Raw genomic sequence first — 57,671 nt, forward strand, 5'->3', positions numbered from 1 at the left:
AAAGGGTCGTGGAAGATTACCACGTTGATAGGCTATAGGTGTAAAGGCAGTAATGTCATAGCCGAGTAGTACTAATAACCCATAGGCTTATTGTATAATCCCCCTCTAACTCTCTGTCAAAAGGGAGGACAGTTACTCTTTAAGAGTAATGAGGGGAGCACGCTTTTTTATAAAGTTCAATAGATAATATATTACAATACTTTTTTTATGTAGCTCACCTATATGGTGTTTTTTCAATATGTTAAGATATTTGTTCATCAAAGGATGAACGCTGTATGCTAGAGATATAAAAATCGATAGCGAACAGCTATAACTTAAGGTGGTTATAGCGATGGGGCTCACCTCTTACCATTCCGAACAGAGAAGTTAAGCCCATTAGCGCCGATGGTACTACATTTGTGGGAGAGTAGGTCGTTGCCTTTTTTGAAGAGTCTAATTACATGATGTAGTTAGACTCTTTTTTTGTTTTATCATTCCTGAAAAAGTAGGAATCTACATTTTATGCTAAGATTATCTTTATTACGAAAGAACTACATTAACATACACAATCGAAGTGAAATCATGTTTTTTAGAAATGTTTTTTTAAAGATTGAAATTCGGCAAGATTTATGTAGTTGAAACATTATTATGAAACATATAATAATACTTTTATTTTTTGTTTTAACTCATAGCTCAACATTTTCTCAAAGTAAGGACTCATTGCATCTTCTAATCCATAATAAATGGACTCCTTATTTGCAACAAAGATGGCTTGATAAAGATACGTTTTACCTTAAATCAATGCTAAGTATAAAATCTGATTTTGTAAAGTCTTTAAAAGAATATGACATTGTGCTACCTAATGAAGATGTTGATATTTTGTTAGATGATGAAAAATATAGAAACCTTATAAGTTTTGATTCTAATTTTAATGTTAGACATGATATATATTCACGTTGTCTTGTAGGCGAAACCATTTATCATATATTTAATTTTAACTATTACAAAGGGAAAATTCTAATATGCTATAGCAAGGCACCTTGGAAAGAAGAAAAGAAGAATTTTACTAAATATTATTCCATTTTACGTTGGGATAATGATTACCTGATGTTTAAGAAAGAATAATAATTATGACTAATTCTTGATTTTGGTAATATAAGACAGGTTACTATGCTTTGATAGTATAAGCTAACTTGTTCTTTTTTATAATATTTAAAAAATATAGTGAATAACATATTTTTACCTTTTTTAAAACCTACTCAAATATTTAAATATTTTAACGTGAAACCCGTAGTTGGTTTCTTATCTTTAGATCGTTTTTATAATAAGCACAATGATAGATAATAAAGAGCTGAATTTAGCTTGGGATTTTGTTAATAATACAGATAGAAATATCTTTTTAACAGGTAAAGCAGGTACAGGTAAGACTACTTTTTTACATAAACTAAAGATGAAATCTTTAAAACGTATGGTCGTGGTGGCTCCTACTGGCGTAGCAGCTATTAATGCGAAAGGCATGACGATACATTCGTTTTTTCAGATGCCTTTTGGTCCGCTTTTACCAGATACAGACTCGAATAATGCTGCTGGTTTTAACCGTAAATTTAGTAAGACCAAAATAAACATTATTAAGTCTCTGGATTTATTAGTGATTGATGAAATAAGTATGGTTCGTGCCGATTTATTGGATGGTATTGATAGAGTTTTAAGACGCTTCAAAAATAGAAATAAAGTATTTGGAGGCGTTCAATTATTAATGATAGGAGATTTACAACAATTATCCCCAATTATAAAAGAAGATGAATGGGAATTACTCAAACCTTTTTATAAAAACGGGTTCTTTTTTAGTAGTCGTGCGTATATGGAATCTGAGGCGATTACGATTGAATTGAGCCATATTTACAGGCAAGATAATCCGAAGTTTATTGAAATTCTGAATGAAATACGAACAGATACATTAACTCAGGCTTCGGCAGACGAATTAAACAAACGTTACCAACCCAATTTTGTGCCAGATGAAAAAGAAGGTTATATTTCCTTAACAACACATAATAATAAGGCAGAACAGACTAATAATAGAGAACTAGATAAGCTAAAGACCAAAACTCATACTTATAGAGCTAGTGTTGAAGGTAAGTTCCCAGAATATGCTTATCCTAATAAAGAGTCTTTAATTTTAAAAGTTGGGGCGCAGGTCATGTTTATTAAAAATGATAGTTCTGCCGAAAAACGTTATTTTAATGGTAAAATTGGTAAGGTGATATTATTATCTAAGGACGAAGTGATCGTGCATTGTCCAGAAGATGATTTTAATATTGTAACTACACCAGAAATTTGGGAGAACATTAATTATAGTGTAGACGCAGAAACTAAAGCTATTACCGAAAATAAAATTGGATCCTATACACAAATGCCTTTGCGATTAGCATGGTCTATAACCATACATAAAAGTCAGGGTTTAACTTTTGAAAAAGCGATTATTGATGCTCAAGGTGCTTTTGCTCACGGACAAACCTATGTGGCGTTAAGCAGATGTAAATCTTTAGAAGGTTTGGTGCTAAATAGTAAAATAAATTCTAGCCATATTATTAGTGACAGTAATGTGCGGTCTTTTAATAAAAAGGCAGAAGAAAATCAACCAGATGAATATATTTTAAAAGCATCAAAGACGGAATTTCAGTTAAATTTAATAACGGAGTTATTCGATTTTTACAAATTTTTATATCCTATAGGACGTGTACTTGACATTTACTATAAGAATAAAACCAGTATAGAAGGACAGGTTGAAACGCCTTTAAATACTATGAAAAATGGTGTTACAGAGTTACTAAAAGTGGCAAATGCATTTAAAGCGCAGCTTACAACTTTATCTGAAGAAGCAGAATCACCCGAATCTAGTGAAGCGCTTCAGGAACGCTTTACGAAAGCGATTAGTTATTTTGACGCCCAGACAAAATTAAATATAAGCACACCTTTTAAATCTTTTGGTTTTACTACAGATAACAAGACGATTGAAAAGGATCTTCTTAAACAGTTTGACACTTTAGAAGAATTGTTAACAGCTAAACTATTGTGTTTTGAGGGGTTGGTAACAGGTTTTAATGTGAATACTTTTTTAGAATTACGTGCTAAATCTGTTTTTCTAGCTAAAGAAAAGCCTAAAAAACCTAGAAAAACGGTTGTTGATGGAACAACAAATCTTGAGTTATTTGAATTGTTACGTGAATTACGAAATAGTATAGCCAATCGAGAAGATTTAGTGCATTTTCAAGTATTTACACAAAAAGCTTTGTATGACATGTGTGAAACTTTGCCAACTAATAAACGAGAACTGAAAGAAGTAAATGGTATGGGTAAAGTACGTGTTGAGAAGTATGGAACTGCTATTTTAGAAGTGATTAGAGGGTATTGTGAAGCGCACGATATCAAAATGTCTGATGCTAAGGAGATAGAACTTTTTGAGGCTCCTAAACCAAAGAGAAAGAAAGGAGATACCAAAAAAATATCTTTAGACTTATTTAAAGCAGGAAAATCTGTAGATGTAATCGCTTTAGAGCGAGATTTGAATGTGAATACCATTATAGGACATTTGGCAGACTTTATACCTTCAGGAGATGTGAAAATCACAGATTTAATCTCAGAAACTCACTATGAGGAGCTAAAAGTCATTATTCCCAAAAGAAAATTTGAAAATCTTTCAGATCTAAAGCATCAAGTAGATGCTAAATATACTTATGGAGAATTGCGTTTGGTACTTGATGATTTGTCTAAGTAAAAAGAAATTTAGGAAGTCAAATATTAAAATAAATCTTTTTTTACAACTTCAAAATAACTATCACTTACTGGAATTTTTATATCTGTAATCAATAAATTCCTTCCTTTCAAGGCAGAAACCTTTTTCTTGTTTACAATAAAGGAACGATGCACTTTCATGAAAATTGAAGATGGCAATTTTTGTACAAGTGACTTCAGTGTTTGGTGGCTCATTATTTTTCTATCAGAAGTGTGAAAAATCACGTATTCACTATCACTTTCAATATAAAGAATTTGATCATATTTAAGTTTGTGTAAATCATACCCAGACCTAACTGTTATATTATCATTAAATTCAACCTCTTCTTTTTTAAACTTGTTGACAGCCTTTAGAAACCGTTCAAAAGTAATAGGTTTTAATAAATAATCAAGAGCATTCAGTTCAAAACCTTCTAAAGCATATTCAGAATAGGCAGTTGTAAAGACTACTTTTGTAGAAGAATCAACCATTTTCGCAAAATCAATACCTCTTAATTCAGGCATTTGAATGTCCAGAAAGACGATGTCAATATCAGCATTTTTTGTAATTAGCATGGCATCAATAGGATTTTCAAAGGAATCGACTAACTCCAAAAAATCAACTTTATCAATGTAAGATTTTAGCAAAGCTCTTGCCAATTCTTCATCATCGACTACTATACATTTAATCTTATTCATGTTAATTTTAAATGGAGTTTAACTATAAAAATTTTGTTGCTTTCGCTTATTTCTAACATATGTTTTTCTGGATATATGATAGCCAATCTTTTCTTTACATTTTCTAATCCTATACCTCCAACGTCATCCTTAATAAAAGATTTTTGAGGGATGCTGTTTTCAACTTTAAAATCGATGTTTTTGTCGTCCGCATTTATTTCAATATTAATGAATGAATTCTTTTTATCATCAATATTACTGTGCTTTAAGGCATTTTCAATAAAAGGGATTAGTAACATTGGTGCGATAGGAATTGAGTTATTTGATATTTTTAACTCGATAGAAATAGGGTAGTCCTTACTACTTTTTAAAGCGAATAGTTTTAGATAATTCTCAATGTATTTAACCTCTTTTTTTATTGGAACAGTTTCCTGCTCGCACTCATATAGCACATAACGAAGCATATCAGATAAATGGATGATGCTTTTTTGTGTTTTATTGGAATCCATCCCAGCCAACGTATAGATATTGTTTAGTGAATTAAATAGAAAGTGAGGACTTATCTGTGACTTAAGCAACTTAAGTTCATTTAATAGATTAACATTTTTAGCTTTTATAGTTTCTTCCTCTTTTTTCCTTAAATGAATAAATACTTCAATACTTAAAGCTAAAATATAAGTAATGGTTAAAATTAATAAATAAAATAAAAAATGAGATGGTGGCCTTCTTGATTCTGGAGGAAGAGAACTAAAATCATTAATGGGCTGATGTGGCTCTATTGGCATTGCAAAAAGCTCTGTAAGGATATATGTTGTTACAATAATTGCAATAACAGAAACAACAGTAAAAAGAACATATTTCTTTTTAAAAAACAGCTTTGAAGCCATAAAAAAAATAAGTCCACTAATAAGACATAATTGAGAAACAAAAACTACTAAATTTTCCTTAAGTATATCTGAATTTGCACCTTGGTTTAGCCAGATAATAAGACCAAAGGCTAACCATAAAATAACCTGAATAATAAGTCTAATAAATTTATTCATGATACAAAGAAACGGAAAAATAAATCTATCCGTTTTAAAAAAACACCTCAAATAGTACCCAGAATTATCTGTTTACAGAATCAAAACAACCATTAGCAGAAAAGTTATTGACATTGGCTGAATACTCCTTTTTTGAATTTTACTTCTTCAGAAATTTGTAGTCAAAGAAATAAGAAAACCATAGAAAATGCAATAAAAAATATAAACGGTTGTATAGGCTGTGAAGAATGTATTAAGAGCTGCCCAACAGATGTTATCAGGTTAAACCCAGATTCCAAATTTCATTATTTATATCAAAAAAGAAAACTTAATGAAAGCAGCTTTGGCTTGTGTAGAAGAATTAAGAGAACATCATGTGCCTATGTTAAGAGCAGCTAATCTGCATGAACTTCGTTTAGTTCATGAAACTAATAATATGGTTATTACTGCCGAAATGAAATTAAGAGCATCATTAATGCGAAAAGAAAGTAGATGCAGTCATTACAGATTGGATTATCCTGAGATGGATAATAAAAACTGGCAGGTTTGGATTAATATTTTTAAAGGAGAAAATGGGGAGACGCAGCTCGAAAAACAAGCATTTAACACCTGGGTAACAGCTCAAACAAAAAACGAAATAGAATATAACAATAAGTTTACAGAAAACTAAGCGTCATTCATAGAAAGCAGCATTTTGCTATTGAATTTTTATTGACATTTGAAGTACCCATAACAAAAAAAAATAGAATTATGAAACAAAACACATTAAAATAGTAAATAAACACAAAGAAGTATAGGTGGCAACCAAGTGTAAAAAACTATTGACTGATATGGCTGCTACATTACTGAAAGAGAATTGGAAAAACATCAAAATAAGAAAGATAAGTAGGGGTAAGATCAAGATGCTTCCAATAAGAAATTAACATATAAAAAAATACAAATGACACAAATAATCAAATTTAAAAAATTTACGACAATTCTTTTTGCATCATTTTTCATACTAGTAACTTTTACGGCATGTAGTGATGATGACACAGGTATCACTGAAAATGATGATACAGAGGAGAATTTACCTGATATTTCTGGGTTTCCTATTGTTGGAACTAACCAAACAAAATTCTTTAATAATACCACAGAAACGACAACTCAATCTGTAGGTGATGACTTTTATGGTCAGAATGCAAATTATCCTGGTACAACGCCAAGTTACGAAGATAACGGTGACGAAACAGTAACAGATATGGTTACTGGGTTAATGTGGCAACAATCTTTCGACCACAATGGTGATGGTAGTATTGATGTTGATGATAAGTTATCATATACCGATGTACTAGCCGTTGTAGACACTACTACAACAGGAGGTTATACCGATTGGCGTGTACCTACAATTAAAGAGATGTATTCTCTTATGATGTTTAGCGGTCGTGATATAAGTTCTGTGGAAGGAGACAATACGACAGGTTTAATTCCTTTTATCAATACTGATTACTTCGATTTTGATTATGGTGATACAAGTGCTATGGAACGCTTAATTGATGTGCAATGTGCTACTACCGCTGTTTATGTAAGTGATGAAGTTGATGAAACTGTTTTTGGAGTTAATCTGGCTGATGGGCGTATAAAAGGCTATGGAACTGGTTTTAATAATGGAGATAAATTGTATAATTACTTACTGGTTCGCGGACGTGAAACATATGGTATAAACGAATATACAGATAATGGTGATGGTACCATTACTGATGCTGCAACGGGTTTAATGTGGATGCAAGATGATAGTAATACTAGTATGGTTTGGCAAGATGCCATAACGTATGCCGAGAACTTTGAATATGCAGGATTTACAGACTGGCGTTTACCTGATGCAAAAGAATTACAGGGTATTGTTGATTATACTAAATCTCCAGCAACAACGAACTCTGCTACTATTGATGATGTATTTAATAGTACAGTAATAGAGAATGAAGCTGGTGAAGATGATTATCCTTGGTATTGGAGTAGTACAACCCACGAAGCTGAGTCTGATGGTATGGAAGGTGGATGGGGAGTATATCTAGCTTTTGGACGTTGCATGGGGAATATGGGAACAGATACTTGGAGTGATGTTCATGGTGCTGGCGCTCAACGTAGCGATCCGAAAGGTGGAGATCCAAGTGAATTTGAAAACGGTCACGGTCCACAAGGTGATGCTATTAGAATTTATAATTATGCCAGATTGGTTAGAGATGTAAATTAATGAAACGAGTAAAAAACAAGATATGTTTGATTAATTAGTTTTTAAAAGCTTCGTGAGAAATTGCGAAGCTTTTAATTTTTAAATACGTCAAAATTTTAATGATTACAAGTATTAACCCGATAGTACGGATTTAAGGTTGTAATCTGTGATTCTTTATAAAACATAGTTCCATTATATGAAACTATTACCTCACTCCATAGTCCAATAGCGCGGATTTAAAGAATATTTCCGCGCTAGCGGATTATCTGTCAAAATAAAATCAACAAAATGATAGTTGTAATCAATCCCAATGTTATAATAGTAACAGCTGCGCCTTTCCAAAACCCGTACCAGAAACCTGTTTTTAATAATTCTTCAATCATAACTCAAAAATATAGTTAGTTTTTTTAATCTCCTTACGGTTTTCCGTATCCAAAAAAATAATTAAATAAGTAGATTACTTTTTTTTATAAAACGCATGAAGCATCAAGATTACGTTATATCAGACTCCGATAGCGCGCGGATTTAAGGTTATAATCCGTGATCTTTTATCAAACATAGTCCCATTTATGAAGCTATCATCTCATTCTATAAGCTTTCTTTTATTTCTTACGGGCATGGAAAATATTTCCACGTTAGCGGATTCTTCAATCATAAATTAAAAGTAAAACAGGTATTTGTGTTTCCTTACGGTATTCTGTATCTAAAAAAATAATTAAATAAGTAGATTGCTTTTTTTTACAAAACACATGAAGCATCACGATTACGTTATATCAAATCCAGATATTTATTTATTAATATTTTTTATTGTTTTCTTCTTTTTTCTTTTTAAATTTTTGAGTAAAAAAAAGAAATAGAAAATTGATTATAATGATATGTTTATTTTTTTAGCCTTCTCAATTATTCTTTTTTGATGATGCACGTCATAATGCTTTTCATTCATTTTGGCAAATTCTATAAGTTCATTCTGCACTTTCATAATGCGTAAGAGGTCATGGATAGCGTTTAAATTCTCTAATTGTGTATAAACAATCTGTTCTAGTTGAGCTTTTGTATATCTTGTTCTTGGTATTATTCTTATTTTAAGATTAAATATTACGATTAACAGAGCAAATGTGCTTAAATACGGATAAAACGCAAACTATGTATTCATAAAATCGGAACAATTCTCCTCTAAAAATATTAGCCTTGCGAACGAATCACGTATTTAAAAAATATTAAATGAAAAGCTAAAATGATAATTTTAATGCCTCAAGTAACAAACGGTATTATGTATGTAAAATAAAGACCAAAAATATTGAAGAGTTATTCGAAATGAAGACGATAAAATAACTCTACTTTAAAAATGGCACCATCTTTAAAACGCTCATTTAGCCTTGTTCTATCATCACCAAAATAAAAAGGACCTAGAGCATAATTAATTTTATTATTACTATCATATACTTCATAATCCCGTTTAATGGCATACCCCACTTTTGTATTTACGTATAACGATTTATTTAATTTAAATCTTAAATAACTAACAATATCATTAGATACTTTAAATACATATGTGCTATTAGCACTGTAGTATTGTGCATTTATATTATACGTGGAACTTAATCCATCAAATTTCATCCCGAGCCAAAACTTGTTGTTTAATCTATAATTAACATCACCATTAATAGGTAAGTTTAAATTGGCTTCAAATTTCTTGTTCGGACTTAGATAATAAATACCAAAAATAGGAACTATTAATAATCCATATTTTTCAGTATTGGTATAAAAACCATATTTGTATTTTAAATCTTCTCGTTTTTTATTGGTAAAGAGTGATAAAAACGCTAGCTGATAATTATCATTAGAAAATTTAATTTTATCTGCAGCTATCTTAGGAAAAACCATAAATGTTGCCGACCATTTATCACTAAATATTTTATTAATTCCAAAATTTAATCCTAAGACGTTTAAGTTAGAGCTTGGTATATTTGCATCTAAATTCACCCTTGTTTTATTTGTAATAAGCCCTGTAAGAAAAGTTGTTTTCTCATTAATTATAATGGGAAAATTAAATTTTAAAGCTAATTCTTCAACAGTAGTTTGTGTATTAGAAACTTCAAAATCGTTTGAAGGTGTATTGGTATATGTGAAATTTGCAATGTCAAAGTAGTTTTGTGAGAAACCTTGAACACACACACAGATAAGTAAAACACCTAGAACATATTTCATATTTTTATGTTTGTAATAAGTAGCACTATTCATTTAAATGTGCTAAGATAGGTCAAATGTGAAGTTGAAACCTTTACTAAAAAGAAAAAACTCATAACTTTCTAATTATTAGATTGTTATGAGTTTTTAAAGTGGTACCTCCAGGAATCGAACCAGGGACACAAGGATTTTCAGTCCTTTGCTCTACCAACTGAGCTAAGGTACCTCGCCAAAGCGGTTGCAAATATATATTCATTTTTACTATTACCCAAACGAAATTCATAAAAAATCATTCAGTTTTATTTATTTTTAATCAAAATGACTTTAACTCATTTGTAATTAATATGATACCAATTGAATTTTGAGGTGTTTTATAAAATTAATTGAATTATTTTTTGATTGATTGAGTTTAAAAAACAAAGTACTGTTATAGCTATGGCTGCATTTTTAAATGAAAAATAAGCGAAAAGTATTTATAATCAACATGGTAGGGTAAACGATTTATTAGTGAAGCACAATATTGAGAAGCCTGAAAGGCGTATTCAAAATTGTAAGTTGAACGAACCATGCCTTTGTCATGGCAGGCTAATTCCGATTCCTGTGCTAAATTTGTTTCAGTATTTAGCGGGCTTTAGAGGTACCCTTTTATACAAGACATTTTATTGTTTAATTGGTATTATAGTTTAAAAGGAATAATTATTGACGCTTGTTTTGTAAATTTAAACCTTTTTTAAAAAGTATGAATTTAATAATAGATGTAGGTAATTCTTTTGTGAAACTTGCTGTTTTTGAGAACGGCATACTTAAGTGTAAAGAAAGTATAGCTTTAAATCTTGTTTTAGAAGGTGTAAATAGTTTAAAAAAAGAATACCCTTCAATAAGAAAAGTAATTATTTCTTCGGTTGGAAAGTTAAACGAGGCAGCTATTAAAGCTATTAGCGACTCTTTCGATGTTATGGTTTTAAATTCTAGCATAACATTGCCGTTTAAAAACCTTTATACTACCCCAGAAACATTAGGAGTAGATAGAATAGCATTAGTATGTGCTTCTGTTGAACAGTTTTCAAATAATAATGTGCTTATTATAGATGCAGGAACTTGTATTACTTACGATTTTATAACAACAAAGAATGAATATTTAGGAGGGGCTATTTCTCCAGGGCTTGGTATGCGTTATAAATCATTAAATAATTTAACAGCAAATTTACCGTTATTAAAATCAGAAATACCAGAAAGTATTATTGGAAACTCGACGAATGGAGCAATACACTCTGGAGTAGTGCATGGAATTTTAAAAGAAATAGATGGTATTATTGAAGTATATAATCGAAAATATTCAGATTTAACAGTAATTTTAACAGGAGGGGACGCGAATTTCTTGTCAAAACAATTAAAAAGTAGCATATTTGCCAATTCTAATTTTCTTTTAGAGGGATTGAACTATATTTTACAATTTAACTCAAGCGAATGATAAAAAAACTTGTATTAGTTTTTATTGCAGTTTTTGCAATTCACAGTTACGGTCAAGAGGGAACAGCTTCACCTTACTCTTTTTATGGTATTGGGAGTCTTAAATTTAAAGGTACCGTAGAAAATAGAAGTATGGGTGGTTTGAGTATTTATAGTGATAGTATCCATATTAATTTACGTAATCCAGCTTCTTACGCAGGAAAAAACTTGAAAACTTTTAATAATGAAAGTAGACCCATAAAGTTTACTGTTGGGGGGAGCTATTCTAGTTTAGACTTAAAAAGTGATTCAAGTACAGATAAAACCTCTTCTACAACTTTTGATTATCTAGCTTTAGCCATACCAATGGGCAAGTTTGGCTTTGGCTTTGGTTTATTACCATATACAGCAGTTGGGTATAAATTAGAATCTTCAAATACTGCTGGTAATATTGAAAATAGATTTAAAGGTGAAGGAGGTGTAAATAAAGCATTTCTTGGATTAGGATATCAAATAACAGACGAGTTAAGTATTGGTATTGATGCCCAATATAACTTCGGAAATATTCAAAATAGTACTGTTGAATATGTGTATGATAGTGATGGAATACCTCTTCAACGACAGTCGCGAGAGAACAATAGATCCGATTTAAGTGGTTTGAATTTTAATATAGGAGTGTCTTATAAAAAGATGATAACTGAGACTTTGGAGCTTTCCTCGGGCGTAACGTTTACACCAGAAAGTAATTTGGTATCTAAAAACACAAGATCATTTTCTACCATAATTACAGCAACCTCAGGTAGAGAGTCTGTAGTTGATGTAGTAGAAACCGATTTAGAAGCACTTGGACTGCTAGAAACCGATTTAATATTGCCTTCAAAGTTTTCGATAGGAGCAGGAATAGGGAAACCAAGAAATTGGTTTATTGGAGCAGAATATACTTCTCAAAAAACAAGTGATTTCTCTAATGAATTATATGGTAGCACGCTTACAACATACGAAGATGGTTCAACTTATTCTTTAGGAGGGTTCTACATACCACAGTATAATTCTTTTTCTAGCTATTTTAAACGTGCTGTTTATAGAGCTGGAGTACGTTATGAAAAAACAGGATTAAATATAAAAAATGAATCAATTAATGAGTTTGGCATATCTTTTGGGGTAGGTTTACCAGTTGGAAGTTTTTTATCTAATGCAAATTTAGGTGTAGAGGTTGGTAAGCGAGGTACAACGAATAGCGGTTTAATTCGAGAAAACTTTGTTAATTTCCAAATAAGTTTATCTCTAAATGATAGATGGTTTCAGAAAAGAAAGTATGACTAACAGCATAAAAATATTATTATGAAAACAAAAATTACATTATTAACATTATTATTTATTGGCTTAAATATAAGTTTTGCACAACAAGAAGAACAACTGGAGGAGTGTAAGAATAAGCTTTCTATTTTTCACGAATATGTAAAAGCGAAAAATTTTGATGCAGCTTATGATCCATGGATGGCAGTAAGAAATGAATGTCCAAAATTTAATAACGCTATTTATGTAGATGGTGATAAAATTTTAAATCACAAAATTAAAAACGCCACTGGAGCAGACAAAATCCCTTTTATTAATGACCTTTTAAAACTTTGGAAAGAAAAAGAAACACATTTTGCTAGCAGAACGCCTAAAGGTAAATATGCAGCAATGGCTTGCCAATTAATGTATAACAACAGAGATGTATTAAATAAAACAGATGAAGAGCTTTATGAGTGTTACGATGCAGCTTATAAATTAGACAAAGCTACCTTTACGAATCCTAAAAGTTTATACACTTATTTTTCTTTAATGGTTGATTTGTATGATGCAAAAAAGAAACCAGCTAAAGATTTATTTAATAAATATGATGATGTTGTAGAGAAGGTTGAAGAAGAAGTTAAAAACTATTCATTAAAACTTAATAAGCTTATTGAGAAAGAAGATGCTGGTACAGAACTAACCAAAAAAGAAGGGAGATATAAAAGGTCTTATGAAAGTTATTTAAAGAATTATGATTTGATATCTGGAAGTATCGATCAGAAATTAGGAGATAGAGCAAATTGTGAAAATTTAATTCCTTTGTACAAAAAAGATTTTGAAGAGAATAAAAATAATGCGGTTTGGTTACAAAGAGCAGCGCGGAAAATGTCTGAAAAAGAATGTACAGGCGATCCTTTATTCTTTCAACTTGTAAATGCATACCATGAATTAAGCCCTTCGGCTAATTCGGCTTACTACTTAGGGATTTTAAAAGATAAACAAAAGAAGTCTAACGAAGCTATTAAGTTTTATGAGCAAGCAATTAGCTTAGAAACAGATAACTTTAAAAAAGCAAAACTGTATAATACAATAGCTTTAAAACTAAAAGCTAAACGCAATTACGGTAAAGCTAGGAATTACTTTAGACAATCATTAAAGTTAAATCCATCAAATGGGCGACCATATTTATCAATAGCTGGAATGTATGCTGCTAGTGCTAATAACTGTGGTGATACTAACTTTAATAAAAGAGCAGTATATTGGCTAGCAGCGCAAGAGGCTAGAAAAGCAGGTCGTGTAGATCCTACACAAAAGAAAAATGCAGCTAAGTCGGTTGCGAATTATTCGGCCAAAGCACCACAAAAATCTGAGATTTTTAGTAAAGGAAATTCAGGGCAAGTAATAAAAATTGGTTGTTGGATTGGAGCTTCTGTTACAGTGCCAAAAATTTAATGAATAAAAAATACACATACCATATATTAAACATAGTCACAGTAATTATTACTGTGACTATGTTTTTTTCATGTAATAACAACTTTAAGGAGGTTCAGAAAATTGGTATTTCAGAAAATGAGCCTATTGGTATTGCAGAAAAGTTTAACCTAAAGTTTACCAATTCAGGTAGGCTTGAAGCTGACCTTATAGGAGCTAAAATGTTCGATTATACGAATCGGGACTTTCCTTTTAAAGAATTTACAGATGGTGTTATATTGTACATATTTGATGAAGAAAACAGAAAAAGTACCATAATTTCAGATTATGCTATTGTATACGATAATACCAATCTAATCGATTTACAAGGGCATGTGGTTATTACAACACACGATGGTAATGTATTAAAAACAGAACAGTTATATTACGACCAGAAAAAGGAATGGATTTTTACAAATGTTCCTGTTACGTTTACAACAAAACAAGATGTTATTAACGGTAATGGGTTCGACTCCAATCGTGATTTTTCAAATGCAGAAGTCCTTGAAGTGACAGGAATTATTTCACTTGACGATTAACCCTTTCTTACCCGAATTTCTTTTTTCGATTTTACTATCTTTGTTTTAATTAATTAACGATTCATAATCTATGAAATATTCTAAGATTTTTCAATATGCCTATCTAGTTTTTGCAGCCCTATTTATATACGATGCTGTTGTAAAATATATAACTACAAACGAAATTGTATATCCTTCCATATTGCTTGGAGCTTTAGCCATTTTTATGTTTTTCTTTAGAAATAGGTTTAGCAAAAAGTTTGAAAGTAAAGACAAATCAAACTAAATGAGCATTTATGCCATTATTATAATTGCCTCATTAATTCTTTCGGCCTTTTTCTCAGGTATGGAGATTGCTTATGTGTCTTCAAATAAAATACATATTGAAATTGAAAAAAAACAAGAAGGAATCTTTGCCAAAATTTTAAGAAAACTTACCGCAAAACCTTCAAAATTTATAGCAACCATGCTTATAGGTAACAATGTAGCATTGGTTATTTATGGGTTTTTTATGGGTGATTTGTTGGTAAATTGGTTTCAAACCATATTACCAACATCATATAGTTTTTTAAATTATATGCTAACCGATTTAAGTTTACTATCACAAACCCTAATATCTACATTTATTATTTTAATAACTGCAGAGTTTTTGCCTAAAGTATTCTTTCAAATTTATTCGAACACATTAATTAAAGCCCTGGCAATTCCAGCCTATGTGTTTTATATGTTATTTACTTTTATATCAGATTTTGTTATTTGGATTTCAGATTTCGTACTCAAATATTTTTTTAAAACAGAAGGTGATCAAATACAATTAGCATTTACAAAAGTAGAATTAGGTAATTATATAAGTGAGCAAATGGAATCTGTTGAAGCACATGATGAGGTTGATACAGAAATTCAGATTTTTCAAAATGCGCTTGAATTTTCAGAAGTAAAAGCAAGAGAGGTTATGGTGCCACGTACAGAAATCATAGCTGTAGAAATTAATGATTCTATTAAATCACTTAATGCACTATTTACCGAAACAGGATGTTCCAAAATACTGGTATACAAAGAAACTATAGACGATATTTTGGGATACGTACACTCTTTTGAGTTATTTAAAAAACCCAAGAGTATTAAGTCCATGATGCTACCTGTCAAATTTGTGCCAGAAACAGTACTTGTAAAGGATGTATTAGGTGTACTTACAAAAAAAAGAAGAAGTATCGCCGTTGTTTTGGATGAGTATGGAGGTACATCGGGGATTATGACTGTAGAAGACATTGTTGAAGAGTTGTTTGGTGAAATTGAAGATGAACATGATACAATAGATCTCATTGAAGAAGTTATTGATGATAATACATATAAGTTTTCAGCACGTTTAGAAGTTGATTATATTAACGAAACTTATAAAATAAACTTGCCAGAAAACGAAAATTACGAAACACTAGGGGGGCTTATTGTTAATCATACTGAAGAGATTCCTGCACAAAATGATATTGTAAAAATTGACACGTTTCAGTTTACAATATTAGAAGTGTCAAATACTAAAATTGATATGATAGAACTTAAACGTTTAGAGGAAGATTGATTTAAAAAGAATGGTTGGACTTTTCCAATCCCTTTCAAAATTGTCATTCCTATAAAACCGTGAGATTCATAAATTCATTACTAAAAAGTATATAATAAATAAAGCGAAAATCTAAAAGTTTAATATTATTTGTGCTTTAAAATACTTGTAATAAAAAATAAAATCAAGGTATAGTTATACTTACAAATTTATTTTACGAGCTAAGAGGTAAAGAGTCATTTCTTAGGGAGATTTTAGAGTACAAGAGGTATAATACAATTAATGCGTCGTTCTACTTTTATTATTAAATAGAAAATGGTATTTTCGCGCACGATATTTTGTCAGTTATAAATAAATTGACAACCAACTTAACAAGCTAAACCCCAACAAAGGTTTTTAAAAATTTAAATTACAGATGGCAGTTTTAAATAAGATTAGACAACGTTCACTATTTTTAATATTGATAATAGCATTGGCGTTATTTTCTTTTGTATTAGCAGATTTATTTAAAAACAGTGATGCGCTTACTTCAAAGTCACAAAATATTGTTGCTACTATAAATGGCGAAGATATTACACGTGAATACTTTATGGAAAAAGTAGATGCGGCACAAAGACAAGCTGGTGGAAATGCAACGAATACTCAAGTAATGAATAGAGTATGGGATCAAGAAGTTAGAAAAGCCGTAATGAAAACTCAATATGAAGCGTTAGGGATTTCTGTTGAAAAAGATCAAATGAGAGATTTGTTAAAAACATCTTTGGCAACAAGCCCAGAGTTTTTAAACGAAGCTGGTCTTTTTGATGAGAATAAATTAAACGAGTATATCGCTAACTTAAAAGAGACTTCTAAACAAGCTTACGCTAGTTGGGTTAATTATGAAAAATCTGTTGCTGCAAATGGTCTACAACAAAATTATTTTAACTTAGTTAAAGCAGGTTTAACAGGTACTTTAGCAGAAGGTAAATTAGAACATAAATTAGAAGGAGATAAAGTAGATATCAAATTTGTTCAAGTAGCTTATACCGCTATTCAAGATAGTTTAGTAAAAGTTTCTAAATCTGATATTTCTAACTATATCAATGAAAATAAAAAAGCATACCAAGTTGATGCTTCCAGAGATATTAAATTTGTACAATTTAATGAAACAGCATCTGTTGAAGATGAAAATGCTATTAAAGCAAAATTAATAGCTCTTTTAAATGATAAAGTTGAATATAATAAAGATACAAAGGTAAGCGATACAGTTGCTGGTTTTATAAGCACAACTGATAACGAAGATTATATTAACTCAAATTCAGATGTGAAATTCGATAATCGTTTTGTGTTTAAATCAAGTTTACCAACAGCTGTTGCAGACAGTATTTATAAACTTGATGCAGGAGGTATTTACGGACCATATAAAGATAATGGTTATTTTAAAATTTCTAAGGTCGTTGCTGTTAAACAAATTCCAGATTCTGCAAAAGTAAGACACATTTTAATTCCTTTTAAAGGATCTCAAAGTGCCGCTCCAGAAGTTGCACAAACAGAAGCAGAAGCTAAAGTAACTGCAGATAGTTTGTTAACGGTAATTAAATCTGATCGTTCTAAATTCCCAGAATTAGTAAAAGAATTTTCTTCAGATAAAGGTAGTGTAGAAAAAGAAGGTCGTTATGATTGGCATCCTTATAACACGATGGTGACAGAATTCAATAATTTTGAATTTGAAGGTAAAACAGGAGATTTGGGAGTTGTTAAAACTATTTTCGGATTTCATATTATAGAGATTGAAGGACAAAAAGATAAGACTAAAGCTATACAAGTAGGAACTATTGCTAGAGAAATAGAGCCATCTGAGGCAACTACTGCAAAAATATTTAGAGACGCTTCAAAATTTGAAATTAGTGCTGGAGAAGGAGATTTCGAAGCATTAGCAAAAAAAGGTACTTATACCGTACGCCCTGTAAATGGCATTAAAGTTTTAGATGAAAATATTCCTGGTGTTGGAAATCAAAGACCTATTGTACGTTGGGCTTTTGAAGAAAATGCAGAAGTTGGAGATGTTAAACGTTTTAATATTACTAATGGTTATGTCGTTGCGCAGTTAGTTGCACAACATAAAGAAGGAGTAATGTCTGTTGATGATGCCTCTGCTAAAGTATTACCTATTATTAGAAAAGAGAAGAAAGCTAAAATGATTAGAGATAGAGTATCTGCTAAAACACTTGAAGATTTAGCTGCTGCAGAAAGTACAACTGTAAGAACTGCCTCTGCAATAAATATGAAAAACCCAACTATTTCTGGAGCAGGAAGAGAACCTTTAGTTGTTGGTGCTGCTTTTGGATTGAAAGAAGGGGAAACCTCAAAATTAATAGATGGAGATAAAGGTGTTTATATGGTTCAAGTTACTAAAGTAACACCAGCTGTAGAACTTGATAATTACCAAGCTGCTGCAAATAGAGTAGAGCAACAAAAAATAAGTGTTGTTAATTCAAAACTATATAATGCTTTAAAGGAAGCTTCAGAAATTGAAGATAACAGAGCTAAAACTCAAGTTCAATAGAACTGAAATAATAAAGTTTAAAAAGGTCTCGTTTTGCGAGGCCTTTTTTGTTTTTAATCATTCCCAAATTGGCAGCAGTTATTATGTGCCATATCTTTTTAAGTTGCTTTTCCTGTCGGTTTTATAGGGTTTTGGTGCATGTAATTACGACTGTCTGCCAGACCTAGAGTGTTAATTGATAATAAGATACGATGCACAAATTTTCACGAATTGAGTTTCTTGCCTATAAGGGCAAAGCGTTTGTCTTCCTATGTTTGCAAAAGGCTAGTGTTACTCAGAACATTCCGATAATTGTCGGAGTTGAAGAACCTGTTTTGATTTTTTGATACATAAGATTCTTCAGTCGTAAGCTTCGCTTATATCTTCAAACAAAATATATTTTGTTTTCGATAGCTTTCAGGATGACATAGCGATCTTATTTTGTCTTATTTTATAATATCATATCCGTATAACGAACTACAGTTTCAAAACCTTTTTGGTTGAAATATGGGATTGGATTTTCTTTAGAGCTTGCTAAAATAAAATCACCACCCCAGGCGCCAAGACTTTTAATGCTCCCCTTAAAATCGCTAAACAAAAGACTTTTAATTGTTTTTTGCTTAGTTAGTTTAGATATGATTGCTTCGTGCTGTGTTATTAAGGATTCGAAAGTTTCTAAGGAATTAGAGGTAGTTATTTGAGACGTGATGGTGTCGATAGCCTCAATAACGGTTTTTAAATGTCCTTTGTTGGCATTATAATGCTTAATGCCTTCTCTGCTATTTTGTTTTTTATTTAGATAAATAAAATATAAATGATCCTTAAAAGGGGGATCAAAACTTATTGGTTTAACTATTGGAGTACTATTTTCCAATTGGTAAGTAATAGGCGTGTTGTGTTGTGCACAAGCAATATCGTATCCACTACCACCAAAAGTTAATTTTAATAGCTTATAAGCATCAATATGTGCCCATTGCGCGATGTTATTTATTAAAGTAGAAGAGGTGCCTAATCCCCAATGCCGAGGAAAGTCTAATTTAGTAGTAATTTTGAAACCCTTATTCGTATTTAAAAAATTAGGGTTAAGCTGTTTTGCGGCACTTAAAATTTGAATAAGCCTTTCTGAAATAGCATTATCATTTCGAGCAAGGGGACAAACCTCATTATTTATGATTTCAAAAGTCGTTTCAAACCAAACGCCCTCATTTTTATCTAAGCTTTTCCAGGAAATAATAGGTTTATCTATGGACTCAACCATTAAAGACTGTCCATATTTTGTTGGAACAGCTAAAGATAGAGCTCCGTCAAGAACCGCATATTCCCCCGTAAGTAATAATTTTCCGTTACTATAATAAGACATCATCTAATTTCTTAGCTTGTTAATAGCCTCAACAACCGCACTGTGAGTTACAGTATTGGTTTTAAAATACTCGGTTATAGTTTGTTTCTCTTCATTATTAGCTTCAAACTGATTAAGAATATTCATTAAGTGCATTTTCATATGCCCTTGTTGAATCCCAGTAGTTGTAAGCGAACGGAGTGCTGCGAAATTTTGAGCTAAACCAGCTACAGCTACAATTTGCATAAGTTCTTTGGCAGATGGTTTGTGTAATAACTCTAATGCTAATTTTACAAGAGGGTGAAGGCCTGTAAGTCCTCCAACAGTGCCCAAAGCTAATGGAATTTCCATCCAAAAAGTAAATATGCCATTTTCAACTTTAGCATGCGTTAAACTACTATATTTCCCGTGTCTTGATGCATAAGCATGCACGCCAGCCTCAACCGCTCTAAAATCATTCCCAGTAGCTAAAACAACAGCATCAATACCATTCATAATACCTTTATTATGCGTCACGGCTCGATAAGGTTCTACTTCGGCAATATTAACAGCCTGTATAAACTTATCTGAAAAAGCCTGACCAGAAACAGTTTTGTCTTCACTTAAATCTTCAACCTTACAGCTTACTTCGGCACGTACTAGGCAATTAGGAACATAGTTAGATAAAATGCTCATAACAATATCTATTTGCTTTTCTTCTTCAGAAAAAGCATCATATAACAACGCGTCATTTTTTAAAGTCTTAGCAAACTGTTCTAAGCAAGAATTTATAAAATTAGCACCCATAGCATCAAGAGTCTCAAAAGAAGCATGGAGCTGATAATAATTGTCAATAGCATCAGTCTTATCACGTAACTCAATATCAATGATGCCGCCGCCACGTTTATCCATGTTCGCAGTAATAGATTTAGCATCCTCTATGAGTTTAGACTTTATGTCATTAAAAAATTGATTTAATGTCGAAAAATCACCTTTGTAAATAAAGTGTACCTGACCAATTTTAGTGGTAGAAATGACCTTAGTTTTAAATCCACCTCGTTCTAGCCAAAATTTAGCTGCTTTACTAGCTGCGGCTACTACCGAACTTTCTTCAATAGCCATAGGTATGGTATATAGCGTATCGTTTATTAAAAAGTTAGGTGCGACACCAAGCGGTAAATAATAGTTGGTTATCGTATTTTCAATAAATTCGTCGTGAAGTTGTTGTAGTTTATCGTCAGTACTCCAATATTGTTTTAAAATACGTTTAGCATCTTCAGTATTAGAAAAATAGGTCTCAACTATCCAATCGATTTTTTTAGATTTAGATAGTTTAGAAAAACCAGCAATAGATTTACTCATAAAATGTTAATTTACAAAGCAAAGATACTACTCTTGATGTGAATATTGAATCTCTTGATTTGTATGAGGTTATTTAAGTGTTAATAAAAGAGGTTCTTTGCATAATTTTTAGTAAACTTGACATCATTTTACGAAATAAATATTTTTTTCAATGAAACGCCTAAAATTGTATTTTTTTGCTTGCTTTTTTGCAACATTTTTTATATCAGCACAAACAAAAGAAATTACCCTTGAATCTATTTGGAATGGTTCTTTTAGAACCGAAAGAATGGACGTTTTACATTCTATGGCAAACGGACAACAATACGCTGTCTTAAATTTTGATAGACAATCACGTACAACGGCCATTGATATTTACGATTATAAGACTTTAAAAAAAGTTAAAACTTTAGTGAATTCAGAATCACTTGATGCTTTACAGTATTTTACAGACTATACTTTTAGTGATGATGAGAATAAAGTGATTTTAGCTACTAATGAAACAGCTATCTTTCGTCGTTCTTCCTTGGGAAATTACTATGTTTACAATGTAAAAGATGCTTCTGTAACTTTAATAACTGAAGATAAAATTCAAGAACCAACGTTTTCACCTGATGGAAATAAAGTCGCTTACGCAAAAGATAATAATTTATACGTAAAAGATTTACAATCTGGAGAAACTACTCAAATAACTCACGATGGCAAAAAAAATGCTATAATTAATGGTATTACAGATTGGGTTTATGAGGAAGAGTTTGCGTTTGTTCGTGCTTTCGAGTGGAATGCAGCAAGTAATAAAATAGCATTTATACGGTTTGATGAGGCCAATGTTCCAGAGTTCTCTATGGATGTTTATGGTCAGGGACTTTATCAAACACAACAAGTATTTAAATATCCTAAGGCTGGAGAAACAAATTCGACAGTGTCATTACACATCCATAATTTAAGCACGAAAGAAACAAAAGAAGTTAAAGTTGATAAGACTTATAACGATTTTTATATTCCACGTATTGAATGGACCAACGATTCAGATATTTTAAGTGCACATTATATGAATAGGCACCAAAACGAATTGGATTTGTGGATGATAAACGCCAAAAACAATACCTCAAGTTTAGTTTTAGCCGAAAAAGATACAGCCTATATTGACGTTACAGATAACTTAACGTTTTTAAAAGACAATAGTTTTATTTGGACTAGCGAAAAAGATGGGTTCAATCATATTTATCATTATGATAAAAAAGGGAAGCTTATCAATCAAATAACTATAGGAAATTGGGAAGTCACTAATTATTATGGTTATGATGAGAAGACAAATAGAATTTTTTATCAATCGGTTGAAAATGGCTCCATAAATAGAGATGTATATTCCATTAAGCTGAATGGTCGCAGTAAAACAAGACTAACAAAAAGTGAAGGCACCAATAATGCTTCATTTAGTGCCGATTTTTCGTATTTCATTAATACTTTTTCAAGTGCCTCTACACCTCCAGAATATACTTTGAATAGTGCCGCTTCTGGAAATCTAATAAAAAGTATAAAAGATAATGATGTATTATCGCAAAACCTTTCAGACTATAAAACATCAAAAAAAGAATTTAGTACCATTCATGTAAATGGAAATGATCTAAATATGTGGATGATTAAACCTGCTAATTTTGATGCTACCAAACAGTATCCATTATTTATGACTCAGTATTCGGGACCTGGTTCGCAATCTGTTAAAAATAGTTGGAATAGTGCTAATGATTATTGGTTTCAGTATTTGGCGCAACAAGGCTATGTGATTGTATGTGTTGATGGACGAGGAACAGGGTTAAAAGGAGCCGCATTTAAAAAAATAACTCAAAATGAACTCGGAAAATACGAAGTAGAAGACCAAATAACTGCAGCAAAGCAATTAGGTGAATTGCCATATATTGATGCCTCTAGAATAGGAATTTGGGGATGGAGCTATGGCGGTTTTATGAGTAGTAATTGTCTGTTTAAAGGAAATGATGTATTTAAAATGGCCATTGCCGTAGCACCAGTAAGTAGCTGGCGTTTTTATGATACAATCTATACAGAAAGATATATGACGACCCCTCAGGAAAATGCTAGTGGTTATGATGATAACTCTCCTATAAATCATGTCGATAAATTAAAAGGTGATTTTCTTTTAGTACACGGATCGGGTGATGATAATGTGCATTTACAAAATACTATGCGTTTAGCAGAAGCTTTAATTCAAGCAGATAAACAATTTGATTGGGCGGTGTACCCAGATAAAAATCATGGAATTTATGGTGGTAACACAAGATTACATCTGTTTAAAAAAATGACAAATTTCATTAATGATAAACTTGGTGATAAGATTGAAAAACAAGAAGAAAACAAAGTAAAAGATATTAAGATAAAAGGATAACTAATTAATTATAGATTTATGGCAAATTCAGCTACAATGAAGCAAAAAGAATTATTTGGGCACCCAATAGGATTATATGTGCTATTTTTTACAGAAATGTGGGAACGTTTTTCATATTATGGAATGCGAGCCATATTGGTGTTATATTTAGTAGCACAAACTCAAGCAGAAAATGCAGGATTAGGGTGGACAAATGGAGACGCATTATCACTTTATGGAACTTATACCATGTTGGTTTATGTTATGTCTATACCTGGTGGTTGGATTGCTGATAAATTTTTGGGTCAAAAAAAATCTGTGCTTTATGGAGGTTTACTTCTTGTAGTAGGGCATAGTATACTAGCAGTCGAAGAGATGTGGGCTTTCTATACAGGTCTAGGATTAATCATAGCTGGTGTAGGGATGCTAAAACCAAACATTTCGACTATGGTAGGAGGTTTATATAAGCAAGGAGATATTAGAAGAGATAAAGGATTTACGATCTTTTACATAGGTATTAATGTCGGAGCTTTTTTGTCTAGTTTAATTGTTGGTTATGTAGGAGAGGTACACGGTTGGCATTATGGTTTTGGACTAGCAGGAATTGGTATGGCTTTAGGTTTATTACAATATACTTTAGGACAAAAGCATTTGAAAGACGTTGGTAATTTTTTGGGAAAATCGGAAAATGCTGAAGACAAAGAGGCTATGAAAAAACCTTTAACTAAAATAGAAAAGGATAGAGTGGTGGTGTTATTTATATCGTTCTTATTAGTGATTGTTTTTTGGGGCGCTTTTGAACAAGCAGGTGGACTAATGAATATATATGCTAAAGAAAATACAAACAGAATGTTAATGGGGTGGGAAGTACCAGCTTCTTGGTTTCAATCTTTAAATGCTATGTTCATTATATTTTTAGGAACATCTGTAGCTTTATATTGGGCAAATAGAAAATTAAAAGGAAAATTATCAACATCATTATTTAAAATGATACTTGGGTTGATTATCATGGGAACAGGATTCTTCTTTATGTCTGCAGCGGCTTCAGAATTTAATAGTACAGGAGCTTCTGCTATGTACTGGTTAGTATTGGCCTATTTATTTCATACAATTGGAGAATTATGTATCTCACCTGTTGCATTATCATATATCACAAAACTGGCTCCAGTTAAATATGCATCTTTAATGATGGGAGTTTATTTTGCCATGACAGGTTTTGGTAATAAATTAGCTGGACTTTTAGGTGAATCAGCTGAAGGATTAGGAGAGCTTACAGTGTTTACTGGAATTGCTATTTTTTGCGTTTCATTTGGGATTTTAGTAATGATTTTTCGTAAAAAACTCGAAATTCTAACACATGGAGCTGAAGACAATGAAAGATCCATGTATGAAGAAGCTGAAGGCTTTGAACTAGCAGATAATTAAAAAATATATAACCCTCTTTTTGAGGGTTTTATTCTATAAACAACTAAATTTTTTTTATGAATATATCAAAGTTTAAATTTGAAGGTTCAGAAATGAATCAAAAACTATTAATGGGACATCCGAGTGGTTTGTTCATTTTGTTTTTTACCGAAATGTGGGAACGCTTTTCTTATTATGGAATGCGTGCAATTTTAGTGTTATTTTTAACACGTTCATTATTAGAAGGAGGTTGGGCTTGGTCAAGGGAAGATGCTTTGGGGTTATACGGTACTTACACAATGTTAGTTTATTTTTCACCTATAATAGGAGGGTTTTTAGCAGACAAATTACTTGGATACAGAAAGGCTGTGGCAATTGGAGCTTTAGTAATGACATTAGGTCACGCTGCTATGGCGTTAGATACACCCTGGAGTTTATATTTAGGTATTGGTTTATTAGTTGCAGGTAATGGACTTTTTAAGCCAAATATTACTTCCATTATTAGTGGAATGTATATAAACGCTCAAGAGAAAAAAGATGGAGCTTTCACAATTTTTTATATGGGAGTTAATGCAGGTGCTTTCATAGGAATACTACTTTGTGGTTACATAGGAGAGACTGTTGGTTGGCATTATGGTTTTGGTTTAGCAGGAGTATTTATGTTTTTTGGAATGCTGCAGTTCTGGTTTGCACAAAATATTTTTGGAAGAATTGGATTATCTCCTTCTAAGACAGTTGAATATGATGATGCAATAGAAGGTATTGGAGAAAAAGAAATTATAAAGGAAGAGAAGATATCAAAAAAGGTTCAAAGAGATAGATATATTGTTGTTGGTATTCTTGCTTTTTTTACCATATTTTTTTGGACGGCATTTGAGCAGGCAGGAGGATCTATGACGATTTTTGCTGCTGATTATACAGATAGGGTTCTTGAAGGAGGTTCTGCCAATGTTTTTAGAATAGCTAATACATTATTAACAGTTGTTCCTTTATTAATTATTACATATGTACTATTTATGCTTTTTAAAATTACTTTTAAAAAGTATGCCTTATCTAATATATTTTTAGGAACTAGTTTTGCTATAATTTGGGGAATTGTTTTTTGGATGCTTTATAATCAGTTTAATGAGGTAAGTACAGAAGTACCTGCATCTTGGTTTTCAATTCTAAATTCTTTTTATATTATTGCTTTTGCACCATTGGTTTCTAAAATCTGGGAAAGTAGATTTAATCCTCCTGCATCAGTTAAATTTGGGATTGGACTAGTTTTATTAGGTTTAGGTTTTGGAATATTAGCTTATGGGTCTTCATCCATAGGTCAAGGGGCGGCAACAGCATCCGTTAGTATGGTTTGGCTTATTCTGGCTTATTTATTGCATACACTAGGAGAACTAAGTTTGTCTCCAGTTGGACTATCATATGTGTCTAAATTGGTGCCTGCTACAAAAATTGGGATGATGTTTGGTCTTTGGTATATTGCTATAGGATTAGGAAATAAAGCAGCAGGGTCTATGGGAGGGATGATCGACAAGATAACAGCAGCTTATGATATGAGCACCTTTTTCCTCATATTTACAATAGTGCCAATTGTCGCTGGTCTTATTGTTATGTCTTTAACACCTTTGATGAAAAAACTAATGCACGGGGTTCGTTAATCGAAAAAACCATTAAAAAATATTCAAAATGCTCCTAAATAGGAGCATTTTTTGTAAGTTCGGTATACGTTTTGCAACAAATATGATTATGAAGAAAATAATTTATATATTTTTAATAAGCTTTTTTACAACATTGATTGTAAGCGCTCAAGAGTTAACTTGGCATACAGATATGGGTATAGCATCTGAATTTGCGCTAAAAGAAAAAAAGCCATTGTTAATGTTCTTTACAGGGTCAGATTGGTGTGGCTGGTGCATCCGTTTACAAAATGAAGTTTTTAAGACTGACGAATTTAAAAAATGGGCTCACGAAAACGTCGTTCTGGTAGAATTAGATTTTCCAAAAAGAACACCACAAGATGATAGGATTAAAGCTCAAAATCGTCAATTACAAAATATGTTTAAAGTAAGAGGTTATCCAACCATTTGGTTTGTTAATCCAGAAATTAATTCTGAAAAACGAATCAATTTAAAAAGTCTTGGAAGCACAGGTTATGTGGCTGGTGGACCAACTAAATGGATCGATAAAGTAGCACCGATATTTTAATCGAAAAGAATATGCCTAGTCTGCCCCGAGCCTGCCGGCAAAGGCAAGGATAGTTAGTTTCAAGAAATTCTTTATTTAAAAATATATAGCGTTTTTTGATAGAATAAATATAAGAGATTATGAAAAAGATATTGTTATTACTAGTTGTTCTTGTAGCAACTTTTGCAAATGCGCAAGAAATTAATTGGGTGACCTTAGAAGAGGCGATAGCCCTTCAAAAGAAAACACCTAAAAAAATTATGATGGATGTTTACACAAATTGGTGTGGTCCTTGTAAAATGCTAGATAAAAATACGTTTCAAAATAAAGATGTCGCTAATTATGTCAATGAGCATTATTATGCGGTTAAGTTTAATGCAGAAGGGAATGATAAGGTTACTTATGATGGTAAAACATTTACAAACCCTAAGTATAACCCAGCAAATGCGAATAGACGTAATTCTACGCATGAACTATCGCGTTACTTTCAAGTTCAGGCATATCCTACGATTGTTTTTATGGATGAAAAGGGAGGCCTTATAGCTCCAATTAAAGGATACCAAAAGCCATCAGAGCTTGAATTGTATTTGAAACTTTTTAGATCAGATAAACATAAGGAAATGGATACTCAAGAGAAGTTTTACGAATACTCTAAAGCATTTAAGCCCGAATTTAAAGGGTAAATTGTCAGAAGTATTAATACTTAATAATAAAAGCTCCCTTTTCATGTGTTTGATGAAAAGGGAGCTTTCTTTTTTTACAAATAGTTTCCCATCTTTCTACATACGATTTGTAATTACTGCCATCAGCAATGATGTATTTAGGCTTTATGGAATCAATCAATCTATTTAAATTTATTTTTGGTGATTGTCTTAGCAAAAGATAATCTGGTTCAAACGATTTTATATTATAAACCCCTAGACTATCAATAATCAAAAGTTTTTTGTTATTAAGAAGGTACATAGACTGTAAGGAGTCTTTTTTAATAACATTAATATGATTGCCAATAGTATAATCTCTAATAATGTTGTTTTTTACTTTCGATGAGGTACCAAAATCGTGAGCCACTACCATTTTTTTGTTTGTTGTATTACCAATAAGGCTATGCTTGCTTTTATGAAAAACAATGAATTCATTTTCAGACTTGTTGTAATTGCTATAAATAATGACACTCTGGAAAATTAAAATGGCAATTAATAAATATTTCAAATTAGAATAATGCCATTTTTTTAGAAGTTTTATAAGGTAAATAATAACCAGATAAGAAGCCAAAACATATAAAACACTAAAAGCAACATCTTTTAATAAGAATGATTCTTGCCTTGAAATCCAACCAACAAAATCATTCATTAAACCAATAATACGTCCGTAAATAGTTGCTATAAATTGAGGCAGTAAATTTAAAGACGCTAAAACAATAATAAGTATTCCGAGTCCTAGTATAAGTTTTAAAAAGGGAATAATAACCAAGTTGGATATAAAAAATAAACTAGGGAATTGATGAAAATAATAGAGGCTTATTGGAATAATGCCAAGTTGTGCAGAAAATGTAATAGTGAATGTATGCCAATAAAAATCTACTAATTTAGATTTAGGTTGCCACCGTTTATATATAAGTGGATCTATAATAACAATAGCAAAAACGGCTAGATAACTTAACTGAAAACCAACATCAAACAAAAATAAAGGCTTAAAAAGCAATATTATAAACATAGATATTGCTAAAGTGTTATAAATATTAGTTGGCCTTTTTAGGTTTATAGCAATGGCTACAATACTAAACATAGTGGTAGCTCTGGTAACAGATGCCGATAATCCTGCAATAAATGCAAAACACCATAAGAGCGTTACTAGCAGAATAGTTTTTATAAGTTTTCCATGTTTAAAAGCTTCGATTGGTTTAAGTAATAAGGTTAAAATAATTAAAATAATACCTACATGTAAGCCAGATACAGCTAAAATATGTATCGCTCCAGCATTCGTGTAACTAGAATAAATGGACTTGCTAATGTCTTGTCGTTGTCCTAATAACAAAGCATTAATTATGGCAAGTTCATCAGGTTTAAAATTGTAAAGCTTTAGTTTTGAGTTGATATATTCACGAATAGTATCAGCTAATCCAAATAGGGTATACGTATTGGACTTTACTCTAAAAAGAGATTGGTTAGAAGAAAATAACTGGTGGTAAATATATTTTTTCTCTAAATAATTTTTGTAGTCAAATTGATGCGGGTTTAACGGAGCTTTTAAATTATAAAAATGGGTTTTACTTGTAAAAATAGCATCAACTTTTAAAGCTGTTTCTAATGAGTCTTTTTGAATATTTAAAAGCGAGGTACCACTTACTTTACTCCCGTCGATTTCTAAAAGATCGATGACATATTTGTCATAGAAATTCCCTGATTTTAATACATCTCTAATTCTAAATGTAATCGCTTTTAAAACACCATTTTCTATTGAAGTTTTATTTGTATAATGGTTAAGGGCATTTTTTTCGTTATTAAGATTAGCTGTTAAAACACCAATACTTATCATCACTAAAAAAGAAAAAGCACCAAACCAGCTGGTGCTAATAAATTGCTTTTTTGCGATGAAATAAAACAATAATAAGATTACAAAAAAGGAAGTTGTTATATATAAAGATATATGTAAAGGAATCCTAAATATATAATTAATAACAATCCCTACAATGAGGCAAACTGTTAATTTAATTATTGTAAAATTCAGTAATTGCATATCATTGCAATATACGAAATATCTTACAACACTCTGCGAGCTTCAACAAATGCCGATTCCCAATACTTTTCAGAAAGATTAGAGACGATAACACCCTTGCTGGTTGTAGCATGTATAAAAGTAATATCTCCAGATTTAGTTTTTATGACCAACCCAACATGGTTAATATTGCTTCTCTTATTTTTAGTTTTAAAGAAGAGTAAATCGCCTTCTTGTGCTTTTTTTAATGAAATTTTATCACCCTTTTTTGCCATATCTCTAGATATTCTAGGTAATATAATATCATTAACCCTAAAAGATTCAAAAATTAGTCCAGAACAATCCATTCCAGATTTAGTAGTACCTCCCCACTTGTAACGAACTCCTTTAAATTTTTGTGCATGGGCTACTATCTTATCTGCTTTAGATGTTTTCTTTTTAGATTTGACTTCGTAGGCAGTCGTTTCTCTTTTCTTTTTTTTAATGATGACTTTAGTAGGCGTTTCTTTTTTATTTTTAGCTCGTTTTGAAGATTTACATCCAGTAAAGCTTATAATTGTTAAAAGAATGATGATTGTTTTTTTCATTTCTTTAAAAAGTAGGTTTGGGTTACTAATTGTAAATTTATAATAAAATAAAATACAAATACTTTTTATTTTTAGTAGTTGACTTTGGTAATTTAGGTTTATGGTTCTTTTGAGTTGATTTTCAGGGAAACAGTTTGTTTTATTTCAATAGTGAAAAATAAGTGAGAATTGTTTCCTCGAAAGTGAAAGTTGTTTTGTAAGTCTTAATTTGAGTTTTGCTTTAAGAATTTATAGAGGTATATGAAAGGCTAAATACTTTTTCTAATTGAAAAAAAATTAAATCACTTCATTGGATGACTTTATATTATCAAAGATCAATTTAGCCGTTTTTTCACTTGCTCCCCTACCTCCTAAAGCCTTTTCCAATTCATAATATTCTAGAAATAAGATGTTACGTGCATCAGAATTTAAAATAGTGTCTAGTTCTTGCTGGAGTCTTTTTTTATTGAAATCACTTTGAATAAGTTCAGTAACTACTTCTTTATTCATTACCAAATTAACTAATGAAATAAATTTTAAAGTGACGATCCTTTTTGCAATTTGATAAGAAAGCGCACTTCCTTTATAGCAAACTACTTGAGGAACTTTAAACAGAGCAGTTTCTAAAGTTGCCGTTCCAGACGTAACTAATGCCGCATTAGAAACACTTAACAAATCATATGTTTTATTAGAAATGAATTTAACATCGTAAGATTTAATGAAAGTTTCATAAAAACTATAATCCTGACTTGGAGCACCTGCAATTACAAATTGGTAATCTGGGTAATCATCAACCAAGCTTAACATAACCGAAAGCATTTTTGTTATTTCTTGTTTTCTACTTCCAGGTAATAATGCGATAATTGGTTTGTTGCTCAGGTTATGAATTTGCCTAAATTTAAATTCGTCAATTTGTTCACGATTTGCAATAGCATCAATTAGGGGGTGCCCAACAAATGTAACATCATAGTCATACTTTTTATAAAAAGGTTTTACAAAAGGAAGAATGACATACATGGCATCAATATCACGTTTTATAGCTTTTACTCTACCAGCTCTCGATGCCCAAACTTGAGGAGAAATATAATAATTAGTTTTAAAATGGTGTTGTTTTGCCCATTTGGCTATGCGTAAATTAAAACCAGAGTTGTCAATAAAAACAATAACATCTGGGTTAAAGTTTTTAATATCGCTTTTACAAAACGAAATGAGTTTGAAAATTTTAGATAGATTCATGATCACCTCTGTGAACCCCATGAATGCACGCTCTTTATAGTGTTTTACTAAAACGCCACCAGCAGCCTGCATAAGGTCACCTCCCCAGAACCTAATGTCTGCATTAACATCTTCTTTTAGTAATGCTTTTATGAGGTTAGAACCATGTAAATCGCCTGATGCTTCACCAGCTAAAATGTAATATTTCATTGTTATTATTATTAGACCGAATCTTTCATCTTTGTATCAAGATAAATATAGTTGAGGTCTTTTCTTAAAGTTTGTTTTATAAACCTCTTGTTGAGCTTCGCTAAGGATCTTAAATATAAAGTATATTTTTTATTTCGATACCGTTAGAGGAAACAAAATGGGATCTAAAAAAGTTTAAAAATGAATGTAAAAACAGCAATAAAAACAGTAATTAATAAAACGCCTCTAGCTCTATAATCTTGTTTTTTTCTTATAAAAATAAAGAAAGCTATCAAATTTAAAATAGCACCTAAACTTATTAGTTTTCCTAAAAAGCCTTCATTGATTGCGGCTTTAATAACCGTTATAAAATCGTCGCCTCGCCCTAAAAAAGTTGCTGAAAAAAATAAACCCATAGCATTAGCTATTAAGCCAATAAATATGCCTATAAAAATATCTTTTTTAATCATTTAATTTCCATGTATTTAAATTTTTAATGTATTGGTGTGCTGTTAAATCAAATTGAATAGGCACTACGGAAACATACCCTTGTTCCAAAGCCCACTCGTCGGTATCTTCACCCCCATCTAAATTAACAAATTTCCCAGAAAGCCAATAATAATCTTTTCCTTGTGGATTTTTACGTTTGTCAAACTCTTCTACCCAATTCGCTTTTGCCTGCCTGCATATTTTAATACCCTTTATAGTGTCTTTTCGTATATTAGGGATATTAACGTTTAGCACAATACCGTTTGGTAAACTGTTATTTAAAACCTGTTCAGTAATCGTTTTTACATAGTCTTTGGATGCCTCAAAATTGGCATTCCACGTATAATCAAGTAACGAGAAACCAATAGCAGGAATTCCTTCAATACCAGCTTCAATAGCAGCACTCATAGTCCCAGAATAAATAACATTTATAGACGAATTTGATCCATGATTTATACCAGAAACACAAAGGTCTGGTTTGCGATCTAATAACTCTCTTACAGCTAGTTTTATACAATCTGCAGGCGTTCCAGAACAACTATATTCAATTTGTGGCCCATCATCCATATAAACACGTTCAGCATAAAGCGTAGAGTCTAAAGTAATAGCATGACCCATCCCACTTTGAGGGCTGTCTGGTGCAACAACTACAACTTTACCAATACGATTCATGATCGCAATTAATATTCTAATACCAGGCGCGTTAATGCCATCGTCATTTGTAACTAGTATAAGAGGCTTTTCTGTCATTTTTTCTGTTTATGGCATCGCTAAAATACATAAAAACATCAGTAAACGGTTAATTTCTTTGGTTTAACAAAAAATTAGTAGGAATTGAACATATTGGCATGAATTTTTCTCTATTTTAGTGAAAAATATATTTTACTTTTTTAAGTAATAAACATATTAATAGATGAAAAAAAATATGAAAAGGAACTATAAAATTTTGTCACTTTTATTGTTGTTGGCATTTGGATCATGCAGTTTTACTACGAAAAAATTTAGTAATCCAGATAAAGATAAGTTGTTAATACAAATTATAACATTTGTTTTAGAGCAGGGTCACTTTGATCCTATTGCAATGAATGACGATTTTTCTTCCGAATTGTTTTCAGACTATATTGAAAATATAGACCCCGTGAAGCGATACTTCTATGATTCTGATTATAAGGATTTTGAAAAATATAAGTTTTTTCTCGATAACCAGCTTAAAGCAACCGAAATTACATTTTTTAATCTAGTAAATGAACGCATGCTTAAGCGTATTGAGGAAGCAAAGGAAATTTATAAAGAAGTCTTATCAGAGCCTTTTGATTATACGATAGATGAAGAATTTGATACAAATTCAGAAAACATCGAGTTTGTAAAAAATAAAAAGGAAATGAAAGAGCGTTGGAGAAGACAACTTAAATTTTCAACACTTTCTAATTATGATGATATCGTTGCGCAAGAAGAATTGGCAAAAGAAAATGATGCGTCTTATGTTATGAAAACGGATAGTCAGATTGAAAAAGAAGCACGAGAAGGAACTTTAAAATCTATCGATATTTATTTTAATGACAATATTGATGATTTACAACGCGAAGATTGGTTCTCTATTTATGTTAATACCATTGTTGAAGAGTTTGATCCACATACTTATTATTTAGCGCCCAGAGGTAAAGAAGATTTCGACCAACGTATGTCTGGTAAATTAGAAGGCATTGGAGCTAGGTTGCAAAAAAGAATGGATCACATAAAAATAGTTGAACTTATTTCTGGAGGTCCCGCTTGGAGAAGTAAAAAACTTGAAGTTGAAGATGTTATTTTAAAAGTAAAGCAAGAAGATGAAGAGTTTCCTGTAAATATAGTAGGGATGCGTATCAATGATGCTATAAAATATATAAAAGGTCCAAAAGGTACTAAGGTGACATTAACTATAAAGAAAGTGGATGGAACCGTTAAAGATATTGTGATTACAAGAGATATTGTGGAACTGGTAGATACGTATGCAAAATCGTCTATAGTAAATAAAGGAAACAAAAAATTTGGAGTAATTAATTTGCCTGCTTTTTATGTCGATTTTAAAGATTATAAAAATGTGAATGCAGCCAAAGATGTAAAAAATGAAATCGAGCGTTTAAAATCTGAAGGGATGGAAGGCTTGGTTTTAGATTTACGTAATAATGGTGGAGGATCATTACCAGCGGTTGTCGATATGGCTGGGTTATTTATAAAAGAAGGCCCCGTAGTGCAAGTACGTTCTACAGGAGAAGCTAAGGAGGTTTTAAAAGATGTAGATAAGTCTATTGCTTGGGAAGGTCCTTTAGTTGTTTTGGTTAATGAGATATCTGCATCTGCTTCCGAGATTATGGCAGCTGCAATGCAGGATTATAAGCGAGCTATCATTATTGGTAGTAAACAAACTTATGGTAAAGGAACCGTTCAGAATGTTATTAATTTAAATAACATGCTAAGAACTAATACAGGAGGCGATTTAGGAGCTTTAGCTTTAACTACCCAAAAGTATTATAGAATTAATGGCGGATCGGTACAGCTAGAAGGTGTTAAAAGTGATGTAAAAGTCCCTGGGCGTTTTAGTTTTATTGAAGTAGGTGAAAAAGATAAGGAAAATCCATTGCCATGGGATGAAATTGATGCAGCAGAATATATACCTTGGGAATATTATTTTGATTATAATGAAACTATAAGAAGAAGTAAAGAGCGTATGGTTAATAATAACCAGTTAAAACTTATTGAAGAAAATGCTAGATGGGTAAAGAGTAAAATGGACGAAACTGTTTTTTCATTAAACTATAAAAAATATAAAGAACAGTTAGATTTAAATGAAGAAGAATCTAAACGATTTAATGCGATATCTGAGTACCAAACAAATTTAAAATTTCTGTCGCATAGCTACGAAAAATCACTCTTTGAAAAAGATACAACAGATTTAAAAGAAAAGCGTGAGCGTTGGCACAAGAGTTTAAGCCAAGATGTTTATATAGAAGAGGCACTTAATGTGTTGGAAGATATAAAAACAGCATATCCCGTTAAAAAAGTGGCCACAGTAAGAAAATAAGTTTATTTATGAGTCATAAATCAAACTCACTAAAACAATTGGCGCTCCAAAAGTTTAAAAAGAACTTTTGGGGCGTTTTTAGTTTTTGCTTTATTGTATTAGTTGGTTTGGTATCTGTGTTTGCTTATGTTATTGCTCCCGATAATTCGCAATTTTCTAATCAAATGCATTTGTCTATTCATTCTAAAAAACCAGGCTTTAAAGTTGAAATTTTAACGATCCCATCACAATTAGAAACGCATCAAAGTTGGTTTAATAAAGTTTTTTTTGGAAAGAAAAATACGAATACCGAAATTCCTATTTCAGAATATGCAGTTGAAGATGCTATGTTGATGTATAAAGAGTATGCATCAGATGGTTTAAAAGGTGTTGAGAAAACAATATTGCTAAGTGCCTTTCCTAATAATCAGGTAGCTAATTATATAAAAGAAAAGACCTTCCTTTTCGGTACAGATAAATATGGAAGAGATTTATTAAGTCGTGTATTGGTAGGGGCTAGAATATCCTTTTTTATAGGGTTTGTAGCGGTTTTTATCTCGTTGCTCATAGGTGTTTTTATGGGGAGTGTAGCAGGGTATTTTGGAGGAAAAATGGATGCTATTATCATGTGGATCATTAACGTTACATGGTCTATTCCAACGCTGTTACTCGTTATAGCCATTACCTTGGCTTTAGGTAAGGGGGTATGGCAAGTATTTATAGCGGTAGGACTTACTATGTGGGTTGAGGTAGCCAGAGTGGTTCGTGGACAAATAATTAGTGCTAAAGAGATGCAATATGTTACTGCAGCAAGAGCATTAGGGTTTAATAATTTTAGAATTATTACCAAACATATTTTACCTAATATTATGGCACCAGTTATAGTCATTTCGGCAGCTAATTTTGCAGGTGCAATTTTAATAGAAAGCGGACTTAGCTTTTTAGGTATTGGAGCGCAACCTCCTATGGCAAGTTGGGGTGCTATGATAAAAGATCACTACAATTATATCATACTAGGTAAGCCTTATTTAGCCGTTATACCAGGACTATGTATTATGAGTTTGGTTATGGCGTTTATGCTTATTGGGAATGCGTTACGTGATGCTTTGGATGTTAAGAACTAAATGAATGTGTTCGTTAAGGGACATGGTTTACACAAGTTTAAAGATTAGTTGCGTTGATTAAGGAACTAATTTAGCAACTACAAATTGAATAGAAAATATTTTATAATCCGTGATTTTTATTTTCGATATAGCTTATTATATGAAGCTATCCCCTCATTATAAAAAATATGTAAACTTTTTTTAGTACGAGACAGCTTTAACGCCACAAGTTCAAAACTTGCGGTAGCGCATACTAGGGAATAGAGGGGTAGTTATTTTTAATTTTTTTTGTCAATTAGAGTAATGGTCAGTTTATTCTTTTGTTGCTTAACTTCAATTTCTTTTCCAATTTCAAATCCAAGTTTTTTCAACCATCTTCCCTCAAGTCGGATTTCAGGAATAGTAGTATAATCCCAAGTTCGGATTCTGAATTTTTTATAGACTTTTAATTTTCTTAGTTTATTCAATTGTCATACTATTATACGACAAACTTAGTAAATAAAATCTTCATGTCAAACTTTTATATGACAAAATTGTCGTATAATTAATTGACATTTGTTTTGTGGACAAGGAACAGCTTAAAAAGAAAATCGGTCAACGTATCGTTGAGTTAAGAAATCAGAAGGGTTGGAATCAATCTGATTTAGCCCGTGCTTGTAATAAAGATAGGCAAGCAATGGAGAAATTAGAAAATGGAAAAGTCAATCCGACACTTTTCACTTTATTGGAAATTTCAAAGGCTTTAGAAACTACTTTATCGGAGTTGATTAATTTTTAGATTAATAATTTTCAAGAAAACTTTTTAGGTCAGTTTTTTTATCAGGGATTAAACTTTGTTCTTGATAAAAATAGACATCTGGATTTTCATTTCCGTCAGCCTTGAAATGCCAAAACATATATCCTTGATGCATCATAAAAACAAAATCATTGTTGGCTAAAAAATTTTTGGCATTATCTTCTTCTAATAATCCGTGATTTTTATCTCCAATATAGCCTATTGTATGGGGGTATCTCTTCATTATAAAAGGTTTATGTTTGTTACGGGCACGGAAAGAATTTCCGCGCTAGCGGGGTTTTGTTGTAGCCAGTATTTATTTCAGCCAGTATTCCAATTCCGTGTCTGCATAAAACGGTCCATAAGAAATTCTCACTTCTCTAATTCCAGGTTTAGGAATCAAAAATGACATCTTAACTTTTCCTGTCCGATTATCAATTAACGTTTCAATTTTCACATATTTCTCAGATACAATTCCCTCTTTTTTTGCCTTTTTCTCGATTTTTCTCGACTTGCGTATTGTTCTATTATTTGGCGAGCAACCAAAAACAGCTGTATATTTTCTTGGTTTAATCGAATCTAAAGTGCTTTTGTTTATAGTTGGTTCTATAAAATACTCATAATCATTAAAGCTCACACCAATTCCTTTTTCATTGTTTTCATAAGAATATATATGATTGTTTTCGAATAAATATTCTTCTATGATTCCATAATGCTCTTCATAATAATTATATCCCTCGACTATTATAATCGTTGAATTAGTAGAATCAATTCTTTTTTGAGTCTGATAGCTTTCTCTTTTTGAGATTAACAAATTAAAATACTCAATTTGTTCAGGCGAAAATTCAGTTTTTAGCGAATCCAATGTTTTAATAGATATTTCATTCCAACTATCTGTCTTTTGTGCAAAAGTGAATAAAGGAAGCAATAGTATTAAAATTAAGATGGATTTTCTCATATTGGCTACAACAATTATATATAGTTAATAAGGGAGCTATATATTTCTATATCAAAAGTAGTAAATCTTTTATTTTATTATACGCTTTCATAAAGTATGTTTTGTTATTCTCTAAAGCTTGAACAGAAGGCATCGTTTTAAATGAAGTTCGATTTTCGTAAATGTTTTTAAGTATACGAATCTGTTTTAATGATTTATATACGACTTAAACGAAGTTGTCTAAAAAATCACAAAATCAAAAAGCTAGAAAGCGAATTAATTTGATTCCAATTTCATATTGGTATTCAAATAATCTATATACTCTAAAAGGGCATCTTTCCCAATATTTTTAGAAGATGACGTTATAAAATAATTAGGCATCGTTTCCCATGTTTCTAAAAGAATGGTTTTATAAGCTTCCACATGGTTTTCAATGGCTTTGGGTTTTAGTTTATCGGCCTTTGTGAAAACAATAGAGAAAGGTATCCCATTTTCACCTAGCCATTGCATGAATTCTAAATCTATAGGTTGTGGAGTATGCCTAATATCCACTAAAATAAAAGCAGTTACAAGTTGCTCTCGCAGTCCGAAGTATTGCGTTATAAATTTTTGAAATACTTTTTTAGAGCTTTTAGAAACACGTGCATAGCCATAACCAGGCAAATCTACCAAATGCCAGTTTTTATTGATTAAAAAGTGGTTTATTAATTGCGTTTTCCCTGGTCTGCCAGATGTTTTGGCTAGGCTTTTTCGACTGGTCAACATATTTATGAGTGACGATTTGCCAACATTACTTCTGCCAATAAACGCGTATTCGGGCAACATGCTTTTTGGGCATTTAGCAACATCTGAGTTGCTCATTACAAATTCGGCAGATTTAATATGCATCTCCTTCTAAGAAAATAATTAGTTTGAGTAAATTAATTACATGTCGATTATTAACTAAAGCTCTCTTTTACTTAACCATCCATCAAGAATAGTATTGAATTCATCTGGGTGCTCCATCATAGGAGCGTGCCCACATTTATCTATCCAAAACAAATCAGAATTAGGTAGAAGCTCGTTAAATTCTTCACCAACTTCTGGAGGTGTAACAGTATCGTTTTTACCCCAAATAATACAAGTTGGCGTTTTTATGTTGGGTAGATCTTTGGCCATATTATGTCTTATAGCGCTTTTAGCAATGGCCAGTGTCTTTATAAGTTTGTTACGATCGTTTACAGTTTCATAAACTTCATCAACAATCTCTTTAGAGGCAACCAAAGGGTCGTAAAAAACCTCTTGCGCTTTCTTTTTAATGACTTCATAATCACTACGCTTTGTGTAGCCACCACCCATTGCACTTTCGTAAAGTCCAGAGCTTCCTGTAATAATAAGCGCTTTTACTTTTTCTGGATACAATTTAGTGTGGTATAAACCAATATGTCCGCCTAGCGAATTTCCTAGTAAAATAACTTCGTCAAAACCTTTAAATTCTATAAAATCATGTACGTACTTAGCAAAGCTTTTTACATTGGTCTTCAACAAAGACATGGTGTAGATAGGTAGTTCTGGAATAATGATTTTATAGTCTTTTAAGCTAAAATAATCTGAAACGGCATTAAAATTACTTAATCCTCCCATAAGGCCATGTAATACTAGTATTGGCGTGCCTTCTCCTACTTCAAAGTAACTGTATTCTTTTTCTTTTTTTAAACGATGCATCATTATGAATTGGTCACTGCATTAAGAACAAATATAGTTAATTCATTCATATTTTAACTATTTAAATTTTTTGTCAAAAATAAGGCTTTTCAAAAAGATGTTAATAAAATATATGCTATTAAATTTTTCTTCTTTAACGTGTTGTTGGTCAGTGTTAGGTGTCTTTTTTTTAGAAAAAAACAGGATTTAATCTTCATTTAATCGAAAAATTATTAACAAAGTGGTATAATGTGGTAAAAAGTGGTGTATTTTTCGATATATTTGAAACTTAAACATTAAAATTTCAACAAACCGTTTTGGACTTACTAACAGGGACATACGATTGCAAAGTAGATGCAAAGGGCAGATTAATGATGCCAGCTGCTTTAAAAAAGCAGTTGTCTACTATTTTACCTGATGGTTTTGTGTTGCGTCGTTCTGTATTTCAAAAGTGTTTGGAATTGTATCCAATGGGAGAATGGCAAATTTTAATGCAAAAAATGAACAAACTTAATAAGTTTAAAAAGAAAAACAACGATTTTATTCGCAGGTTTACTGCGGGTGCAAAAGTGGTTGATGTTGATGTTAATGGTAGATTGTTAATACCGAAAGACTTAACAGTGTTTGCTGATATTTCGAAAAATATAGTTGTGGCATCGGCTATAAATATTATTGAGATTTGGGATAAAGATTTATATGAACAAGCCATTGATGATGCAGCTATCGATTTTTCGGATCTAGCTGAGGAAGTAATGGGACAAGACGACGATGACGATGGAATATCATAGCCCTGTACTTTTAAAAGAAACCGTTGATGGTTTAGATGTTAAGCCAGATGGTGTTTACGTGGATGTCACATTTGGAGGTGGTGGTCACAGTAAAGAAATATTAAGTAGGCTTGGAGAACATGGAAAATTATTTGCCTTTGATCAGGATGCAGATGCTCTAAAAAATACAATTGACGATCCTCGATTTACATTGATTCATGAAAATTTTAGATATGTAAAACGATTTTTACGCTTTCATGGAGTGAAGCAAGTAGATGGTGTTTTGGCAGATTTTGGTGTCTCTTCGCATCAATTTGACGTTGCAGAAAGAGGGTTTTCTACACGTTTTGAGGCGGATTTGGATATGCGAATGAATCAGCAAAACCAATTATCTGCTTTTCATGTGGTGAATAAATATGAGGAAGAGGCATTAAAACAAGTGTTTTTGCAATATGGAGAATTGCGTGCTGCACCAGCTATGGCAAGATTGATAGTTGAATATAGAGAAACAGAGCCTATAGTAACAAGCGAGCAGCTAAAAAAGGTATTGAAGAAGTTTTTACCACCAAGACATGAAAATAAAGTATTGGCTCAAATTTATCAAGCTATTCGTATAGAGGTAAATCAGGAGATTGAAGTTTTAAAGGAGTTTTTAGGACAAACACCAGACGTTTTGTTTAAGGGCGGTCGGTTAAGTTTTATATCCTATCACTCGCTAGAAGATAGATTGGTGAAACGGTTTATTAGAAATGGATTGTTTGAAGGGGAACCAGAGCGCGATATGTTTGGGAATTTTGAAGTGCCATTAAAAAAAGTAAATGGTTTGATTGTTCCTTCAAAAGAAGAAATAAAAATTAATAGTAGAGCTAGAAGCGCAAAATTGCGAATTGCAGAAAAATTATAAATAACAAAATGCTTCCTTTTGGGAAGAGATCGCGAAGCGACAAATGAGAATGAAAAAAAATATCTATAACATATTAAAAGGAACTTTTTTAGTTAGTGATGATTCTTTTAAGAATTGGAGGTTTATCATTTTTATTTCTGTTTTGGCAATTATAATGGTAGCAAGTTCGCATAGTGCTGATAAAAAAGTGTACGAAATCGCCCGATTAAAAAATGAAGTTAAAGAAATGCGTTCGGCATTTGTAGATGGTCGTTCTCGGCTTATGAGGCTTAAAATGGAGTCGGCAGTTATTAGAAGAATGAAAGAAAAAGGATTGTCGCCTTCGGTGATTCCTCCTAAAAAAATAAAAGTAAAATCTCAAAATTAAAGTAAGCCCTTGGCAGTAAACGAAAAAGGCATATTAAACCGATTGTATTTTATAGCAGGATGTATGTTCGTCTTCGGGCTTGCTGTGCTGTTTAAATTGCTAAGTATTCAGTTTATACAAGGTGATAAGTATCGTGCTTTGGTTGATAAAAGAGATATTCAAGATATTACAATACCCGCTAATAGGGGTAATGTTTATGCAGGTGATGGTAGCTTGTTGGCAACATCAATTCCTAAGTATAATATCGCTATAGATGCTGTGACATCTGGTACTAAGACCTTCGAAGAATTTGTTAAGCCGTTATGTGATTCTCTTTCTGGTTATTTAGGGAGGTCTCCAGGTTATTATGAAAAAGAAATAAGGAAAGCGAGATTAAATAAGAATCAATATTACTTGTTAGTTGAAAATATTAATTACTCAGATTATATCCGATTTAGAAATTTTCCGCTTTTAAAACGAGGCGTTATTTCTGGAGGATTAATTGTTGAGCAAACAACAAAACGTGAGCTTCCTATGGGGAGTATTGCTAGTCGTACTATTGGTTATGAGCGTTTTGATGATGATGGGAATGTGACCAGACCAGGTATTGATGGTGCTTTTGGACTGAAATACTTAAGAGGGACTGATGGATTGAGAAAAATGCAGAAAATAGGGAAAGGTAAGTGGAAACCGATGACCGATTATAACCAGATAGAGCCAAAAGATGGTTATGATGTCTATACGACTATAGATGTAAATATTCAGGATATTGCGCATCATGCCCTTTCAAAACAATTAGAACTTTATGAAGCGGAGCATGGTTGTGTGGTTGTTATGGAGGTTAAAACAGGAGAGATTAAAGCGATTGCGAATCTGGGTAGAACGAGCAAGGGAGGGTATTATGAAAAATTAAATTATGCTGTAGGAGAAAGTCATGAACCAGGTTCTACATTTAAGTTGATGGCATTTATGGCGGCTTTAGAAGATGAGGTTATTGATACATCCACAATTGTTGATACTAAAAAAGGTAGAAAGAGATTTTATGGTAGATATGTGCATGATTCTCATTATGGAGGTTATGGGAAAATTTCTGCAGCTCGTGCGCTAGAGGTTTCTTCAAATATTGGTTTGGCTACTATAATAGATAAGCATTATTCAGATAACCCAAAAAAATTCATAAATAAGATTAAAGAATGGCATTTAAACGAGCCTTTAGGGATTCCTATTATTGGAGAGGGGAAGCCTGATATTCCTGAACCAGGTGATGAAAATTGGAGTAGAAATGCGCTTCCTTCAATGGCGTATGGTTATAATTTAGAATTAACACCGCTTCAAACTTTGGCATTTTATAATGCAGTCGCTAATGATGGGGAGCTTATTAAACCACAGTTCTTAAAAGCTGTAAAAGAATTTGATAAAGAAATTGAAACTTTTGGTAAAGAAGTTATTAAGAAACGAATTTGTTCTGATGTAACTTTAAGTAAAGTACGAGAAGTTTTAAAAAACATTGTGATAAGAGGTACGGGAACGAAATTGTATTCTGAGAATTTCTCAATGGCAGGAAAAACAGGTACTGCAAGAACTGAATATTGGATGGAAGATTGGGAGAAGAACAAAAGGTACATATCTTCCTTTGTGGGGTATTTTCCTGTTGAAAAACCTAAATACTCATGTATTGTAGTTATTCATAAACCAAGTACTAAGGTTGGTTTTTATGGAGCTGATGTTACAGGGCCTGTATTTAAAAGAATAGCACAAAAAATATATACGGATACACCATTGATTGATGAGGTGGAGTCGTTAGATGTTAAGATTGCATCAGTAGAAAAAGAATACGATGCTTTTTATCAAACAGGAAGCACCTATAGAACGATCATGCCAAATGTGATTGGTCTACCAGCAATGGATGCTTTAGCGCTTTTAGAGAACATGGATGTAGAGGTAAAGGTGAAACTTAAAGGAAGTGGTGTTGTGAAAGAGCAATCTGTTAATAAAAATGAGAAATTAAAAAATAATCAAATAGTCGTTTTAAAAGCTTCATGATCGTATTAAAAGACATATTGTATCGAGTTACAATTAATGCTGTAGTAGGTGGTACTAGTGCTGGTATTGGAGCTATTGATTTTGATTCTCGAAAAATTACTAAAGGAGACTTGTTTGTGGCTATTCGTGGAAATATTGCCGATGGGCATGATTTTATTGATGTCGCTATAAAGCATGGCGCTATAGGTGTGGTGTGTGAAACATTGCCAGAGCATTTGGTTGATGGCGTTACTTATGTGGAGGTTGATAATTCTAGCAGGGCTTTAGCTATTATGGCTTCTAATTATTACGATACACCATCCGAAAATTTAAAACTGGTTGGGGTTACAGGAACCAATGGAAAAACGACAGTAGCAAGTTTATTATATCAATTATTTAAAAAAGCAGGTTATAAAGTTGGGTTGTTGTCAACCGTTAAAATAATGGTTGATAACACAACGTATAAAGCAACACATACAACGCCAGATTCATTAACTATAAATAAGTATTTAAAGGAAATGAATGACGTAGGTGTTGAGTTTTGTTTTATGGAAGTAAGTTCTCATGGAATTCACCAATACAGAACAGAAGGATTGCATTTTGAAGGCGGGGTATTTACTAATTTATCTCACGATCATTTAGACTATCATAATACGTTTGCCGAATATAGAGATGTTAAGAAAACATTTTTTGATGGGCTTTCAAAAAACGCTTTTGCTTTGGTTAATGTAGATGATAAAAACGGGCTTGTTATGTTGCAAAACACCAAGGCTCGAAAACTTACTTATGCTTTAAAAGGGTATGCCGATTATAAAGCTCAGATTTTAGAAAATCAATTTGGAGGCTTATTACTTAAAGTGAACGATAGTGAGGTTTGGGCACGGCTCATAGGGGATTTTAATGCTTATAATGTATTGGCAATTTATGCTACTGCCGAATTGTTAGGTTTGGAAAAGGTTGAAATTTTACGCTTAGTAAGTGAGTTGGATAGTGTGAGTGGACGCTTCCAATATTTAATTTCTGATAAAAAAATCACGGCAATAATAGATTATGCACATACGCCTGATGCATTGAAAAATGTATTAGAAACTATTAATAGCATTCGTACTAAGAATGAAGAATTAATAACCGTAGTTGGTTGTGGAGGCGATAGAGATATAACCAAACGACCAAAAATGGGACATATAGCTTCAGCTTTAAGTACTAAGGTTATTTTTACAAGCGATAACCCGCGCAGTGAAGTTCCAGAAGATATTCTTAATGATATTGAAAAAGGTGTTGAACCTCAAAATTATAAAAAAACACTCACGATTTCCGATAGAAAACAGGCTATAAAAACGGCTTGTCAATTGGCACAACCTAACGATATTATTTTAATAGCGGGAAAAGGTCATGAAACATATCAAGAGATTAAAGGTGAACGCTTTGATTTTGACGATTATAAAATAGTACAAGAATTTTTAAAGCAAATACAAAAATAACATGTTGTATTATTTATTTGATTATTTAGAAAAACAGTTTCAATTTCCAGGGGCAACGCTTTTTGGTTTTTTAACCTTTAGAGCTGCTTTGGCGATGATTTTGTCACTGCTTATTTCAACCATATATGGAAAACGAATTATACATTTTTTACAAAGACAACAAGTAGGTGAAACGATTAGAGATTTAGGGTTAGCAGGACAGAGCGAAAAAGCAGGAACCCCAACTATGGGTGGGATTATTATTATTCTGGCAACATTAATTCCTGTGTTGTTATTGTCTGAACTAGAAAATATTTACATCATTTTGCTAATAGTAACTACACTATGGATGGGAACTATTGGTTTTATTGACGATTATATTAAAAAATTTAAAAATGATAAAGAAGGCTTGAAAGGACGGTTTAAAATTCTTGGACAAGTAGGGCTTGGTATTATAGTTGGAGCAACTTTATTTTTTCATCAGGATGTTACTATAAAAGAAAAACTTCCAATTCAAGAGCAACAAGAAATATTGGCAGTAGATGCTAATACAACACAGTCAAAACTTTTTAAAGAAGAAGTGAAGTCTACAAAAACAACCATTCCTTTTGTGAAAGCGAATGAGTTTGATTATGCAAAACTTATCACCTGGATAAGCCCGAGTTTAGAAAAGTATGCTTGGATAATATTCATTTTAATAGTGATTATTATTATCGCGGCAGTTTCAAATGGAGCCAATCTTACAGATGGGATTGATGGTTTGGCGGCAGGAACATCGGCAATCATAGTACTTACTTTAGGGATATTTGCATGGGTTTCTGGTAATATTATATTCTCAGATTATCTCAATATTATGTATATCCCGAGAGTGGAAGAAATTACTATCTATATAGCTGCATTTGTTGGAGCGCTTATCGGTTTCTTGTGGTATAACACATTTCCAGCTCAAGTTTTTATGGGAGATACAGGAAGTTTAACTATTGGGGGAATTATCGCTGTTATAGCGATTGCAGTTCGAAAAGAGTGGTTAATACCAGTATTGTGTGGCATTTTTTTAGCAGAAAATCTATCGGTAATCATGCAAGTGGGGTGGTTTAAATATACCAAGAAAAAATATGGAGAAGGACGTCGCATTTTTAAAATGTCGCCGTTGCATCACCACTATCAAAAATCAGGATATCACGAAAGCAAAATTGTAACCCGATTTTGGATTGTAGGTATTCTGTTAGCGATCCTTTCAATAGTAACATTGAAAATTAGATAAAATTCCTGCGAAGGCAGGGATCTCATAGCTGTAAAAAAGACATAGAGTTAAGAAAAGTGATAAAAGAAATTTATATAAAAACAATTGATAAAAACAGAGAGGTAAGTCCTTACTCTTTGGGGAAGGATTTAGGATGGGGCGTTTAGTCATATTAGGAGGGGGAGAAAGCGGCGTAGGTACTGCGCTTCTGGGAAAAGAACAAGGGTATGATGTTTTTGTTTCAGATAAAGGAGTCATTAAAGAAAAATATAAACAAGTTCTTATACATAATGAGATTGAATGGGAAGATGAAAAACATTCTGAAGATAAAATTCTGAATGCAGATATCGTGATGAAAAGTCCTGGAATTCCAGACAAAGTGCCTTTGGTAAAACAAATTCATGATAAAGGCATATTAGTAGTGTCTGAAATTGAATTTGCATCAAAATTTACCAGCGCTACTATTGTTGGAATTACGGGTAGCAATGGTAAAACAACAACAGCATCTTTAACGCATCATATTTTAAAACAAGAATTAAATGTGGGCTTAGCAGGTAATATAGGAGACAGTTTTGCTAAGCAGGTTTTAGAAGAAAATTTTGAGAATTACGTATTAGAAATTAGTAGTTTTCAATTAGATGATATCGTCGACTTTAAGCCGCATATAGGAGTCATTACAAATATTACCCCCGATCATTTAGATAGGTATAACTATCAATTTGAAAGGTATATCGCTTCAAAATTTAGAATAACCATGAATCAAACGAAAGATGATTATTTGATTTATGATGCAGACGATACAGTGATAGTAAATCATCTGAAAAATAACCCAGTTCAGTCTACATTATTGCCATTTTCATTAACGAAGAAGATTGGTAATGGTGCGTATTTAGACGACAATAATATTAAAATAACAATAAACAACAACCAAATAATTATGCCAACAACAAAATTAACATTACAGGGGAAGCACAATATGAAAAATGCGATGGCTGCCTCTACAGTCTCTCATTTGTTAAGGATTAGAAAACAAACTATAAGAGAAAGTTTAGGAAACTTTCAAGGTGTTGAGCATCGTTTAGAACATGTTTTAAAGATTAATAAAGTGCAATACATAAACGATTCTAAGGCGACTAATGTAAATGCGACATATTATGCTTTAGAGTGTGCGGATACGCCTACTGTTTGGATTGTTGGAGGTGAAGATAAAGGTAATGATTATGAAGAATTATTCTCTTTTGTAAACGAGAAGGTGAAAGCTATTATTTGTTTGGGGGTAGACAACGAGAAATTGATGAAAACGTTCGGAGGAATGGTTGATGTTATTGTTGAAACACAATTTATGAGTGAAGCAGTGAAAATCGCTTATAAAATTACCGAAGCAGGAGATAGTGTTTTATTATCGCCAGCGTGTGCCAGTTTTGATTTGTTTGAAAGCTATGAAGATAGAGGGCGTCAATTTAAAAATGCCGTTAGAAACTTATAATTATTGTCATTCCTGCGTGTCACATTGAGCGGAGTCGAAATGGAAGCAGGAATCCATAACAAAATATAAAAGTATAATTAAATAACAATTTCTTCCCTTTGGGAAGATGTTCGAAAGGACAGATAGGATGCAAACAGTATTTAAAAGCATAAAAGGAGATAGGTTAATTTGGGCCATAGTAGCGTTGTTGGCTATAGCTTCATTCTTGCCTGTTTATAGTGCGGCTAGTGATTTAGCATATGTTAAGCATAATGGGAATACGTTTATCTCATTTGTAAAGCATTTTATGCACTTGTTTTTAGGGTTTGCTATTATGTACGGTGTTCACAAGATCCCGTATAGATATTTTAAGGGGTTGTCTTTAGTGGCAATTCCGATAGTTTTAGTGTTGTTAATTATTACGATGTTACAAGGAACGGTTATGGGAGGTGCTAGTGCTAGTAGATGGATTAAAATACCTATAGTAGGGGTGTCTTTTCAAACATCAACTTTCGCATCAGTTGTGCTTATGGTCTATGTGGCGCGATATATGTCTAAAATTAAAGATATTGATATAGGATTAAAAGAATCTATCCTGCCGCTTTGGGTGCCTGTATTTTTTGTATTAGCCTTAATCTTGCCTTCAAATTTTTCAACAGCAGCTATTATTTTTTTAATGGTGGTGCTTTTGGTTTTTTTAGGAGGCTATCCTGTACGCTATTTAGGCGTGATAATAGGTTCGGGTTTTTTGGCATTAGTATTCTTTATTATGTTTGCTAAATTAACAACAGGGCCATTACATGTTAAAGTAAATACTTGGGAAAATAGAATTAAAAACTATTCAAATAACGAAGATACCGAGGCAGATTATCAAATAGAGAAGGCTAAAGTGGCTATAGCGTCAGGTCAGGTTTTTGGAGCTGGTCCAGGGAAAAGCATTCAGAAACACGCTTTACCACAATCATCATCAGATTTTATTTTTGCCATTATTATAGAAGAATATGGGTTGATAGGAGGTGTTACAATCATGATTCTTTATATGTGGTTGTTATTTAGAATTGTTATTGTATCTCAAAAATCTGATACCATTTTTGGTAAACTTTTAGTGCTTGGTGTTGGCTTGCCAATAGTGTTTCAGGCATTAATAAATATGGCTGTGGCTGTAGAGTTATTTCCAGTAACTGGGCAAACATTACCCTTGGTAAGTAGTGGAGGAACATCTATATGGATGACATGTTTGGCAATAGGAATTATTCTAAGTGTGAGCGCTAAGCGAGAAGAAATTAAAGAACAAGAATATAAGGAAGATAATCCGCTTGAAATTTTAAGTGAAACCATCTGATTTTAGATAGATGCCTTTTGAATTAGGATTTGTAGAATGAAGCAAGTGTTAAAAAATAGAACAGAGAAATATGCGGTAGACAGTTGGGATTTATACACGAAATTTCCAATTTTAAGGGAGTATAATGCTTTTTGTAATCAATTAATAAGGTGTTCTAGTTCAGTTGGAGTCAATTATAGAGCAAAATCAAATGCAGATTTTATAAATAAATCGTAAATCGTGAATCAGAAATATAAAATCATATTATCAGGAGGAGGTACTGGAGGGCATATTTATCCTGCCATAGCCATTGCGAATGAGCTAAAATCTCGTTTTCCTGATGCTGAATTTTTATTTGTAGGCGCCGAAGGTAGAATGGAAATGGAGAAGGTGCCACAAGCAGGATATGATATTAAAGGGCTTTGGATTTCAGGAATTCAGCGTAAGTTGACTTTAAAAAATCTGGCGTTTCCTTTTAAGTTAATAAGTAGCATTTGGAATGCGCGAAAGATAGTAAAATCGTTTAAGCCAGATGTTGCAATCGGAACAGGAGGATTTGCTAGTGGACCACTGTTGTATGTGGCAGCGTCAAAAAAGATACCAAGCCTAATACAAGAGCAAAATTCGTATCCAGGAATTACTAATAAGTTGTTGTCTAAAAAAACGCAAAAAATATGTGTGGCTTACGATGGTTTGGAACGGTTTTTTCCGAATGAAAAAATTATCAAAACAGGGAACCCAGTACGTCAAGATTTATTAGATATAGATAGTAAGACTGTTGAGGCTAAGAACTTCTTCAATCTAAAACATGGTAAGTATACGCTTTTGGTTTTGGGAGGTAGTTTAGGAGCTAGAAGAATAAACGAGCTGATTGAGAGTAAATTGGATTTTTTAGATACCCAAAATATTCAAATTATATGGCAATGTGGAAAGCTTTATTATCAGCAATACAAAATTTATAATAACACTAATAATGTGCAGGTTTATGAGTTTTTAAATAATATGGATTTTGCTTATGCAGCAGCAGATATTGTAATATCTAGGGCGGGAGCAGGATCTGTTTCAGAGCTGTGTATTGTAGGTAAGCCTGTTATTTTTGTTCCGTCTCCAAATGTGGCAGAAGATCATCAAACAAAAAATGCTATGGCAGTTGTAAATAATGATGCAGCTATAATAATTAAAGAAACTGATTTAAATGTGGATTTTGAAAACAAGTTTTCGCAACTTATAGTATCGCCCGAAAAGCAAAAAGAACTAGGGACTAACATAAAAAAAATGGCATTAATACATGCTACAACACAAATAGCAGACGAAGTAGAAAAGCTTCTGAGAAAGTAATCATATAAATAGAATCTGTTTGTTATTTCTGTGAAAGCAGGAATTTACAAAAAGAGAAATAAATAAAGGTAGACTCCTGACTGTTCAGGAATAATAAAAATGAATTTAAATAACATACATAACATTTACTTTATTGGTATTGGAGGTATCGGGATGAGTGCTTTGGCACGTTATTTTCATGCTAATAAAAAAAGTGTTGCAGGCTATGATAAAACACAAACTGAAATTACAGACAGTTTAGTGGCTTTGGGGATTGCTATTCATTTTGAAGATTTGGTCGATAATATCCCTGCTTCTTTTTTGAATATAGAAAATACTCTAATTGTTTATACGCCGGCAGTTCCTGCAGATCATCTAGAGCTGAGGTATTTTAATGCAAATGGTTATCGCGTTTTAAAACGTTCACAGATTTTAGGGTTAATAACAGAACATACATTTTGTTTAGCGGTGGCAGGTACGCATGGCAAAACCACTACAACAAGTATTTTAGGGCATTTAATGCATGAATGTCGTGTGCCTTTAACTGCTTTTTTAGGAGGTGTTAGTGAGAATTATAATTCTAATTTAATACTTAATGGCGCAGAGGTTTCGGTAGTTGAGGCAGATGAGTTTGATCGTTCTTTTTTAACATTGTCACCAGATATAGCCTGCGTTACATCAATGGATGCAGACCATTTAGATATTTACGGCGACTCTTCAGAATTAAAAAAATCATTTGAAGACTTTTCGAAACGACTAAAAACTCATGGGAAATTGTTCGTTAGAAATGGATTGCCATTACAAGGTATTACGTATGGTATAGAAGATGATTCAGATTATTCAGTTCAAAATATAAAAATAGAAAATGGGACCTATGTTTTTGATGTAAAAACTCCAGAAACAGTCATCAAAAATTTGCAATTTAATCTGCCAGGGAGACATAATCTGTCGAATGCGTTAATCGCTTTGGCAATGGCTATAGAATATGGTTGCTCTTGGCAAGAACTAGCAAAAGCTTTGGAGTCTTACAAAGGTGTTAAGCGTAGGTTTACTTATCATATAAAAACTGATAATCTGGTTTTTATTGATGATTATGCGCATCATCCAGAAGAAATTAAGGCCGTGTATCAAGCCGTTAGAGAGATGTATCCTAGAAAAAAAGTATTGGCTATTTTTCAGCCTCATTTATATAGCAGAACACGTGATTTTATAGATGATTTTGCTGAAAGTTTATCGCCGTTTGATGCGTTGATATTGTTAGATATTTACCCAGCAAGAGAATTACCTATAGAAGGTGTGACTTCAGCCTGGTTGTTAGATAAAATAAATAATAAAAATAAGCAGTTGGTTAGCAAAAAAGAGCTATTACCAGCCATACATAACAGTCATGCGCAAATAATATTAACTATAGGGGCAGGAGATATTGGAGAACAAGTAAAACATATAAAAAAAGAATTTAGTATTGCGAGTTAATTGGAGTTACATAAAGATGTTTGTTTTATTGGTATTAGTGGCTTTTTTGTTTGCTTTTGCGTCACAAAGAAATGCTGTTAGAAAAGTGTTAGGTCCGCAGGTAAAATTTATTGGAGAAAGCAACCTTTTCGTTACAAATGAGACTGTTAGTAAATTGTTAATACAAAAATATGGAGGCGTTGAAAATGTAACCAAAGAAACTTTAGATTTGAATGAGCTAGAAAATGTCCTGAAATCTAATCCAATGATAAAAGCAGCGGAAGTGTATGTGGCTGTAAACGGTACACTTAGCGCTGATATAGAACAAAAAACACCGATTGCACGAGTGAGTACAAATGCGTCTTATTATATTGATGGCGACGGTTCTTATATGCCTTTGTCTACCAATTTTTCGGCGAGAGTGCCATTAGTTACAGGCTATATTGAAAAGAATAATTTAAGAAGCATTTATAAGATTGCAAGTAAAATTATTAATGATGAATTTTTAAAAAAACATGTTATTGAGATTCATCAAAATAAGAATAAAGATATTTATTTAAAATTAAGACAATGCAACTTTATAGTACAATTAGGCGATGTGAGTTCTTTAGATAAAAAGGTTAATAATTTAAAAGCATTTTATCAAAAAAATCTAACAGATAAAACACTTAATAAATATAGTAAAGTCAATTTGCAATTTGACAACCAAGTAATATGTACCAAAATATAAATCATGGAGCATAATTTAGCAGTAGGATTAGACATAGGAACCACAAAGATTGTGGCTATGATTGGTCGTAAAAATGAATACGGAAAAGTTGAGATTTCTGGTATAGGTAAATCTAAAAGTTTAGGAGTACACCGTGGTGTCGTAAATAATATTACGCAAACAATTCAATCGATACAACAAGCGGTACAAGAGGCAGAAGTTTCTGCCGAAATGAAAATTGAAGGCGTTACTGTTGGTATTGCAGGGCAGCATATTAGAAGTTTGCAACACAGTGATTATATAACAAGACCCAATTCTGAGCATGTTATAGATGAAGAAGATATTGACAGACTAATAAATCAAGTACACAAACTAGTCATGCTTCCAGGAGAAGAAATTATTCATGTGTTGCCTCAGGAATACAAAGTAGATGGGCAGGCGGAAATAAAAGAACCAATAGGGATGTACGGAGGCCGTTTAGAGGCTAATTTTCATGTGGTTGTAGGTCAAGTATCTTCTATTAGAAACATTGGACGTTGCGTACAAAGTGCAGGTTTGAATTTAGAAGGCATCACATTAGAACCATTAGCATCAGCAAATGCTGTTTTAAGCCAGGAAGAAAAAGAAGCAGGTGTAGCGCTTATTGATATAGGAGGTGGCACAACAGATTTAGCCATTTTTAGAGATGGTATCATTCGCCATACAGCAGTGATTCCTTTTGGGGGTAATGTGATTACTGAAGATATAAAAGAAGGCTGTTCAATAATAGAAAAACAAGCTGAATTATTAAAGATAAAATTCGGTTCTGCGTGGCCAGGAGAAAATAAGGATAACGAAATAGTATCTATACCAGGTTTACGTGGTAGAGAACCAAAAGAAATTACATTAAAAAATCTCTCAAAAATAATTCATGCACGTGTTGTTGAAATAGTGGAACAGGTATATGTTGAAATTAAAAACTACGGACACGAAGAACAAAAGAAAAAACTAATTGCAGGTATTGTATTAACGGGCGGTGGTAGCCAGTTGAAACATTTAAAGCAGTTGGTAGAATATATCACAGGAATGGATACTAGAGTTGGGTATCCAAATGAGCATTTAGCAGGAGATAGTGATGGTGATATCACAAGCCCATTGTATGCCACAGCTGTAGGATTGGTTTTGGATGGTTTAAAACGTCTAGAAAGAAAAAAATTAGAACAAAATGAGGCTATTGAGATTGAAAATGAAGAAGAAAAGCCGATTGAAGAGATTAAAGAAGATCCAGTAAAGGAACGCCGTTCTTTTCTGGATAAGTTAACCGAACGTGTTAAAGATTTTTTAGATAACGCAGAGTAGAGTGTGTATCATAAAAATGGTTTGTTGTACCATTTTAGTGAAGTTGCCAGATGGCATATAGAGAAATAATCCATTGAATTAAAAAGATAAAGTATAAAAACCTCAGTAAAACAGAATTTATGAGCAGCAAAGAAGAATTCGAAAGCATTGCATTTGATTTGCCAAAAAACCAGTCAAATGTTATTAAAGTTATTGGTGTTGGAGGAGGTGGTAGTAATGCCATTAATCACATGTTCCAACAAGGTATTAAGGGTGTAGATTTTTACATATGTAATACCGATGCACAAGCACTTCAAAACAGTGGCGTTCCTAATAAAATTCAATTAGGGCTGAACTTAACCGAAGGGTTAGGAGCGGGTGCAAATCCAGATATAGGCGAGCAATCTGCCGTAGAAAGTTTTGATGATATTTCGCAAATGTTAGATACCAATACCAAAATGGTATTTATTACTGCAGGAATGGGCGGTGGTACAGGTACTGGGGCTGCTCCTATTATTGCTAAAATGGCTAAAGAATTAGACATTTTAACAGTTGGTATTGTAACCATGCCTTTTCAATTTGAAGGTAGAATGCGTATCGAACAATCTCAAAAAGGGATTGAAAAGTTAAGAGATGTTGTAGACTCTTTAATTGTAATAAATAATAATAAACTTCGTGAGGTTTATGGTAATCTTGGTTTTAAAGCAGGGTTCTCTAAAGCTGATGAAGTGCTATCCACAGCTGCTCGTGGTATCGCTGAAGTTATTACACACCACTACACACAAAATATTGATTTACGTGATGCTAAAACGGTATTAAGTAATAGTGGAACTGCTATTATGGGGTCTGCTTTAGCCTCAGGTCAAAATCGTGCTCAAGATGCTATTCGAAAAGCTTTAGATTCGCCATTATTAAACGATAATAAAATTACAGGAGCAAAGAATGTATTGTTATTAATTGTTTCTGGTTCTCACGAAATTACAATTGATGAAATAGGAGAAATCAATGATCATATTCAAAATGAAGCTGGACATGGCGCTAACATCATTATGGGGGTTGGTGAAGACGAAGCGTTAGAAGAGTCTATTGCTGTAACCATTATTGCTACTGGGTTTAATATAGAGCAACAAGATGAAATCTCTAATACAGAGACCAAAAAAGTAGTGCATTCACTTAGTGAAGATCAAGATTTAAATCCTAAAGAAAAAGAACCCGTAATTATTGCTCCAATAATAGAATTAGAGGAGAAAAAGGAAGCGCCAATTGTTCGTCATACTTTAGATCTGGAGACAGAAGAAGAGGGGCTTAGTAATTTCGAAAAGAGTTTGGTTAATAAACAAAAACCAACTCAATCAATTGAAAATATAGATTTAATACCAACATCAGAAATTATTAAAAATATCGATGTAGTATACGATGAAGTAGCGGTTAATATAGAAGAAGATGAAGATTTTATTATTAAGCCAGTTACAAGAATGTCTGATGATGTTGAGAATATTACTGATGTTGAAATTATTTCAGACTACATTGAAGAAGAGCAACAAATTACATTAACTTTTGATTTGCCTCTTTCACCAGACAGCGAAGAGGTTGAAAAAAATGAAGATATTATCTCTCATCAATTGACGGAGACAGACGATGATATTAAAAAAATACCAGTGAATGATTATGTCGAGCTTATTCCTGTTACAGAAACAAATGAAGAAGGAGACATTCGTTATGCGCTAGATGATTATGTTGAGGTTGAATCTTCAATCAATAAAAAACAACCAGCATCTAAGGAGGTTTTAGAAGAAATAGATAATGATGTTGTATTTGAAAAGAAAATTATACATGAATCTACTTCAAAAAAAGAAAATGTACAAGAAATAGATCCAATGGATAGTCCTATTTCGGAGTTACTTAAAGAACGTGCAGAAGAGCGTAGACGTAAAATGAAGGACTTTAATTATAAATTCAACAATGCGAAAATTGATGATATAGAAAAAGAGCCAGCCTATAAACGTCAGGGGGTTAATTTAAATGAAGCCAAACACTCTTCAGAAACAGATGATATGTCCAGGACCAGTATCGGATTGGATGAAAATGACGATATCCAATTAAGAAGCAATAATTCGTTTTTACACGATAATGTAGATTAAACCCGAATTATGCATTAGAAATCTATTAGAGCTGAAAACTTCATCACGAAGTTCTATGCATAATACGAGTTAAATAGTACACTGGCCTTACTTTGTTATGAACCCGAAAAACTTCCCTCAGTTTTTCGGGTTTTTTAATTAATTGAAATTTTGTTATTCCCTCGAAGAAGGGAATCTTTTTTTTTCTTTGTACTTCACTCTTCATGCTTCCAACTTTTTTTTATCTTCGCAGCTAAATAGGATTACAATGAGTTTACAACAAGATGTTATGTCAGCTTTAAAAGAAGCCATGAAAGCTAAAGATCAAACAGCTTTAACAGCTTTACGCGCCATAAAATCTGCTATTCTATTAGCACAAACAGAAAATGGCGCTAAAGAAGATATAACAGAAGAACAAGAGCTTAAAATACTTCAAAAACAAGTAAAACAACGAAGAGATAGCGCTGCTATTTATTCAAAGCAAGGGCGTGAGGATCTAGCTGCACCAGAATTAGCAGAGGCAGATGTTATCGCACAATTTTTACCAGAAGCTTTAACTGATGAAGAAATTGAAAAAGTGGTTGTTGCAACTATTGATCAAATAGGTGCAGAAGGCATGAAAGATATGGGTAAAGTTATGGGCATTGTTAGTAAAGAGATAGGTGGACAAGCTGATGGTAAAACAATTTCTAATATTGTAAGACAAAAATTAGCATAAATTATATTATAAAATTATTTGTCATTCCGAACGAAGTATGAGGAGGAATCTCATAAATTTTGCTGAGATTAAAGATTTCTCGTCGTTCATATTTCACTTTCAAAATGACAACTTGAAATAATGAGATCCCTGCCTTTGCAGGGATTAATGGCTGCGTAGTTCAACTGGATAGAATATCAGATTTCGGCTCTGAGGGTTGGGGGTTCGAATCCCTTCGCGGTCACTAAAACTAAAGTTATTTAGTTCCAAAACTGTGTAATTATTATTAATTACATGGTTTTTAGGTTTTTAGAAGTACATTAAATATGATAGCAATTGATTTAAAATGGTAGCTATCCGTCAGTTATTTTTCAAAGTGTCAGTTCAACTGACACTTTGAAAAAATTTGAAGAATATATATAGTTGATTTGACTTTCGTCTCAATAAATGTTTAACAATTTAAAGACGACAACTATGCGTACAACAAACACATTCTCCATCCTTTTTTGGGCAGACCAAAAAAAGGCAATCTTTAATTATGCTTTAATT

General features: G+C 32.3%; 51 protein-coding genes, 2 tRNA genes and 2 rRNA genes (1 of these 55 running past the window's edge). 39 read left to right on the forward strand and 16 right to left on the reverse strand.

Features of this window, described 5'->3' with window-relative positions; all coding sequences use genetic code 11:
• The 4 genes from Q4Q40_RS22630 to Q4Q40_RS22645 form a co-directional block, all read left to right on the forward strand.
• Positions 1-95: ribosomal RNA gene (locus Q4Q40_RS22630) — 23S ribosomal RNA — on the forward strand; the annotation flags it as partial.
• A gap of 220 nt (positions 96-315) precedes the next feature.
• Positions 316-423: ribosomal RNA gene (gene rrf, locus Q4Q40_RS22635) — 5S ribosomal RNA — on the forward strand.
• Between the two features lie 204 nt (positions 424-627).
• Positions 628-1,104, forward strand: coding sequence for a hypothetical protein (locus Q4Q40_RS22640; RefSeq protein WP_303304340.1), 477 nt, complete (start codon positions 628-630; stop codon positions 1,102-1,104).
• 208 nt (positions 1,105-1,312) lie between these two features.
• The gene (locus Q4Q40_RS22645; protein WP_303304341.1) at positions 1,313-3,754 is read left to right on the forward strand and encodes a helix-turn-helix domain-containing protein; all 2,442 of its coding nucleotides are present in this window, start codon (positions 1,313-1,315) and stop codon (positions 3,752-3,754) included.
• Positions 3,755-3,777: 23 nt separating this feature from the next.
• Here the strand turns inward: Q4Q40_RS22645 and Q4Q40_RS22650 are convergent, their stop codons facing one another.
• Positions 3,778-4,449, reverse strand: a complete 672-nt coding sequence (locus tag Q4Q40_RS22650) for a LytR/AlgR family response regulator transcription factor (RefSeq protein WP_303304342.1) — start codon at positions 4,447-4,449, stop codon at positions 3,778-3,780.
• Positions 4,446-5,471 carry a sensor histidine kinase gene (locus Q4Q40_RS22655; protein WP_303304343.1) on the reverse strand — a complete coding sequence of 342 codons (1,026 nt, stop codon included), beginning with the start codon at positions 5,469-5,471 and terminating at the stop codon, positions 4,446-4,448. Before Q4Q40_RS22655 ends, Q4Q40_RS22650 begins: the two co-directional genes overlap by 4 nt.
• Before the next feature lie 132 nt (positions 5,472-5,603).
• Here Q4Q40_RS22655 and Q4Q40_RS24160 point away from each other — a divergent pair, with 132 nt between their 5' ends.
• From Q4Q40_RS24160 to Q4Q40_RS22665, 3 genes are all read left to right on the forward strand, one after another.
• On the forward strand, positions 5,604-5,849 hold the full coding sequence (locus Q4Q40_RS24160) for a 4Fe-4S binding protein (RefSeq protein ID WP_367892795.1): 246 nt from the start codon (positions 5,604-5,606) through the stop codon (positions 5,847-5,849).
• On the forward strand, positions 5,764-6,120 hold the full coding sequence (locus Q4Q40_RS22660; protein WP_303304403.1) for an FAD-binding protein: 357 nt from the start codon (positions 5,764-5,766) through the stop codon (positions 6,118-6,120). Before Q4Q40_RS24160 ends, Q4Q40_RS22660 begins: the two co-directional genes overlap by 86 nt.
• Positions 6,121-6,390: 270 nt before the next feature.
• Positions 6,391-7,683: an Lcl domain-containing protein gene (locus Q4Q40_RS22665; RefSeq protein ID WP_303304344.1), complete on the forward strand. Its 1,293-nt coding sequence runs from the start codon at positions 6,391-6,393 to the stop codon at positions 7,681-7,683.
• A gap of 1,284 nt (positions 7,684-8,967) precedes the next feature.
• Here Q4Q40_RS22665 and Q4Q40_RS22670 read toward each other — a convergent pair.
• Both Q4Q40_RS22670 and Q4Q40_RS22675 read right to left on the reverse strand, forming a co-directional pair.
• Entirely contained in the window at positions 8,968-9,870 is a 903-nt protein-coding gene (locus tag Q4Q40_RS22670) for a DUF6268 family outer membrane beta-barrel protein (protein WP_303304345.1), read from the reverse strand.
• Positions 9,871-10,002: 132 nt separating this feature from the next.
• A tRNA-Phe gene (locus tag Q4Q40_RS22675) sits at positions 10,003-10,075 on the reverse strand.
• Between the two features lie 513 nt (positions 10,076-10,588).
• On the opposite strand from Q4Q40_RS22675, the gene Q4Q40_RS22680 reads away from it, so the two are divergent.
• The 7 genes from Q4Q40_RS22680 (at position 10,589) to Q4Q40_RS22710 (ending at position 18,664) form a co-directional block, all read left to right on the forward strand.
• Entirely contained in the window at positions 10,589-11,320 is a 732-nt protein-coding gene (locus Q4Q40_RS22680) for a type III pantothenate kinase (RefSeq protein WP_303304346.1), read from the forward strand.
• Positions 11,317-12,621 (forward strand): BamG family beta-barrel-assembly machinery protein, encoded by a 1,305-nt coding sequence (gene bamG, locus Q4Q40_RS22685; RefSeq protein WP_303304347.1) that lies wholly within the window; start codon positions 11,317-11,319, stop codon positions 12,619-12,621. The genes Q4Q40_RS22680 and bamG overlap by 4 nt, the downstream gene beginning before the upstream one ends.
• Positions 12,622-12,639: 18 nt before the next feature.
• The gene (locus Q4Q40_RS22690) at positions 12,640-14,028 is read left to right on the forward strand and encodes a tetratricopeptide repeat protein (RefSeq protein WP_303304348.1); all 1,389 of its coding nucleotides are present in this window, start codon (positions 12,640-12,642) and stop codon (positions 14,026-14,028) included.
• Positions 14,028-14,585 (forward strand): LPS export ABC transporter periplasmic protein LptC, encoded by a 558-nt coding sequence (lptC, locus tag Q4Q40_RS22695; protein WP_303304349.1) that lies wholly within the window; start codon positions 14,028-14,030, stop codon positions 14,583-14,585. The genes Q4Q40_RS22690 and lptC overlap by 1 nt, the downstream gene beginning before the upstream one ends.
• A 70-nt stretch (positions 14,586-14,655) precedes the next feature.
• Positions 14,656-14,850, forward strand: coding sequence for a hypothetical protein (locus Q4Q40_RS22700; protein ID WP_303304350.1), 195 nt, complete (start codon positions 14,656-14,658; stop codon positions 14,848-14,850).
• Positions 14,851-16,140, forward strand: coding sequence for a hemolysin family protein (locus Q4Q40_RS22705; RefSeq protein ID WP_303304351.1), 1,290 nt, complete (start codon positions 14,851-14,853; stop codon positions 16,138-16,140).
• A 394-nt stretch (positions 16,141-16,534) separates the two neighbouring features.
• Positions 16,535-18,664 carry a peptidylprolyl isomerase gene (locus tag Q4Q40_RS22710; RefSeq protein ID WP_303304352.1) on the forward strand — a complete coding sequence of 710 codons (2,130 nt, stop codon included), beginning with the start codon at positions 16,535-16,537 and terminating at the stop codon, positions 18,662-18,664.
• A gap of 430 nt (positions 18,665-19,094) precedes the next feature.
• On the opposite strand, the gene Q4Q40_RS22715 is transcribed toward Q4Q40_RS22710, so the two are convergent.
• Positions 19,095-20,006: a GYDIA family GHMP kinase gene (locus Q4Q40_RS22715; protein ID WP_303304353.1), complete on the reverse strand. Its 912-nt coding sequence runs from the start codon at positions 20,004-20,006 to the stop codon at positions 19,095-19,097.
• Positions 20,007-21,323: a hydroxymethylglutaryl-CoA reductase, degradative gene (locus tag Q4Q40_RS22720; RefSeq protein WP_303304354.1), complete on the reverse strand. Its 1,317-nt coding sequence runs from the start codon at positions 21,321-21,323 to the stop codon at positions 20,007-20,009.
• A gap of 151 nt (positions 21,324-21,474) precedes the next feature.
• Here Q4Q40_RS22720 and Q4Q40_RS22725 point away from each other — a divergent pair, with 151 nt between their 5' ends.
• The 5 genes from Q4Q40_RS22725 to Q4Q40_RS22745 all read left to right on the forward strand — a co-directional run bounded on the left by Q4Q40_RS22725 (position 21,475) and on the right by Q4Q40_RS22745 (position 27,953).
• A complete protein-coding gene (locus Q4Q40_RS22725) occupies positions 21,475-23,706 on the forward strand; it encodes a S9 family peptidase (protein ID WP_303304355.1) in 2,232 nt (743 codons plus the stop codon).
• An 18-nt stretch (positions 23,707-23,724) separates the two neighbouring features.
• Complete coding sequence (locus Q4Q40_RS22730; RefSeq protein ID WP_303304356.1) at positions 23,725-25,110, forward strand: peptide MFS transporter; 1,386 nt, start codon at positions 23,725-23,727, stop codon at positions 25,108-25,110.
• A 56-nt stretch (positions 25,111-25,166) separates the two neighbouring features.
• Positions 25,167-26,744 carry a peptide MFS transporter gene (locus Q4Q40_RS22735; protein ID WP_303304357.1) on the forward strand — a complete coding sequence of 526 codons (1,578 nt, stop codon included), beginning with the start codon at positions 25,167-25,169 and terminating at the stop codon, positions 26,742-26,744.
• Positions 26,745-26,832: 88 nt separating this feature from the next.
• The gene (locus Q4Q40_RS22740) at positions 26,833-27,291 is read left to right on the forward strand and encodes a thioredoxin family protein (RefSeq protein WP_303304358.1); all 459 of its coding nucleotides are present in this window, start codon (positions 26,833-26,835) and stop codon (positions 27,289-27,291) included.
• 119 nt (positions 27,292-27,410) lie between these two features.
• Entirely contained in the window at positions 27,411-27,953 is a 543-nt protein-coding gene (locus Q4Q40_RS22745) for a thioredoxin family protein (protein WP_303304359.1), read from the forward strand.
• A gap of 13 nt (positions 27,954-27,966) precedes the next feature.
• Here the strand turns inward: Q4Q40_RS22745 and Q4Q40_RS22750 are convergent, their stop codons facing one another.
• The 5 genes from Q4Q40_RS22750 to surE all read right to left on the reverse strand — a co-directional run bounded on the left by Q4Q40_RS22750 (position 27,967) and on the right by surE (position 33,194).
• A complete protein-coding gene (locus Q4Q40_RS22750) occupies positions 27,967-30,006 on the reverse strand; it encodes a ComEC/Rec2 family competence protein (protein ID WP_303304360.1) in 2,040 nt (679 codons plus the stop codon).
• A gap of 23 nt (positions 30,007-30,029) precedes the next feature.
• Complete coding sequence (locus Q4Q40_RS22755; protein WP_303304361.1) at positions 30,030-30,572, reverse strand: C40 family peptidase; 543 nt, start codon at positions 30,570-30,572, stop codon at positions 30,030-30,032.
• A gap of 276 nt (positions 30,573-30,848) precedes the next feature.
• On the reverse strand, positions 30,849-31,976 hold the full coding sequence (gene lpxB, locus Q4Q40_RS22760) for a lipid-A-disaccharide synthase (RefSeq protein ID WP_303304362.1): 1,128 nt from the start codon (positions 31,974-31,976) through the stop codon (positions 30,849-30,851).
• Between the two features lie 164 nt (positions 31,977-32,140).
• Positions 32,141-32,425 carry a hypothetical protein gene (locus Q4Q40_RS22765; protein WP_303304363.1) on the reverse strand — a complete coding sequence of 95 codons (285 nt, stop codon included), beginning with the start codon at positions 32,423-32,425 and terminating at the stop codon, positions 32,141-32,143.
• The gene (gene surE / locus Q4Q40_RS22770; RefSeq protein ID WP_303304364.1) at positions 32,418-33,194 is read right to left on the reverse strand and encodes a 5'/3'-nucleotidase SurE; all 777 of its coding nucleotides are present in this window, start codon (positions 33,192-33,194) and stop codon (positions 32,418-32,420) included. Before surE ends, Q4Q40_RS22765 begins: the two co-directional genes overlap by 8 nt.
• A gap of 175 nt (positions 33,195-33,369) precedes the next feature.
• On the opposite strand from surE, the gene Q4Q40_RS22775 reads away from it, so the two are divergent.
• Both Q4Q40_RS22775 and Q4Q40_RS22780 read left to right on the forward strand, forming a co-directional pair.
• Positions 33,370-35,505: a carboxy terminal-processing peptidase gene (locus Q4Q40_RS22775; protein ID WP_303304365.1), complete on the forward strand. Its 2,136-nt coding sequence runs from the start codon at positions 33,370-33,372 to the stop codon at positions 35,503-35,505.
• An 8-nt stretch (positions 35,506-35,513) separates the two neighbouring features.
• Entirely contained in the window at positions 35,514-36,608 is a 1,095-nt protein-coding gene (locus Q4Q40_RS22780) for an ABC transporter permease (protein WP_303304366.1), read from the forward strand.
• A gap of 257 nt (positions 36,609-36,865) precedes the next feature.
• On the opposite strand, the gene Q4Q40_RS22785 is transcribed toward Q4Q40_RS22780, so the two are convergent.
• Positions 36,866-37,054 carry a SymE family type I addiction module toxin gene (locus Q4Q40_RS22785; protein ID WP_303304367.1) on the reverse strand — a complete coding sequence of 63 codons (189 nt, stop codon included), beginning with the start codon at positions 37,052-37,054 and terminating at the stop codon, positions 36,866-36,868.
• A 95-nt stretch (positions 37,055-37,149) separates the two neighbouring features.
• Here Q4Q40_RS22785 and Q4Q40_RS22790 point away from each other — a divergent pair, with 95 nt between their 5' ends.
• A complete protein-coding gene (locus Q4Q40_RS22790; protein WP_303304368.1) occupies positions 37,150-37,365 on the forward strand; it encodes a helix-turn-helix domain-containing protein in 216 nt (71 codons plus the stop codon).
• Position 37,366: 1 nt separating this feature from the next.
• Here Q4Q40_RS22790 and Q4Q40_RS22795 read toward each other — a convergent pair whose 3' ends face one another.
• The 4 genes from Q4Q40_RS22795 to Q4Q40_RS22810 form a co-directional block, all read right to left on the reverse strand.
• A complete protein-coding gene (locus tag Q4Q40_RS22795; protein ID WP_303304369.1) occupies positions 37,367-37,606 on the reverse strand; it encodes a hypothetical protein in 240 nt (79 codons plus the stop codon).
• Positions 37,607-37,678: 72 nt separating this feature from the next.
• A complete protein-coding gene (locus tag Q4Q40_RS22800) occupies positions 37,679-38,320 on the reverse strand; it encodes a hypothetical protein (RefSeq protein ID WP_303304370.1) in 642 nt (213 codons plus the stop codon).
• A 255-nt stretch (positions 38,321-38,575) separates the two neighbouring features.
• Positions 38,576-39,187 (reverse strand): ribosome biogenesis GTP-binding protein YihA/YsxC, encoded by a 612-nt coding sequence (yihA, locus tag Q4Q40_RS22805; protein WP_303304371.1) that lies wholly within the window; start codon positions 39,185-39,187, stop codon positions 38,576-38,578.
• Positions 39,188-39,241: 54 nt separating this feature from the next.
• Positions 39,242-40,006 (reverse strand): alpha/beta fold hydrolase, encoded by a 765-nt coding sequence (locus tag Q4Q40_RS22810; protein WP_303304372.1) that lies wholly within the window; start codon positions 40,004-40,006, stop codon positions 39,242-39,244.
• Between the two features lie 293 nt (positions 40,007-40,299).
• On the opposite strand from Q4Q40_RS22810, the gene mraZ reads away from it, so the two are divergent.
• The 17 genes from mraZ to Q4Q40_RS22895 form a co-directional block, all read left to right on the forward strand.
• A complete protein-coding gene (gene mraZ, locus Q4Q40_RS22815; protein WP_303304373.1) occupies positions 40,300-40,770 on the forward strand; it encodes a division/cell wall cluster transcriptional repressor MraZ in 471 nt (156 codons plus the stop codon).
• A complete protein-coding gene (rsmH, locus tag Q4Q40_RS22820; protein ID WP_303304374.1) occupies positions 40,757-41,653 on the forward strand; it encodes a 16S rRNA (cytosine(1402)-N(4))-methyltransferase RsmH in 897 nt (298 codons plus the stop codon). The genes mraZ and rsmH overlap by 14 nt, the downstream gene beginning before the upstream one ends.
• A gap of 49 nt (positions 41,654-41,702) precedes the next feature.
• Positions 41,703-42,020, forward strand: a complete 318-nt coding sequence (locus Q4Q40_RS22825; protein ID WP_303304375.1) for an FtsL-like putative cell division protein — start codon at positions 41,703-41,705, stop codon at positions 42,018-42,020.
• A gap of 63 nt (positions 42,021-42,083) precedes the next feature.
• A complete protein-coding gene (locus Q4Q40_RS22830; RefSeq protein ID WP_303304404.1) occupies positions 42,084-44,042 on the forward strand; it encodes a penicillin-binding protein in 1,959 nt (652 codons plus the stop codon).
• Complete coding sequence (locus Q4Q40_RS22835) at positions 44,039-45,502, forward strand: UDP-N-acetylmuramoyl-L-alanyl-D-glutamate--2,6-diaminopimelate ligase (protein WP_303304376.1); 1,464 nt, start codon at positions 44,039-44,041, stop codon at positions 45,500-45,502. Before Q4Q40_RS22830 ends, Q4Q40_RS22835 begins: the two co-directional genes overlap by 4 nt.
• Before the next feature lies 1 nt (position 45,503).
• Positions 45,504-46,745, forward strand: coding sequence for a phospho-N-acetylmuramoyl-pentapeptide-transferase (gene mraY / locus Q4Q40_RS22840; protein ID WP_303304377.1), 1,242 nt, complete (start codon positions 45,504-45,506; stop codon positions 46,743-46,745).
• Between the two features lie 133 nt (positions 46,746-46,878).
• Complete coding sequence (gene murD, locus Q4Q40_RS22845; protein WP_303304378.1) at positions 46,879-48,210, forward strand: UDP-N-acetylmuramoyl-L-alanine--D-glutamate ligase; 1,332 nt, start codon at positions 46,879-46,881, stop codon at positions 48,208-48,210.
• 127 nt (positions 48,211-48,337) lie between these two features.
• A complete protein-coding gene (locus Q4Q40_RS22850; protein ID WP_303304379.1) occupies positions 48,338-49,531 on the forward strand; it encodes an FtsW/RodA/SpoVE family cell cycle protein in 1,194 nt (397 codons plus the stop codon).
• Between the two features lie 36 nt (positions 49,532-49,567).
• On the forward strand, positions 49,568-49,747 hold the full coding sequence (locus Q4Q40_RS22855; RefSeq protein WP_303304380.1) for a four helix bundle protein: 180 nt from the start codon (positions 49,568-49,570) through the stop codon (positions 49,745-49,747).
• Between the two features lie 3 nt (positions 49,748-49,750).
• Positions 49,751-50,848: an undecaprenyldiphospho-muramoylpentapeptide beta-N-acetylglucosaminyltransferase gene (gene murG, locus Q4Q40_RS22860; RefSeq protein ID WP_425555789.1), complete on the forward strand. Its 1,098-nt coding sequence runs from the start codon at positions 49,751-49,753 to the stop codon at positions 50,846-50,848.
• Between the two features lie 99 nt (positions 50,849-50,947).
• Positions 50,948-52,300, forward strand: a complete 1,353-nt coding sequence (gene murC, locus Q4Q40_RS22865) for a UDP-N-acetylmuramate--L-alanine ligase (RefSeq protein WP_303304381.1) — start codon at positions 50,948-50,950, stop codon at positions 52,298-52,300.
• A gap of 16 nt (positions 52,301-52,316) precedes the next feature.
• Complete coding sequence (locus Q4Q40_RS22870; protein ID WP_345027139.1) at positions 52,317-53,009, forward strand: cell division protein FtsQ/DivIB; 693 nt, start codon at positions 52,317-52,319, stop codon at positions 53,007-53,009.
• A 3-nt stretch (positions 53,010-53,012) separates the two neighbouring features.
• On the forward strand, positions 53,013-54,326 hold the full coding sequence (ftsA, locus tag Q4Q40_RS22875) for a cell division protein FtsA (RefSeq protein WP_303304383.1): 1,314 nt from the start codon (positions 53,013-53,015) through the stop codon (positions 54,324-54,326).
• A 119-nt stretch (positions 54,327-54,445) separates the two neighbouring features.
• A complete protein-coding gene (ftsZ, locus tag Q4Q40_RS22880; RefSeq protein WP_303304384.1) occupies positions 54,446-56,446 on the forward strand; it encodes a cell division protein FtsZ in 2,001 nt (666 codons plus the stop codon).
• A gap of 247 nt (positions 56,447-56,693) precedes the next feature.
• Entirely contained in the window at positions 56,694-57,143 is a 450-nt protein-coding gene (locus Q4Q40_RS22885; protein WP_303304385.1) for a GatB/YqeY domain-containing protein, read from the forward strand.
• Positions 57,144-57,292: 149 nt separating this feature from the next.
• Positions 57,293-57,366 (forward strand) — tRNA-Arg (locus tag Q4Q40_RS22890).
• A 230-nt stretch (positions 57,367-57,596) separates the two neighbouring features.
• A protein-coding gene (locus Q4Q40_RS22895) for a site-specific integrase (protein ID WP_303304386.1) crosses the window boundary here: on the forward strand, positions 57,597-57,671 show its 5' end (the start). It continues 1,173 nt past the right edge of the window; 75 of the gene's 1,248 nt are visible here — the first part of the coding sequence; it begins with the start codon at positions 57,597-57,599; the stop codon falls past the right edge of the window.

The organism is Flavivirga jejuensis, assembly GCF_030540765.1.
Taxonomy (GTDB): domain Bacteria; phylum Bacteroidota; class Bacteroidia; order Flavobacteriales; family Flavobacteriaceae; genus Flavivirga; species Flavivirga jejuensis.

Coding starts and splice junctions, on each gene's coding strand:
- Q4Q40_RS22640 (WP_303304340.1), top strand. CDS start 628: ATGAAACATATAATAATACTTTTATTTTTTGTTTTAACTCATAGCTCA.
- Q4Q40_RS22645 (WP_303304341.1), top strand. CDS start 1,313: ATGATAGATAATAAAGAGCTGAATTTAGCTTGGGATTTTGTTAATAAT.
- Q4Q40_RS22650 (WP_303304342.1), bottom strand. CDS start 4,449: ATGAATAAGATTAAATGTATAGTAGTCGATGATGAAGAATTGGCAAGA.
- Q4Q40_RS22655 (WP_303304343.1), bottom strand. CDS start 5,471: ATGAATAAATTTATTAGACTTATTATTCAGGTTATTTTATGGTTAGCC.
- Q4Q40_RS22665 (WP_303304344.1), top strand. CDS start 6,391: ATGACACAAATAATCAAATTTAAAAAATTTACGACAATTCTTTTTGCA.
- Q4Q40_RS22670 (WP_303304345.1), bottom strand. CDS start 9,870: ATGAAATATGTTCTAGGTGTTTTACTTATCTGTGTGTGTGTTCAAGGT.
- Q4Q40_RS22680 (WP_303304346.1), top strand. CDS start 10,589: ATGAATTTAATAATAGATGTAGGTAATTCTTTTGTGAAACTTGCTGTT.
- bamG (WP_303304347.1), top strand. CDS start 11,317: ATGATAAAAAAACTTGTATTAGTTTTTATTGCAGTTTTTGCAATTCAC.
- Q4Q40_RS22690 (WP_303304348.1), top strand. CDS start 12,640: ATGAAAACAAAAATTACATTATTAACATTATTATTTATTGGCTTAAAT.
- lptC (WP_303304349.1), top strand. CDS start 14,028: ATGAATAAAAAATACACATACCATATATTAAACATAGTCACAGTAATT.
- Q4Q40_RS22700 (WP_303304350.1), top strand. CDS start 14,656: ATGAAATATTCTAAGATTTTTCAATATGCCTATCTAGTTTTTGCAGCC.
- Q4Q40_RS22705 (WP_303304351.1), top strand. CDS start 14,851: ATGAGCATTTATGCCATTATTATAATTGCCTCATTAATTCTTTCGGCC.
- Q4Q40_RS22710 (WP_303304352.1), top strand. CDS start 16,535: ATGGCAGTTTTAAATAAGATTAGACAACGTTCACTATTTTTAATATTG.
- Q4Q40_RS22715 (WP_303304353.1), bottom strand. CDS start 20,006: ATGATGTCTTATTATAGTAACGGAAAATTATTACTTACGGGGGAATAT.
- Q4Q40_RS22720 (WP_303304354.1), bottom strand. CDS start 21,323: ATGAGTAAATCTATTGCTGGTTTTTCTAAACTATCTAAATCTAAAAAA.
- Q4Q40_RS22725 (WP_303304355.1), top strand. CDS start 21,475: ATGAAACGCCTAAAATTGTATTTTTTTGCTTGCTTTTTTGCAACATTT.
- Q4Q40_RS22730 (WP_303304356.1), top strand. CDS start 23,725: ATGGCAAATTCAGCTACAATGAAGCAAAAAGAATTATTTGGGCACCCA.
- Q4Q40_RS22735 (WP_303304357.1), top strand. CDS start 25,167: ATGAATATATCAAAGTTTAAATTTGAAGGTTCAGAAATGAATCAAAAA.
- Q4Q40_RS22740 (WP_303304358.1), top strand. CDS start 26,833: ATGAAGAAAATAATTTATATATTTTTAATAAGCTTTTTTACAACATTG.
- Q4Q40_RS22745 (WP_303304359.1), top strand. CDS start 27,411: ATGAAAAAGATATTGTTATTACTAGTTGTTCTTGTAGCAACTTTTGCA.
- Q4Q40_RS22750 (WP_303304360.1), bottom strand. CDS start 30,006: ATGCAATTACTGAATTTTACAATAATTAAATTAACAGTTTGCCTCATT.
- Q4Q40_RS22755 (WP_303304361.1), bottom strand. CDS start 30,572: ATGAAAAAAACAATCATCATTCTTTTAACAATTATAAGCTTTACTGGA.
- lpxB (WP_303304362.1), bottom strand. CDS start 31,976: ATGAAATATTACATTTTAGCTGGTGAAGCATCAGGCGATTTACATGGT.
- Q4Q40_RS22765 (WP_303304363.1), bottom strand. CDS start 32,425: ATGATTAAAAAAGATATTTTTATAGGCATATTTATTGGCTTAATAGCT.
- surE (WP_303304364.1), bottom strand. CDS start 33,194: ATGACAGAAAAGCCTCTTATACTAGTTACAAATGACGATGGCATTAAC.
- Q4Q40_RS22775 (WP_303304365.1), top strand. CDS start 33,370: ATGAAAAGGAACTATAAAATTTTGTCACTTTTATTGTTGTTGGCATTT.
- Q4Q40_RS22780 (WP_303304366.1), top strand. CDS start 35,514: ATGAGTCATAAATCAAACTCACTAAAACAATTGGCGCTCCAAAAGTTT.
- Q4Q40_RS22795 (WP_303304369.1), bottom strand. CDS start 37,606: ATGAAGAGATACCCCCATACAATAGGCTATATTGGAGATAAAAATCAC.
- Q4Q40_RS22800 (WP_303304370.1), bottom strand. CDS start 38,320: ATGAGAAAATCCATCTTAATTTTAATACTATTGCTTCCTTTATTCACT.
- yihA (WP_303304371.1), bottom strand. CDS start 39,187: ATGCATATTAAATCTGCCGAATTTGTAATGAGCAACTCAGATGTTGCT.
- Q4Q40_RS22810 (WP_303304372.1), bottom strand. CDS start 40,006: ATGATGCATCGTTTAAAAAAAGAAAAAGAATACAGTTACTTTGAAGTA.
- rsmH (WP_303304374.1), top strand. CDS start 40,757: ATGGAATATCATAGCCCTGTACTTTTAAAAGAAACCGTTGATGGTTTA.
- Q4Q40_RS22825 (WP_303304375.1), top strand. CDS start 41,703: ATGAAAAAAAATATCTATAACATATTAAAAGGAACTTTTTTAGTTAGT.
- Q4Q40_RS22830 (WP_303304404.1), top strand. CDS start 42,084: ATGTTCGTCTTCGGGCTTGCTGTGCTGTTTAAATTGCTAAGTATTCAG.
- Q4Q40_RS22835 (WP_303304376.1), top strand. CDS start 44,039: ATGATCGTATTAAAAGACATATTGTATCGAGTTACAATTAATGCTGTA.
- mraY (WP_303304377.1), top strand. CDS start 45,504: ATGTTGTATTATTTATTTGATTATTTAGAAAAACAGTTTCAATTTCCA.
- murD (WP_303304378.1), top strand. CDS start 46,879: ATGGGGCGTTTAGTCATATTAGGAGGGGGAGAAAGCGGCGTAGGTACT.
- Q4Q40_RS22850 (WP_303304379.1), top strand. CDS start 48,338: ATGCAAACAGTATTTAAAAGCATAAAAGGAGATAGGTTAATTTGGGCC.
- Q4Q40_RS22855 (WP_303304380.1), top strand. CDS start 49,568: ATGAAGCAAGTGTTAAAAAATAGAACAGAGAAATATGCGGTAGACAGT.
- murC (WP_303304381.1), top strand. CDS start 50,948: ATGAATTTAAATAACATACATAACATTTACTTTATTGGTATTGGAGGT.
- Q4Q40_RS22870 (WP_345027139.1), top strand. CDS start 52,317: ATGTTTGTTTTATTGGTATTAGTGGCTTTTTTGTTTGCTTTTGCGTCA.
- ftsA (WP_303304383.1), top strand. CDS start 53,013: ATGGAGCATAATTTAGCAGTAGGATTAGACATAGGAACCACAAAGATT.
- ftsZ (WP_303304384.1), top strand. CDS start 54,446: ATGAGCAGCAAAGAAGAATTCGAAAGCATTGCATTTGATTTGCCAAAA.
- Q4Q40_RS22885 (WP_303304385.1), top strand. CDS start 56,694: ATGAGTTTACAACAAGATGTTATGTCAGCTTTAAAAGAAGCCATGAAA.